This is a genomic window from Streptomyces fulvorobeus (genome assembly GCF_013167895.1).
Classification (GTDB): Bacteria; Actinomycetota; Actinomycetes; order Streptomycetales; family Streptomycetaceae; genus Streptomyces; species Streptomyces fulvorobeus.
Genome location: NZ_BLWC01000001.1, coordinates 800,351 through 858,021, shown reverse-complemented (window position 1 = coordinate 858,021; position 57,671 = coordinate 800,351). Strand labels below are relative to the sequence as shown.

The following is a 57,671-nucleotide window of genomic DNA, read 5'->3' as shown; positions in this document are numbered from 1 at the left end:
GCGGGGACCTCGAAGGCCGCCGCATCACGATCGTCGGCGACATCCTGCACAGCCGGGTGGCCCGCTCCAACGTCCACCTGCTCACCACGCTCGGGGCACACGTCACCCTGGTCGCCCCGCCGACCCTCGTACCGGTCGGCGTGGAGGCGTGGCCGTGCGAGGTCAGCTACAGCCTCGACGACGTGCTGCCGGAGTCTGACGCGGTGATGATGCTGCGGGTGCAGCGTGAACGGATGAACGCCGCCTACTTCCCGACCGAGCGCGAGTACTCCCGCCGCTACGGCCTGGACGGCTCGCGCATGGCGAGGATGCCCGGGCACGCCATCGTCATGCACCCCGGGCCGATGGTCCGCGGCATGGAGATCACCGCGGACGTGGCCGACTCCGACCGCTGCACGGTCGTCGAGCAGGTCGCCAACGGCGTCTCCATCCGCATGGCCGTGCTCTACCTGCTGCTCGGCGGCAACGAGTCGGCCGCCCCCGCCCACCCGGCACCCGCCGCCACCCTTGCTCGCAGCGCTTCGCGCCCCTTCGAACCCGAGGAGAACAAGTAACCATGAGCAAGATCCTTATTCGCGGCGCGAAGATCCTCGGCGGCGAGCCGCAGGACGTCCTGATCGACGGCGAGACCATCGAGCGGGTCGGTAGGGGCATCGAGGCCGGCGACGCCACCGTCGTCGAGGCGGCGGGCCAGGTCCTGCTGCCCGGCCTGGTCGACCTCCACACCCATCTGCGTGAGCCCGGCCGCGAGGACTCCGAGACCGTCCTCACCGGTACGAAGGCCGCCGCGGTGGGCGGCTTCACCGCCGTGCACGCCATGGCCAACACCTTCCCCGTCGCCGACACCGCAGGCGTCGTCGAGCAGGTCTGGCGGCTCGGCAAGGAGTCCGGCTACTGCGACGTGCAGCCCGTGGGCGCCGTCACCGTCGGCCTGGAGGGCAAGCAGCTCGCCGAGCTCGGCGCCATGCACGACTCCGCCGCCGGAGTGAAGGTCTTCTCCGACGACGGCAAGTGCGTCGACGACGCCGTGATCATGCGGCGCGCGCTGGAGTACGTGAAGGCGTTCGACGGGGTCGTCGCCCAGCACGCCCAGGAGCCGCGCCTGACCGAGGGCGCCCAGATGAACGAGGGCGTCGTCTCCGCCGAGCTGGGCCTCGGCGGCTGGCCAGCCGTCGCCGAGGAGTCCATCATCGCCCGCGATGTCCTCCTCGCCGCCCATGTCGGCTCCCGGGTGCACATCTGCCACCTCTCGACCGCCGGTTCCGTCGATATCGTCCGCTGGGCCAAGTCCAAGGGCTGGAACGTCACCGCCGAGGTGACCCCGCACCACCTGCTCCTCACGGACGAGCTCGTACGGTCCTTCAACCCGGTCTACAAGGTGAACCCGCCGCTGCGCACCGAGGCCGACGTCATGGCCCTGCGCGAGGCGCTGGCAGACGGCACCATCGACTGCGTCGCCACGGACCACGCCCCGCACCCGCACGAGGACAAGGACTGCGAGTGGGCCGCGGCCGCCATGGGCATGGTGGGCCTGGAGACCGCGCTCTCCGTCGTGCAGCAGACGATGGTCGACACCGGCCTCATCGACTGGGCCGGTGTCGCCGACCGCATGTCCTTCCGCCCCGCGGCCATCGGCAGGCTCCAAGGACACGGCCGCCCCGTCTCGGCAGGCGAGCCCGCCAACCTGACGCTCGTCGATCCGGCATACCGTGGACTCGTTGACCCCGCGGGCTTCGCGTCCCGCAGCCGCAACACCCCGTACGAGGGTCGCGAGCTGCTGGGCCGAGTGACCCACACCTTCCTGCGGGGCCGTGCCACGGTCGTCGACGGGAAGCTCGCGTGACAACACTGACCCCCCTGTACCTGCTGGCCGCCGAGGAGAAGTCGGCCGAGGTGACCGACTGGTCCGCCCGGATCAGCTGGGTCCTCGGACTGGCCGCCCTCATCGCCCTCGTCTACTGGCTGATGCGCCAGGGATGGAAGTGGCGCGGACAGCTCCAGTCCGACCTGCCCGAGCTGCCCGCCACCCCCGAGGGATTCGCGGACGGCGGGACCCTGCTCACCCTCTCCGGCCGCTACCACGCATCGACGACCGCCGGGCAGTGGCTCGACCGGATCGTCGCCCACGGGCTCGGCACCCGAAGCCGCGTCGAGCTCACGCTCGGCGAGCGGGGACTCGACGTCGTACGCCCCGGAGCGACGGACTTCTTCGTACCGGCCGGTGCCCTGCGCGAAGCCCGGCTCGACAAGGCGCTCGCCGGCAAGGTCCTCCCCGAGGGCGGCCTGCTCGTCATCACCTGGGCGCACGGCGACAAGCTGATCGACTCCGGCTTCCGCTCCGACCGCGCGGCCGAGCACCGGGCCTGGGTCGACGCCATCAACCACCTGAACCGCACTACGGAAGGCACCGCACGATGACGATCTCCAATCCGGGGCATGCCTCGAAGGGGAAGAAGGTGTCTCCCGCCGTACTCGTCCTGGAGGACGGCCGCGTGTTCCGCGGCCGTGCCTACGGGGCCGTGGGGGAGACCTTCGGTGAGGCCGTCTTCAACACCGGCATGAGCGGTTACCAGGAGACGCTGACCGACCCCTCGTACCACAAGCAGGTCGTCGTGATGACGGCCCCGCACGTCGGCAACACCGGGGTCAACGACGAGGACGACGAGTCAGGGCGGATCTGGGTCGCCGGCTACGTCGTCCGCGACCCCGCCCGCGTCCCCTCCAGCTGGCGCTCGCGGCGCACGCTCGCCGACGAGCTCGTCCGGCAGGACGTCGTCGGGATCAGCGGCATCGACACCCGGGCGCTGACCAGGCACCTGCGCGAGCGCGGCGCGATGCGCGTCGGCATCTTCTCCGGTGAGACGCTCGCCGACGACGCCACACTGCTTGCCCGCGTCAAGGAGGCCCCCGAGATGACGGGCGCGAGCCTGTCCGACGAGGTGACCACCACCGAGGCGTACGTCGTCCCCGCGATCGGCGAGAAGAAGTTCACCGTCGCCGCCCTGGACCTCGGTATCAAGGGCATGACGCCGCACCGGATGGCCGAGCGGGGCATCGAGGTGCACGTGCTGCCCTCGACGGCGACCGTCGAGGACGTCTACGCCGTGAACCCCGACGGGTTCTTCCTGTCCAACGGGCCCGGCGACCCCTCCACCGTCGACCTGACGGTCGTCCGGGCCGTCCTGGCGCGCAGGACCCCGCTGTTCGGCATCTGCTTCGGCAACCAGATCCTCGGGCGCGCCCTGGGCTTCGGCACGTACAAGCTGAAGTACGGCCACCGCGGCATCAACCAGCCCGTGCAGGACCGCACGACCGGCAAGGTCGAGGTCACCGCGCACAACCACGGCTTCGCCGTCGACGCCCCGCTCGACAAGGTGTCCGAGACGCCTTTCGGCCGCGCCGAGGTCTCCCACGTCTGCCTGAACGACCAGGTCGTCGAGGGCCTCCAGCTCCTCGACCAGCCCGCGTTCAGCGTCCAGTACCACCCCGAGGCGGCCGCCGGCCCGCACGACGCCGCGTACCTCTTCGACCGCTTCGTATCCCTGATGGAGGCCGAGCGTGCCTAAGCGCACCGATATCCAGTCCGTCCTGGTCATCGGCTCCGGCCCGATCGTCATCGGCCAGGCCGCCGAGTTCGACTACTCCGGCACCCAGGCGTGCCGCGTCCTGAAGGCCGAGGGCCTGCGCGTCATCCTGGTGAACTCCAACCCGGCGACGATCATGACCGACCCGGAGATCGCCGACGCCACGTACGTCGAGCCGATCACCCCCGAGTTCGTCGAGAAGATCATCGCCAAGGAGCGCCCGGACGCGCTCCTCCCGACGCTGGGCGGCCAGACGGCGCTCAACACCGCGATCTCCATGCACGAGAACGGTGTCCTGGAGAAGTACGGCGTCGAGCTGATCGGCGCCAACGTCGAGGCCATCAACAAGGGCGAGGACCGCGAGCTCTTCAAGGGCGTCGTCGCGGCCGTCAAGGCGAAGATCGGATACGGCGAGTCCGCCCGGTCGGTCATCTGCCACTCCATGGACGACATCCTCAAGGGCGTCGACACCCTCGGCGGCTACCCCGTCGTCGTCCGCCCCTCCTTCACCATGGGCGGCGCCGGCTCCGGCTTCGCGCACGACGAGGAGGAGCTGCGCCGGATCGCCGGACAGGGCCTCACGCTCTCCCCGACCACCGAGGTGCTCCTGGAGGAGTCCATCCTCGGCTGGAAGGAGTACGAGCTGGAGCTGATGCGCGACAAGAACGACAACGTCGTGGTCGTCTGCTCCATCGAGAACTTCGACCCGATGGGCGTCCACACCGGTGACTCCATCACCGTGGCGCCCTCGATGACCCTCACCGACCGCGAGTACCAGCGGCTCCGTGACATCGGCATCGCGATCATCCGCGAGGTCGGCGTCGACACCGGTGGCTGCAACATCCAGTTCGCCATCGACCCGGCCGACGGCCGCGTCATCGTGATCGAGATGAACCCCCGGGTCTCGCGCTCCTCGGCGCTCGCGTCGAAGGCCACCGGCTTCCCGATCGCCAAGATCGCCGCGAAGCTGGCCGTCGGCTACACGCTCGACGAGATCCCGAACGACATCACCGAGAAGACCCCGGCCTCCTTCGAGCCGACGCTGGACTACGTCGTCGTCAAGGCCCCGCGTTTCGCGTTCGAGAAGTTCCCCTCCGCCGACTCCACCCTCACCACCACCATGAAGTCGGTGGGCGAGGCCATGGCGATCGGCCGGAACTTCACCGAGGCGCTGCAGAAGGCACTGCGCTCGCTGGAGAAGAAGGGCTCGCAGTTCACCTTCGTCGGCGAGCCCGGCGACAAGGCCGCGCTGCTGGCCGAGGCCGTCCGCCCGACCGACGGCCGGATCAACACCGTCATGCAGGCGATCCGCGCCGGCGCCACCCAGGAAGAGGTCTTCGACGCCACGAAGATCGACCCCTGGTTCGTCGACCAGCTCTTTTTGATCAAGGAGATCGCGGACGAACTGGCCGCCGCCGACCGCCTCGACACCGACCTGCTCGCCGAGGCCAAGCGGCACGGCTTCTCCGACGCCCAGATCGGCGAGATCCGCGGTCTGCGCGAGGACGTCGTACGCGAGGTCAGGCACGCGCTCGGCATCCGCCCGGTCTACAAGACGGTCGACACCTGCGCCGCCGAGTTCGCCGCCAGGACGCCGTACTTCTACTCCTCCTACGACGAGGAGAGCGAGGTCGCGCCGCGTACCAGGCCGGCGGTGATCATCCTGGGCTCGGGTCCCAACCGCATCGGCCAGGGCATCGAGTTCGACTACTCCTGCGTCCACGCCTCCTTCGCCCTGAGCGACGCCGGCTACGAGACCGTGATGGTCAACTGCAACCCGGAGACCGTCTCCACCGACTACGACACGTCCGACCGCCTCTACTTCGAGCCGCTGACGCTCGAGGACGTGCTGGAGATCGTGCACGCGGAGTCCCTCGCGGGCCCGATCGCCGGTGTCCTCGTCCAGCTCGGCGGCCAGACCCCGCTGGGCCTGTCGCAGGCGCTCAAGGACAACGGCGTGCCGATCGTCGGCACATCCCCGGAGGCGATCCACGCCGCCGAGGACCGCGGCGCCTTCGGCCGCGTCCTGGCCGAGGCCGGCCTGCCGGCCCCCAAGCACGGCACCGCCACCACCTTCACCGAGGCCAAGGCCATCGCCGACGAGATCGGCTACCCCGTCCTCGTACGCCCGTCGTACGTGCTCGGCGGCCGCGGCATGGAGATCGTCTACGACGAGACCCGCCTCTCCTCGTACATCGCGGAGTCCACCGAGATCAGCCCCACCCGGCCGGTCCTGGTCGACCGCTTCCTCGACGACGCGATCGAGATCGACGTGGACGCGCTCTACGACGGCACCGAGCTCTACCTCGGCGGCGTCATGGAGCACATCGAGGAGGCCGGAATCCACTCCGGCGACTCCGCCTGCGCCCTGCCCCCGATCACCCTCGGCGGCTACGACATCAAGCGGCTGCGCGCCTCCACCGAGGGCATCGCCAGGGGTGTCGGCGTACGCGGCCTGATCAACATCCAGTTCGCGCTCTCCGGGGACATCCTGTACGTCCTGGAAGCCAACCCGCGTGCCTCGCGTACCGTGCCCTTCACCTCGAAGGCGACCGCGGTCCCGCTCGCCAAGGCAGCCGCCCGCATCTCGCTCGGCGCGACCATCGCCGAGCTCCGCGAGGAGGGGCTGCTGCCGAGGACCGGCGACGGCGGCACCCTGCCGCTGGACGCGCCGATCTCCGTCAAGGAGGCCGTCATGCCGTGGTCGCGCTTCCGCGACATCCACGGCCGCGGCGTCGACACGGTCCTCGGCCCGGAGATGCGCTCGACGGGTGAAGTCATGGGAATCGACTCGGTCTTCGGCACGGCGTACGCCAAGTCGCAGGCCGGCGCGTACGGTCCGCTGCCCACCGAGGGACGCGCGTTCATCTCCGTCGCCAACCGTGACAAGCGCTCGATGATCTTCCCGGCCCGCGAACTGGTCGCCCACGGCTTCGAGTTGCTGGCCACGTCAGGGACGGCCGAGGTGCTCAAGCGCAACGGCATCAACGCCACGGTCGTGCGCAAGCAGTCCGAGGGCGAGGGCCCCGACGGCGAGCGCACCATCGTCCAGCTCATCCACGACGGCGAGGTCGACCTCATCGTCAACACGCCGTACGGGACGGGCGGCAGGCTCGACGGCTACGAGATCCGCACCGCGGCGGTGGCCCGGTCCGTACCCTGCCTGACGACGGTGCAGGCACTGGCCGCCGCCGTCCAGGGCATCGACGCGCTCAACCACGGCGACGTCGGCGTGTGTTCCCTCCAGGAACACGCGGAACGTCTCATCGCGGCCCGCGACTAGCAGTTCCAGATGGGGGACACCGGAAACGGTGTCCCCCTCTTCATGAGGACACCCTGATGTACAGACTCTTCTTCCAGCTGGTCTTCACGCGCATGGACCCCGAGCGGGCGCACCACCTGGCCTTCCGCTGGATCCGCCTGGCCGCCCGCGTCCCCGTGCTGCGCACCTTCGTCGCCGCCCTGCTCGCCCCGCGCCACGAGGAGCTGCGCACGGAGGCGTTCGGCCTGCGGATGCACGGCCCCTTCGGGCTCGCGGCCGGCTTCGACAAGAACGCCGTCGCGATCGACGGCATGTCGATGCTCGGCTTCGACCACATCGAGATCGGTACGGTCACCGGCGAACCGCAGCCGGGCAATCCCAGGAAGCGGCTCTTCCGCCTGGTCGAGGACCGCGCGCTGATCAACCGCATGGGGTTCAACAACGAGGGCTCCGCGGCCGTGGCCGAGCGACTGGCCTCCCGCACCCCGGTCTTCCGTACGACCGTCGGCGTCAACATCGGCAAGACCAAGACCGTCCCCGAGGGCGAGGCGGCGGGCGACTACGTGAAGTCGGCCGAGCGCCTGGCCGCCCACGCCGACTACCTCGTCGTGAACGTCTCCTCGCCCAACACACCCGGCCTGCGCAGCCTCCAGGCGACCGAGGCGCTGCGCCCGTTGCTCTCCGCCGTACGCGAGGCCGCCGACCGGACCGTCCCGGACCGCCGGGTCCCGCTCCTGGTGAAGATCGCCCCCGACCTCGCCGACGAGGACGTGGACGCGGTCGCCGACCTCGCGGTGGAGCTCGGCCTGGACGGCATCATCGCCACCAACACCACCATCGCCCGCGACAGCCTCGGCCTGAAGTCCCGGTCCTCTCTGGTCGCGGAGACCGGCGGACTCTCCGGAGCGCCCCTCAAGGAGCGCTCTCTCGAGGTCCTGAGCCGCCTGTACGCCCGTGTGGGCGACCGGCTCACCCTTGTGGGCGTCGGGGGCGTCGAGAACGCCGAGGACGCCTGGCAGCGCATCCTCGCCGGTGCCACGCTCGTCCAGGGCTACAGCGCCTTCGTCTACGAGGGCCCGTTCTACGCCCGCGCCATCCACAAGGGCCTTGCCGCACGCCTGGCCGCCTCCCCGTACGCGACCCTCGCCGAAGCGGTCGGCGCCGAGACCCGGAAGGCCGCGAAGTGACCCCCGAACCCTTCGGCACACGCCTGCGCCGCGCCATGGACACCCGCGGGCCGCTCTGCGTCGGCATCGACCCGCACGCCTCGCTGCTCGCCTCCTGGGGCCTGGACGACGACATCGCCGGTCTTGAGCGCTTCACGCGCACGGTCGTCGAGGCCCTGGCCGACCGGGTCGCCGTGCTCAAACCGCAGTCCGCGTTCTTCGAGCGCTTCGGGTCCCGGGGCGTCGCCGTCCTGGAGAAGGCCGTCGCCGAGGCGCGGGCGGCCGGCGCCCTGGTCCTGATGGACGCCAAGCGGGGCGACATCGGCTCCACGATGGGCGCCTACGCGGCGACCTACCTGGACAAGGACTCGCCGCTGTTCTCCGACGCGGTCACCGTCTCGCCGTACCTGGGCTTCGGATCGCTGCGCCCGGCGCTGGACGCCGCGGCGGCCTGCGGCGCCGGGGTCTTCGTGCTCGCCCTCACCTCCAACCCCGAGGGCGCGGAGGTGCAGCGCGCGACCGCGGCGGACGGCCGGTCGCTGGCTCAGGTGATGCTCGACCACATGGCCGCGGAGAACGAGGGGGCCACGCCGCTCGGCTCGGTCGGCGCGGTCGTCGGGGCCACGCTCGGCGACGCCGGGGTGGACCTGGCGATCAACGGACCGCTGCTCGCCCCCGGCATCGGCGCCCAGGGCGCGACCCCGGCGGACCTTCCGGGTGTCTTCGGCGCCTCGGTGGGCAATGTCGTGCCCAGCGTGAGCCGGGGTGTCCTGCGTCACGGACCGGCCGTTTCCGGGCTGCGCGAAGCCGCCGGACGGTTCGCGGACGAGGTCCGTGCGGCCGTCTCGGAGAGTTGACCATGCCACGTGGCAGCGCGTTGACGTATTCCTGACCAAAATCAGGGGCAATATGCCCGAAAAGTCCCGGTAGGCTGAGGCTGACCAGGACTTTTACTGCGTTCTCGCTGACTCAGGCGCCCTTGGCCGCTAGTCTCCGTCGAGAGTCAACGAGCAGAGGTTGTCCGTTGCTCACGAGGTGTGGGGCGACTAGGTTCCTCACCGGTCCGTATCCGACAGATCGACATCCGAGGTGACGTAGGCGTGGCTCTTCCGCCCCTTACCCCTGAACAGCGCGCTGCCGCGCTCGAAAAGGCCGCCGCGGCTCGCCGGGAGCGGGCCGAGGTCAAGAATCGGCTCAAGCACTCCGGCGCCTCGCTCCACGAGGTCATCAAGTCGGGCCAGGAGAACGACGTCATCGGCAAGATGAAGGTCTCCGCACTCCTGGAGTCCCTGCCCGGCGTGGGCAAGGTCCGCGCCAAGCAGATCATGGAGCGTCTCGGCATCTCCGAGAGCCGCCGTGTACGGGGTCTCGGCTCCAACCAGATCGCATCTCTGGAGCGTGAGTTCGGCGGCAGCGCCGCCTGACGTTCTCAGGCACTCCTGAGAAGCTGGATAATCGCTCCATGGCTGCAACATCCCGGGGGACGTCCCCCGTACCCCCGGACGTACGTCCGCGGCTGACCGTGCTCTCCGGCCCTTCGGGTGTCGGCAAGAGCACGGTCGTCGCGCATATGCGCAAGGTCCACCCCGAGGTCTGGCTCTCCGTATCCGCCACGACCCGCAAGCCCCGACCCGGTGAACGCAACGGCGTCCACTACTTCTTCGTGGAGAACGAGGAGTTCGACAAGCTCGTCGCCAACGGCGAGCTGCTGGAGTGGGCGGAGTTCGCGGGCAACCGCTACGGCACCCCGCGCCGCGCCGTCCTCGACCGCCTGGAGGCGGGCGAGCCGGTGCTGCTGGAGATCGACCTCCAGGGCGCCCGGCTGGTCCGCGAGTCGATGCCCGACGCCCAGCTGGTCTTCCTGGCCCCTCCGAGCTGGGACGAACTGGTGCGCCGGCTCACCGGCCGGGGGACCGAGGCGCCCGACGTGATCGAGCGCAGGCTCGCGGCCGCCACCGTCGAGCTTGCCGCCGAGGCGGAGTTCGATACGACACTTGTCAACACCTCGGTCGAGGATGTAGCACGTGAGCTGCTAGCCTTGATGCTGCAGGCTTCCGGCGACCGTGAGAGCAGTGACTGACGCCACTGACACGGAGAGCCACCAGCACGGAACCCGCGCGATCAAAGATTCTCTTTGGTCTCCACCCCCTTCGGAAGGCAGAGAGTGTCCTCTTCCATCACCACGCCCGAGGGCATCATCAACCCCCCGATTGATGAGCTCCTCGAGGCCACCGACTCGAAGTACAGCCTCGTGATCTACGCCGCCAAGCGCGCGCGTCAGATCAACGCGTACTACTCGCAGCTCGGTGAAGGTCTCCTTGAGTACGTCGGCCCGCTCGTCGACACCCACGTACACGAGAAGCCGCTTTCGATCGCGCTCCGCGAGATCAACGCGGGTCTGCTGACCTCCGAGGCCATCGAGGGCCCCGCGCAGTAAGCAGGAACAGGCATATCTCACTCCAGGCCCGGCGGTCCCACCGCCGGGCCTGTGGTGTCTTATGGGGACGGCGCGTACGCAGCCGGGTGCGCCGACACCACGAGAGCGGGGAGAGGCAGTGGACAAGCCGAAGGTCGTCCTGGGGGTCAGCGGGGCATCGCCGCCTACAAGGCGTGCGAGGTACTGCGCAGGCTCACCGAGTCAGGTCATGACGTCCAGGTGGTGCCGACCGAGGCGTCGCTGCACTTCGTGGGCGCCGCCACCTGGTCCGCGCTCTCCGGCCACCCCGTGTCGACCCAGGTCTGGAACGACGTCCACCAGGTGCCGCACGTCCGGACGGGACAGGCCGCGGACCTCGTCGTCGTGGCGCCCGCCACCGCCGACCTGCTCGCCAGGGCCGCCCACGGCCTCGCCGACGACCTCCTCACCAACACCCTGCTCACGGCCCGCTGTCCGGTGGTCTTCGCGCCCGCCATGCACACCGAGATGTGGGAGCACCCGGCCACCCAGGAGAACGTCGCCACGCTGCGTCGGCGCGGGGCCGTGGTCATCGAACCCGCGGTCGGCCGGCTCACCGGAGCCGACACCGGCAAGGGCCGGCTGCCCGATCCGGGCGAGATCTTCGAGGTCTGCCGTCGAATTCTGGCCAGGGGAACCGCCGCCCCCGACCTCGCGGGCCGCCACGTGGTCATCAGCGCGGGTGGTACGCGGGAGCCGCTCGACCCCGTCCGCTACCTCGGCAACCGCTCCTCGGGAAAGCAGGGCTACGCCCTGGCGCGCACCGCGGTCGCCCGGGGGCGCGGGTAACCCTGATCGAGGCCAACACCGGGCTGCCGGACCCGGCGGGAGCCGAAGTCCTGCGGGCCGGGACCGCCGCGCAGCTGCGCGAGGCAGTGGTGGAGGCGGCGGCCGGAGCCGACGTGGTGGTCATGGCCGCGGCCGTCGCCGACTTCCGGCCCGCGGTGTACGCCACGGGCAAGATCAAGAAGAAGGACGGGCGCGAGCCCGAGCCCGTCGCCCTGGTCCGTAATCCGGACATTCTCGCGGAGATCTCCGCCGACCGGTCCCGGCCGGGCCGGATCGTCGTCGGATTCGCGGCCGAGACGGACGACGTGCTGGCGAACGGCCGCGAGAAACTTCGCCGCAAGGGTTGTGACCTGCTGGTCGTCAACGAGGTGGGGGAGCGGAAGACGTTCGGCTCCGAGGAGAACGAAGCCGTCGTGCTGGCCGCCGACGGGGCCGAGGTCCCGGTGCCGTTCGGGCCCAAGGAAGCCCTCGCCGACACCGTCTGGGACCTTGTGGCAGCGCGTTTCGGCTAGGTTCCGTCATCCCTCCGCCGGGTGGCTGAAAATATTGGAAAGCGGATGTTTACGCCGCTCAGCGGGAGGGATGGTCACACTGGTGTCATCAGTGCCGCATGTCACAGAACACCCAAGGGGCGAGACGCGTGGCCCAACCGCCGGAACCGACCGATAAACTGGCCGCCGGACCGTGCCGGGCGCAGCTCCCGGACGTTCCATCAATGCTCAGCCAGCAGCCGCTGCAACCCCAGGGAGCGATGTGTCCCGCCGTCTCTTCACCTCGGAGTCCGTCACCGAGGGTCACCCCGACAAGATCGCTGACCAGATCAGCGACACGATTCTCGACGCGCTCCTGCGGGAGGACCCCTCCTCGCGCGTCGCCGTCGAGACCTTGATCACCACTGGTCTGGTGCATGTCGCGGGTGAGGTCACGACCAAGACCTACGCCGACATCCCCAACCTTGTGCGCAACAAGATCCTGGAGATCGGCTACGACTCCTCCAAGAAGGGCTTCGACGGCGCGTCCTGCGGCGTCTCGGTATCCATCGGCGCGCAGTCCCCGGACATCGCCCAGGGTGTCGACACGGCGTACGAGCAGCGCGTCGAAGGTGCCTCCCAGCGGGAGGCCGACGACGAGCTCGACAAGCAGGGCGCGGGCGACCAGGGCCTCATGTTCGGTTACGCGTGCGACGAGACGCCCGAGCTGATGCCCCTCCCGATCCACATCGCGCACCGGCTCTCGCGCCGGCTGTCCGACGTCCGCAAGAACGGGACCATCCCGTACCTGCGCCCAGACGGCAAGACGCAGGTCACCATCGAGTACGACGGCGACAAGGCCGTCCGTCTCGACACGGTCGTCGTCTCCTCGCAGCACGCGTCGGACATCGACCTGGACTCACTGCTCGCGCCGGACATCCGTGAGTTCGTCGTCGAGCACGTCCTGGCGCAGCTCGTCGAGGACGGCATCAAGCTGGAGACCGAGGGCTACCGCCTCCTGGTGAACCCGACCGGCCGCTTCGAGATCGGCGGCCCCATGGGCGACGCCGGCCTCACCGGCCGCAAGATCATCATCGACACCTACGGCGGCATGGCCCGCCACGGCGGGGGCGCCTTCTCGGGCAAGGACCCCTCGAAGGTGGACCGCTCGGCGGCGTACGCGATGCGCTGGGTCGCCAAGAACGTCGTCGCGGCCGGGCTCGCCGCCCGCTGCGAGGTCCAGGTGGCCTACGCGATCGGCAAGGCCGAGCCCGTCGGGCTCTTCGTGGAGACGTTCGGCACGGCCACGATCGAGACGGAGAAGATCGAGCACGCGATCGGTGAGGTCTTCGACCTCCGCCCGGCCGCGATCATCCGCGACCTCGACCTGCTGCGTCCGATCTACGCCCAGACCGCGGCCTACGGCCACTTCGGCCGGGAGCTCCCCGACTTCACCTGGGAGCGCACCGACCGCGTGGAAGCACTGCGCAGGGCCGCGGGCCTGTAACGACGCCGGGGAGACGGGCTCGGACCCGGCCTTCCCCGGGCCCGTACGAACGCGGCCGTCCGGCTCATGCCCGGGGCCCGGACACCGATCGCGGTGGCCGGGCCCCGGCGTCGTGACGCCCGGCGCCGCTGTCAGTGCCCTCTGGTAGGAATGTGGCTGTGAGCAGCGACGACGAGCGGTCCGCCGGACCCGACGCGGGGGCACCGGAGCAGCTTGCGCTGATCCGGGAGACCGTGCGCAGGGCGCGGGTGCCACGGGCCAAGCCGCGCACCTGGCGCGGGGCCGCGCTGGCCAAGGAGCTGCCCGTCGCCCGGGTCCTGGTCAACAAGGGCGTGCTCCATCTCGACCAGTACTTCGACTACGCCGTCCCGAAGAGCTCGACGCGCAGGCCAGGCCCGGCGTCCGGGTGCGGGTGCGGTTCGGCGCCGGAGGGCGCAACGTCCGGGGCGGCCGACGCGAGGGCGGCGGACTGATCGACGGGTTCCTCATCGAGCGGCGCGCCGAATCCGATTACCAGGGCGCGCTCGCCGCCCTCGCCTACGTCGTCTCACCCGAACCGGTCCTCGGCCCGGAGCTGCTCGCGCTCTCGCGGGCCGTCGCCGACCGGTACGCGGGCAGCCTCGCCGACGTCCTCCAGCTCGCCGTGCCGCCCAGGAACGGCAGAGCGGAGTCCAGGCCGTCCCCTGATCCCCTGCCCCCGCCCGCCCCGCCGGAGGCAGGGAGCTGGGAGAGATACGGCCAGGGACCCGCGTTCCTGCGGGCGCTGGCCGAGGGCGGAGCCCCGCGCGCCGTGTGGACCGCGCTGCCGGGCCCGCACTGGCCGGACGAGATCGCCAGGGCGGTGGCCGCCACACTCGCCTCCGGTCGGGGCGCGCTCGTCGTCGTACCGGACGGCCGGGCCGCCGCCCGGGTCGACACCGCGCTCACCGGGCTGCTGGGGAAGGGGCGGCACACGCTCCTGACGGCGGACTCCGGACCCGAGAAGCGCTACGGGCAGTGGCTCGCGGTGCGCAGGGGCTCCGTGCGGGCGGTCGTCGGGACGAGGGCCGCGATGTTCGCACCCGTCGCCGATCTGGGCCTGGTCGTCGTCTGGGACGACGGCGACTCCAGCCACAGCGACGACAACGCCCCGTTCCCGCACGTCCGGGAGGTGCTGGAGCTCCGGGCCGCGCACGGCGGATGCGGGTTCCTGCTCGGTGGTACGAGCTGCACCGTGGAGGCGGCCCAGCTGGTCGAGACGGGCTGGGCGCTGCCCCTGAGTGCGGACCGGGAGCGGCTGAGGAGCGCGGCGCCCCTCGTGCGCACGGTCGGGGACGGCGAGCTGGCGCGGGACGGCGCGGCTCGCAGCGCCCGGCTGCCCAGCCTCGCCTGGCAGACCGTCCGGGACGGTCTGCGTACCGGTCCCGTACTGGTCCAGGTGCCCCGTCGGGGGTACGCGCCCCGGCTGGCCTGTGAGCGCTGCCGGACACCGGCGCGGTGCCGGCACTGCGCCGGGCCGCTGGGCGCCCCCGACCAGCAGGACCTCGACTGTGCCTGGTGCGGGCGGGCCGAGACGTCCTGGCACTGCGAGAGCTGCGGGTCCTTCCGGCTGCGGGCCCAGATCGTCGGGGCCCGGCGCACGGCGGAGGAGCTGGGCAGGGCGTTCCCCGCCGTCCCGGTGCGCACGTCCGGGCGCGACCACATCCTGGATGCGGTGCCGGGTGTGCCCGCGCTGGTCGTCAGTACCCCGGGCGCCGAACCCGTCGCCGATGGGGGGTACGCCGCCGCGCTGCTGCTGGACGGCTGGGCCATGCTCGGCAGGCCCGACCTGCGGGCGGGTGAGGAGGCGCTGCGCCGGTGGACTTCGGCCGCCTCGCTCGTCCGGGGGCAGAGCGAGGGCGGCACCGTGGTGATCGTCGCGGAGCCGACGCTCCGCGCCGTGCAGGCGCTGGTGCGCTGGGACCCCGCCGGGTACGCGCGGCGTGAGCTGGCGGAGCGGGCCGAGCTCGGCTTCCCGCCGGTGTCCCGGATGGCCTCGGTCACCGGTCCGGCCGAGGCGCTGGCCGCGTTCCTGGCCGCCGCGGAGCTGCCGCCGCAAGCGCAGATCCTGGGGCCCGTGCCGGTGCCCGCCGCCGAGCCCGGAAGGCCGCGCAGGGCGTGGGACGCCCCGCCGGGCGAGAGCTGGGAGCGGGCGCTCGTACGGGTGGAGCCGGGGCGGGGAGCTGCCCTCGCCGCGGCTCTGAAGACGGCGCAGGCGGCGCGCATGGCCAAGGGCGGCGGCGAGCCCGTCCGGATCAGGATCGATCCGCCGGACATCGGCTGAGGGGCCCGGGGGGCTGCCCCGCCGTGTGTGCGGCACGGAGGGGCAGAGGGGGCGGAGCGTCAGCCGTTGCGCGGGCCGGGGAAGGCGCCGGGGCGCAGCTCCTCCCGCGGCGCGGGGCCGGCGGCCGAGGGCTGGGGCGGCATCGAGCGGGCCGCGGGTACGCAGGGGAGCGGGGGGCCGGAGGCGGCGACGGGGGCGGGGATCACGGCCACCGGCCGCTGCGCCTCGCTCCCGTCGGCGACCGCCTCTTCGGCGGGCGCGGGGTTCGGCGCGTTGCGGCGGGCGCCGTAGCGGCGGTGCACCGCCTGCTTCGTGACCCCGAGGGCGGAGCCCACCGCGTCCCAGGAGAAACCGAGCGAGCGGTCGAAGTCGACCGCCGCGGTGACCAGGGTCTCGACGCTGTCCCGCAGTTCCTGGGCCAGGCGGACGGTGGGAGCCGGAGCCCTGCCGTAGACGACGAAGCCCGCTGACGGGCCGGAGCGGCGTGGACGGTAGACGTTGCCCAGCTGTGCGGTGAGGGTGCGCAGCGCGTCCACCTGCCGCCGGACCCGCTCGATGTCCCGCACCAGGAGATGCAGACTGGCCCGGGCCTGGGCGTCGTGGGTTGCGTGGTCGGCCATGAAGAAGCCTCTCGAACCGGCGATGAAAGGGATCGGGGCCGCACCGAGGCGGCCCACTTCGGTCAATCTCTCTTGACCAACGCGCCACCGGGGGATGTGGTCACGCTTACCGGGGCGTATGTGCGTGTGCGGGGGGCGCACGGCCTCGCGTACGCCCCCCGGTCGCCGGGGTGGCCACTGGCCCTAGACTGGTGTGCTGCGCATCACCGTACGTCGGCCCGAGAGGCAGTCAGCCCCCATGAAGCTCGTCTTCGCAGGCACCCCAGAGGTGGCCGTACCCGCCCTGGACGCCCTGCTCGCCTCCGGCCGCCACGAGGTGGCCGCCGTCGTCACCCGTCCCGACGCACCCGCCGGGCGGGGCCGCCGGCTGGTCGCCAGCCCCGTCGCGGAACGTGCGGAGGAGGCCGGGATCGAGGTGCTCAAGCCCGTCAGACCGCGCGACGAGGAGTTCCTCGCGCGGCTGAAGGAGATCGCACCGGACTGCTGCCCCGTCGTCGCCTACGGGGCGCTGCTGCCCAAGGCTGCGCTCGCCGTGCCCGCCCGGGGCTGGGTCAACCTCCACTTCTCGCTGCTGCCCGCCTGGCGCGGCGCGGCGCCCGTGCAGCACGCGGTCATGGCGGGCGACGAGGTGACCGGCGCCTCGACGTTCCTGATCGAGGAAGGGCTGGACTCGGGGCCGGTGTACGGCGTCCTGACCGAGGAGGTACGGCCCACCGACACCAGCGGCGACGTCCTGACCCGGCTCGCCTTCGCCGGCGCCGGTCTGCTCGCCGCGACCATGGACGGCATCGAGGACGGCACCCTGCACGCGGTCCCGCAGCCGGCCGATGGTGTCACCCTCGCCCCCAAGATCACCGTCGAGGACGCCCAGGTGCGCTGGTCGGCCCCCGCGCTGCGGGTCGACCGGGTGATCCGGGGCTGCACCCCCGCCCCCGGCGCCTGGACGCTCTTCCGCGGGGAGCGCCTGAAGCTGATCCAGGCCGTGCCCGTCCTGGAGCGCACCGGCCTCGCGCCGGGCGAGCTCTCCGCCGCCAAGAACAACGTGTACGTGGGCACCGGCTCGCACGCCGTGGAGCTGCTGTGGGTCCAGCCGCAGGGGAAGAAGCCGATGCGCGGCGCCGACTGGGCGCGCGGGGTGCGGATCGTGCCGGGCGAGCTGCTGGGGGCATAGCGGAGGGCGGCGCGTTCGCCCGGGGAGCACAGGACGGGCCCGCCCCGGCCGCGACGTACCCTGGGAGGGTCGTCCCCTCACCATCAGCGGAGCACCTTTCTCGTGACTGACCAGCAGCGTCGCCGTCCCGCCAAGCCGCATCGCCGTCCCCAGAAGGACCCGGTACGGTTCCTCGCCTTCGAGGCGCTGAGGGCGGTCGACGAACGCGACGCGTACGCCAACCTCGTCCTGCCCCCGCTGCTCAAGAAGGCACGGGCCAAGGGCGACTTCGACGGCAGGGACGCGGCGCTCGCGACCGAGCTGGTCTACGGGACGCTGCGCCGCCAGGGCACGTACGACGCGATCGTCGCGGCCTGCGTCGACCGGCCGCTGAGCGAGGTCGACCCGCCGGTGCTCGACGTCCTCAACATGGGTGTGCACCAGCTGCTCGGCACCCGTATCCCGACCCACGCCGCCGTCTCGGCCAGCGTGGAGCTGGCCCGGGTGGTGCTGGGCGAGGGGCGCGCCAAGTTCGTCAACGCCGTGCTGCGCAAGGTGACGGCCCACGACCTGGACACCTGGGTGGCGCAGGTGGCCCCCTCCTACGAGAAGGACGCCGAGGACCATCTCTCCATCGTCCACTCGCATCCGCGCTGGATCGTCTCCGCACTCTGGGACGCTCTCGGCGGAGGCCGCGCCGGGATCGAGGACCTCCTCGAAGCGGACAACGAACGGCCCGAGGTGACCCTGGTCGCCCGTCCCGGCCGCTCCACCACCGGTGAACTCCTGGCCGCTCTCGGCGAGGACAACGGACTGCCCGGCCGCTGGTCGCCCTACGCCGTGCGGATGGCCGAGGGCGGTGAGCCGGGCGCTCTGACCGCCGTCCAGGACGGCAGCGCCGGAGTGCAGGACGAGGGGAGCCAGCTCGTCGCCGTGGCCCTCGCCAACGCGCCGGTCGAGGGCAGGGACACCCGCTGGCTCGACGGCTGCGCGGGCCCCGGCGGCAAGGCCGCGCTGCTGGCGGGCCTCGCGGCCGGCCGGGGCGCCGCCCTCCTCGCCGCCGAGAAGCAGCCGCACCGCGCGCGGCTCGTCGAGCGGTCGCTGGCCGGCAACCCGGGCCCGTACCAGGTGATCACCGCGGACGGGACCCGCCCGCCGTGGCGGCCGGGCTCCTTCGACCGGGTCCTGATGGACGTCCCGTGCTCCGGTCTGGGGGCGCTGCGCCGTCGTCCCGAGGCGCGCTGGCGACGCAGGGCGAAGGACCTCGAAAGCTTCGCGCCGCTCCAACGCGGCCTCCTGCGCGAGGCGTTGAAGGCCGTACGGATCGGCGGGGTCGTCGGTTACGCGACTTGTTCGCCGCATCTCGCGGAGACCAGGGTCGTCGTCGACGACGTACTCAAGGGCCGGGGCGGACAGCAGTCCTTCGAGGCCAAGTGGGTGGACGCGCGTCCTCTGATGCCGGGCGTGCCCGCGCTGGGGGAGGGACCGGACGTACAGCTCTGGCCCCACCTGCACGGCACGGACGCGATGTACCTGGCGCTGCTGCGGCGCACGGCCTGAACCGGTCGGAACACCGGCGAAAAGCCGGTAATGCGTGAACTGTGAGGTTCACGCGATGCTTTGGTACGTACCGAGGCGGGGAAGTGGCGCGGAACGTGGCAGGCTGGGGGCATGGCGCAGATCAACCCCAGCATCCTGTCCGCCGACTTCGCGCGTCTCGCCGAGGAGGCGAAGGCCGTCGAGGGAGCCGACTGGCTCCACGTCGACGTGATGGACAACCACTTCGTGCCCAACCTGACGCTCGGTGTGCCGGTCGTCGAGGCACTGGGCAGAGCCACGGACACCCCGCTGGACTGCCATCTGATGATCGAGGACGCGGACCGCTGGGCGCCGCAGTACGTCGAGGCGGGCGCCGGTTCCGTCACCTTCCACGTGGAGGCGGCGGCGGCGCCGGTGCGGCTGGCCAGGGAGATCCGGGCCAAGGGGGCGCGCGCCTCGATGGCGCTCAAGCCCGCCACGCCCGTCGAGCCGTACGAGGACCTCCTCCCCGAACTCGACATGCTGCTGATCATGACGGTGGAGCCGGGCTTCGGAGGCCAGTCCTTCCTGGACATCATGCTGCCGAAGATCCGCCGCACCCGTGAGCTGATCAGGAAGCACGGTCTCGAACTGTGGCTCCAGGTGGACGGCGGGGTCTCCGCCACCACCATCGAGCGGTGTGCCGAAGCGGGCGCCGACGTGTTCGTGGCGGGTTCCGCGGTGTACGGCGCCGGGGACCCGGCCGAGGCGGTGCGGGGACTGAGGGCCCAGGCGGACGCGGCGACGGCCGCGGCGTCCTGGGCATGCGGCCACTGAGCCAAGGACAGATGAACGCGGCCCGACGTGGCTGATCAGGGATCGCCGTATCTGACAGGATGAACGGCGTATCGGGCGTGTGAACAGCAGTGAGGAGATCGCGGTGTCTGGCATCTCGGCGGGTCGGTCAGCCATGCGGATGGGACCCGCGGAGCTCGTGCAGGCGGCGGCCATGGCCCGCCGGTTCTACCTTGAGGGCAAGTCGAAGATCCAGATCGCCGAGGAGTTCGGCGTCAGCCGTTTCAAGGTGGCCCGGGTCCTGGAGACCGCCCTTGAGCGGGATCTCGTACGCATCGAGATCCGGGTTCCGGCCGAGCTGGACGCGGAGCGCTCCGACGCGCTCAGGGCCCGCTACGGACTGCGCCACGCGGTCGTCGTCGAGTCCCCGGCCGAGGAGCAGGAGGACGCCCCCGACCCGGAGAACCTGGGCGAGGTCGCGGCCGATCTCCTCGGCGAGCTGGTGAACGAGGGCGATGTGCTGGGACTGGCCTGGGGCCGGTCCACCATCCACATGGCGGCGGCACTCGACCGGCTGCCGCCCTGCACGGTCGTGCAGCTCACCGGGGTGTACGACGCGGGGACGGCCGAGCGCGGCTCGGTCGAGGCGGTCCGCCGCGCGGCGCAGGTGTCCGGCGGCGAGGCGCACCCGATCTACGCGCCGATGCTGCTGCCCGACCCGGCCACGGCGGCCGCGCTGCGGAACCAGACGGGCATCGCGCGCGCCTTCGAGTACTTCGACAAGGTGACGGTCGCCGCGGTCTCCATCGGCTCCTGGGAGCCGGGCATCTCCACCGTCCACGACATGCTCTCGGACGAGGAGCGCGCCCACTACGCCTCGCTCGGCGTCGCGGCCGAGATGTCCGCGCACCTCTTCGACGCGCAGGGGCGCAGGGTGGGACGCGACCTGGGCGAGCGGTGCATCACCGTGGAGGCGGACCGGCTGCGCAGGATTCCCGAGGTGGTGGCGATCGCGGGCGGCCAGCGCAAGGCGGCGGCGATCGGCGCGGTCCTGCGGTCCGGCCTGGTCACCAGCCTGGTGACGGACACGGCCGCCGCCGACTTCCTGCTGACCGAGTCGGCGGCCGGAACCCGTCCGGCGCTGGAGCGGGCCGACCCGGACACCGTCTGAGCAGCGGGGCGGAGCGGACAGACGGAGGGCCGGGCGGCGCACGGTGCGCCCGGCCCGCCGCGCTCAGCACGAGCGGGCGTCGCTCCCGCCGCGCAGGGCGGCGCGGCGGGCGGAGAAGCCGAGCACGGTCTCCTCCAGATACTCCTCCGGCTCCTCGTACTGACTGACGTCGGCCGGGTTGTAGCGGGGGTGAGCCGGGACCAGTCCAGATTCCCGCGCATCCAGCTGCGCATGCCGTCCAGATACGGGACGAGCATGTCGGCCAGCTGCGGATACAGGTCGAGCAGCTCCTCCTCGGCCGTGAGGAAGCGTTCGGTCTCGGCGGCTATCCGGGCGCAGACGTGGTCGATGGCCTGCTGTTCCCCGTAGCCCCGGTGGTGGCGGACCAGGTGCACGAGGTTGTGGATCTCGCCGAGGACCTGCTCCTTCTCGAAGGAGTAGACGTCATTGGCCCAGCACACCACGTTGCAGGACGCTTCCAGCGCGGTGATGAAGCGGGGGTCGTTGTGGATCGACTCCGGGGCCTCGATGCCCGCTACGATCTCTATCAGGTCCATGCAGACGTGGATCGCACCCGTGTGCCGCCGCTTGGCGATGTACGTCTCCTCGGAGGGCACCACGCCTTCGGCCCGGTTCCCGGCCTCCCAGCTGGTGGCCGTCGTCAGGTACGTGGTGAGGTGCCAGGCGAAGCGCCTTCGCCAGTGCGGCGCCGTGCCCGGGATGGTGCGCGCCCACAGGTCCTCCAGCGCGACGACGGCGGCGGGGAGCTGCACGTCGGCCGTCGGAGCGGTGCTCAGGCCGTCCACGACGGCGAGCATGCGGGCGACCACTTCCCGTACACGTTCCGGATCGCGGCCCAGCTGGCCGTCGTCGAGCTGGTCGTCGACGAGGAACAGCCAGACGAACCAGTCGGCCACCAGATCCAGGTGTTCGGGGCCGGCGGCCGGATAGACCATCCCGACGAAGGAGCCGAAATCGGCTTGTTCGAACCTGGCTCTCGCGGATGCCCTGTGTACGAGGCCGGTCCGTCGAGTCCAGGTGTCGAGGTGCTCACGGGTCTGCCCGACGTGCGGACTGGTCCGCTGGGGGAACGGGCAGTAGATGTCCGGCAGTTCGCTCTCCACGGGCGGATTCGAATCCTCTCCGGTCAAACGCGTGACAGGTGTTCCGGTCGTTGGTCCTCGGCGCTGCGGTACCTCTGAGACCTGCGGATTTGAAGCTACCTGACCCCTTGTCACCGGGTCCAGCGATGGTGATCGGGAATGGTTCGAATGTCGTTCGGGTAGGGTCTGCGGGTAAGGCAGGTTCCACTTGCCCGGCCCTCCCGACCTCCTCCTCGGAGGAACAGACGAGAACGGGGGGCTTTTGCTGTGTCTTCGTGGAGACGACCTGCACCGTTTCGTATGAAAAAATGAGTGTTATGCGTTTTCTTGAGCCGGGCACCGGTCGCTACACAGAGTCCCCCTCGGTCCCGTACGACCTCACCTACGACGATGTCTTCATGGTTCCCGGGCGCTCCGCCGTCGGGTCCCGCCAGGGCGTGGATCTCTCCTCGCCCGATGGCACGGGCACCACGATCCCGCTCGTCGTCGCCAACATGACCGCGATCGCGGGCCGCCGGATGGCCGAGACCATCGCACGCCGCGGCGGTCTCGTCGTCATCCCCCAGGACATCCCGATCGAGGTCGTGACCGAGGTCATCAGCTGGGTCAAGACCCGCCACCTGGTGCTGGACACCCCGATCGTGCTGGCCCCCGGGCAGACCGTCGCGGACGCCCTCTCCCTGCTCCACAAGCGCGCCCACGGCGCGGGCGTCGTCATCGACGACGACTACCGCCCCGTCGGCGTCGTCACCGAGCACGACCTGACCGGCGTCGACCGCTTCACGCAGCTCACCGAGGTCATGTCGAGGGACCTGGTCCTGCTCGACGCGGACATCGACCCGCGCGACGCCTTCAACAAGCTCGACGGCGCCAACCGCAAGCTCGCCCCCGCGGTGGACGCGGACGGCAGGCTCGCCGGCATCCTCACCCGTAAGGCCGCACTGCGCGCGACGCTCTACACCCCCGCGACCGACGCGGCGGGCAGGCTGCGCGTCGCCGCCGCGGTCGGGATCAACGGCGACGTGGCGAGCAAGGCCAAGCAGCTGCTCGACGCGGGCGCGGACACGCTCGTCGTGGACACCGCCCACGGCCACCAGGAGTCCATGATCGCCGCGGTCCGGGCCGTCCGGGCGCTCGACCCCCAGGTGCCGATCGTCGCGGGCAACATCGTGGCCGCCGAAGGCGTGCGCGATCTGATCGAGGCCGGCGCCGACATCATCAAGGTCGGTGTCGGTCCCGGCGCCATGTGCACCACCCGGATGATGACCGGAGTGGGCAGGCCCCAGTTCTCCGCCGTCCTGGAGTGCGCGGCCGAGGCGAAGAAGTACGGCAAGCACGTCTGGGCCGACGGCGGTGTCCGCCACCCGCGCGACGTCGCGATGGCACTCGCCGCTGGCGCGTCCAACGTCATGATCGGCTCCTGGTTCGCCGGTACGTACGAGTCGCCGGGCGACCTCCAGCAGTCCGCCGACGGGCGCTACTACAAGGAGTCCTTCGGCATGGCGTCGGCGCGCGCCGTGAAGAACCGCACCTCGGAGGAGTCCGCGTACGACCGGGCGCGCAAGGCGCTCTTCGAGGAGGGCATCTCCACCTCACGGATGTTCCTGGACCCGACCCGGCCCGGCGTCGAGGACCTGATCGACTCGATCATCGCCGGTGTCCGCTCCTCCTGCACCTACGCGGGCGCGGCCTCCCTGGAGGAGTTCGCACAGAAGGCGGTCGTCGGGGTGCAGAGCGCCGCCGGATACGCCGAGGGCAAGCCGCTGCACGCCAGCTGGAGCTGATCCCGGCCCTCCGCGGCAACCGCTGAGCCCCTTCCGGCGACCGACGCCGGGAGGGGCTTTCGCACGGGCCGCACCGGGTGCCGGGCGCCCTCCTCGGGGCGTCTCCGCGCCCTCCTCAACTCAGTTGACAATTAAGTAACATGAGCCGCAATCAGCTGCCCGCCCCTCTGCGGTAAGGGATCTCATGTCCTTCTTCACTGACCTGGCCCATCAGTACATCGACGGCGAGTGGAGGCCGGGGAAGGGGTCGTGGGACATCATCGACTTCAACCCGTACGGCGGGGAGAAGCTCGCCTCGATCCCGGTCGCCACCGCCGAAGAGGTGGACCAGGCATACCGTGCGGCCGAACGGGCCCAGCAGGCGTGGGCGGACACCAACCCGTACTCCCGGCGGGGTGTGCTGGAGAAGGCGCTGCGGATCGTCGAGGAGCGCGAGCCGGAGATCAGCGAGGCGATCGTCGCCGAGCTGGGCGGCACGCGGCTGAAGGCCGCCTTCGAGATCCACCTGGCCAAGGAGTTCCTCCGCGAGTCGATCCAGCTCGCGCTCCGGCCCGCCGGGCAGATACTCCCCTCACCGACCGAGGGCAAGGAGAACCGGGTCTACCGGGTTCCCGTCGGCGTCGTGGGTGTCATCAGCCCCTTCAACTTCCCCTTCCTGCTGTCGCTCAAGTCGGTGGCGCCCGCGCTGGCCCTCGGCAACGCCGTGGTGCTCAAGCCGCACCAGAACACCCCGATCTGCGGCGGCACCCTGCTGGCGAAGGTGTTCGAGGACGCGGGGCTGCCCGCCGGCCTCCTGAACGTCGTGATCACCGACATCGCCGAGATCGGTGACACGCTGCTGGAGCACCCGGTCCCGCAGGTCATCTCCTTCACCGGCTCGGACAAGGTGGGCCGGCACGTCGCGACCGTCTGCGCGGCGAACCTGAAGCGCGTCGTACTCGAACTGGGCGGCAACAGCGCGCTCATCGTGCTCGACGACGCCGATGTGGACTACGCCGTGGACGCGGCCGTCTTCAGCCGGTACATCCACCAGGGCCAGGTCTGCATGGCGGCCAACCGGATTCTGGTCGACCGGGCGGTGGAGAAGGAGTTCACCGAGAAGTTCGTCGCCAAGGTGGCCTCGCTGCGGGTCGGCGACCCGGCCGACCCGGCCACCCAGATCGGCCCGCTGATCAACTCCACGCAGGCCGAAGCGGTGTCCAAGCTGGTGGACCAGACCGTCGCGGCCGGCGCCACGGCGCTGCTGCACGGCCGGGCCGAGGGCAACGTGGTGAGCCCGTCCGTGCTCACCGGCCTCGCCGGCGACTCACCCGTCCTGCACCAGGAGATCTTCGGTCCCGTCGCGCTGCTGGTCCCGTTCGACGGCGAGGACGAGGCGGTACGCATCGCCAACGACACCCCGTACGGGCTGAGCGGCGCCGTGCACACCGGCAACATCGAGCGCGGGGTGCGGGTGGGTCAGCGCATGCACACCGGCATGGTCCACATCAACGACGGCACGGTCCACGACGAGCCCCTCGTCCCGTTCGGCGGCGAGAAGGCGTCGGGTCTCGGCAGGCTGAACGGCGAGTCGATGATCGAGGCGTTCACCACGCAGAAGTGGATCTCGGTGCAGCACGGGCGCTCGCAGTTCCCGTTCTGACCGGCCGGCGGCGGTGAGCGCGCCGCGGGTGGGCGCGCGTGGTCTACTTCGGGGGCGGCGGCGCCGCCGTCGCCTCCCGAACCGGACCGCAGAGAAGTGAACCGCCCGAAGTGCGCCTGAACGACCTCGACGAACGTATCGTCCACGCCCTCGCCGAAGACGCCCGGCGCTCCTACGCCGACATCGGCGCGCTGGTCGGGCTGTCCGCCCCCGCCGTGAAACGGCGTGTCGACCGGCTGCGCGCCGAGGGCGCGATCACAGGGTTCACTGTTCGGGTGGACCCGGCGGCGCTGGGCTGGGAGACCGAGGGGTTCATCGAGATCTACTGCAGCCGCAACACCTCTCCGGAGGCGATCAGACGAGGACTCGCGGCGTATCCGGAGGTGGCGTCCGCCTCGACGGTCACGGGCGAGGCGGACGCGGTCGTGCAGGTGTTCGCCGCGGACATGCGCCACTTCGAGCAGGTGCTGGAGCGGATCGCGGGGAGCCGTACGTGGAGCGGACGAAGTCCGTGCTCGTGCTGTCGCCGTTGCTGCGGCGGTATGCGGCGGGGTCGCCGCCGGCGTAGCGCGCGGGTCACTGCGGCGGGTGTCCCCTCCTCGGTCACCGGACCGGCCCGGACCTCGGCGTACCTCTGTCGGTGAGACCCACATCACCCTTCTGACCTGCGAAGACGTTCCGCGCAACGAATCGCCGTCCTGGAGCCGAAGGGCGCAATGGATCGTCGCGGGGGCGCAATGGTCGCGCCTTGTCCGGGGGGATCGGCGGGCCGTACCGTCGATACGTCTCCCCACCCCGCTCGCACCGCCCCCGAGGTCAGCCATGCCGTCGTTGCGCACCGCCCTGCTCCAGAGTTCCGGTCGTCCCGGTGCCGTGGAGGAGAACCTCAGGATCCTCGACGAGGCCGCCGGGCGTGTCGCCGGGGCCGGGGCGCAGCTGCTCGTCTGCCCGGAGATGTTCCTGACCGGCTACGCCATCGGCGACGCCGTCCCCCGGCTGGCCCAGGCCCCGGACGGGCCGGGCGCGCAGGCCGTCGCCGGGATCGCCGTACGGCACGGGCTCGCGGTGCTCTACGGCTACCCGGAGCGCGCGGGGGAGCGGATCTTCAACGCGGCGCAGCTCATCGGTCCCGACGGGGCCGCCCTTGCCAACTACCGCAAGACCCACCTCTTCGGCTGCTACGAGCAGGAGTGGTTCACCCCCGGCGAGCAGCCTGTGGTGCAGGCGGAGCTCGGTGGCGTACGCGTCGGCCTGCTGGTCTGCTACGACGTCGAGTTCCCGGAGAACGTCCGGGCGCACGCGCTCGCGGGCACGGATCTGCTGCTGGTGCCGACCGCGCAGATGCACCCCTTCCAGTTCGTCGCCGAATCCGTCGTGCCGGTGCGTGCCTTCGAGAGCCAGATGTACGTGGCGTACGTCAACAGGGCTGGACAGGAAGGCGAGTTCGAGTTCATCGGCCTGAGCTGTCTGGCCGGGCCGGACGGTGTGGTGCGGGTCCGGGCCGGCCGCGGCGAGGAGCTCGTCATCGGCGAGGTCGATCCCGAGGCGCTGACCGCCTCGCGCGCCGCCAACCCGTATCTGCGCGACCGCCGCCCCGGCCTCTACGGCTCCCTCGCCTGAGCCGGACCTCCCTCGTCACACCCCGTTCCACTGTTCCGCGCAAGGAGTCCCCACCCCATGACGTCCACGGTGCCCAACGCCGTCCAGCACACCGACGCGCAACCGCCGATCACCATGTTCGGGCCGGACTTCCCCTACGCGTACGACGACTTCCTCGCCCACCCGGCGGGCATCGGGCAGGTCCCGGCCACCGAGCACGGCGCCGAGGTCGCCGTCATCGGCGGCGGGCTCTCCGGCATCATCACCGCCTACGAACTGATGAAGATGGGGCTCAGGCCCGTCGTCTACGAGGCCGACCAGATCGGTGGCCGGCTGCGTACCGTCGGCTTCGAGGGCTGTGACCCCGAACTGACGGCCGAGATGGGCGCGATGCGCTTCCCGCCGTCCTCCACGGCCCTCCAGCACTACATCGACCTGGTGGGCCTGGAGACCAGGCCGTTCCCCAACCCGCTGTCCCCGGCCACCCCCTCGACCGTCGTCGATCTCAAGGGCGAGTCGCACTACGCGGAGACCATCGCCGACCTGCCGCAGGTCTACCGCGACGTCATGGACGCCTGGAACACCTGCCTGGAGGAGGGCGCGGACTTCTCCGACATGAACCGCGCGATGCGCGAGCGCGACGTCCCGCGTATCCGGGAGATCTGGGCGAAGCTCGTCGAGAAGTTCGACGACCAGACCTTCTACGGCTTCCTCTGCGAGTCCGAGGCGTTCAAGTCCTTCCGGCACCGCGAGATCTTCGGACAGGTCGGCTTCGGCACCGGCGGCTGGGACACCGACTTCCCCAACTCCATCCTGGAGATCCTGCGCGTCGTCTACAGCGAGGCGGACGACCACCACCGCGGGATCGTGGGCGGCAGCCAGCAGCTGCCGCTGCGCCTGTGGGACCGCGAACCGCAGAAGATCGTCCACTGGCCCCTGGGCACGTCACTCGCCTCCCTGCACGACGGCGAACCACGTCCGGCCGTGACCCGGCTGAACCGCACCGCGGGCAACAGGATCACCGTCACCGACGCGAGCGGTGACATCCGTACGTACCGTGCGGCCGTCTTCACCGCGCAGTCCTGGCTGCTGCTCTCCAAGATCGCCTGCGACGACGCGCTCTTCCCGATCGACCACTGGACGGCGATGGAGCGTACCCACTACATGGAGTCGTCCAAGCTGTTCGTGCCGGTGGACCGGCCGTTCTGGCTGGACAAGGACGAGGTCACCGGCCGCGACACCATGTCGATGACCCTGACCGACCGGATGACCCGGGGCACGTACCTCCTCGACGAGGGCCCGGACAAGCCGGCCGTCATCTGCCTCTCGTACACCTGGTGCGACGACAGCCTGAAGTGGCTGCCGCTCTCCCCGAGCGAGCGCATGGACGTGATGCTGAAGTCCCTGGGCGAGATCTATCCGAACGTGGACATCCGCAAGCACGTCATCGGCAACCCGGTCACCGTCTCCTGGGAGAACGAGCCCTACTTCATGGGGGCGTTCAAGGCGAACCTGCCGGGCCACTACCGCTACCAGCGGCGGCTGTTCACCCACTTCATGCAGGACAGGCTGCCCGCCGACAAGCGGGGCGTCTTCCTCGCGGGCGACGACATCTCCTGGACGGCCGGATGGGCCGAGGGCGCCGTGCAGACCGCGCTCAACGCCGTGTGGGGTGTGATGACCCAGTTCGGCGGTGCCACGGACGCGACGAACCCCGGCCCCGGCGACGTCTTCGACGAGATCAGTCCGGTGGAGCTTCCGGAGAACTGAGAGCGGCGGCCGAAGGGGGAGGCCGGGCGTGCCGCTGCTGATGGGGCGTCAGCGGCGTGCCCGGCTCATCTCCCCGGCCCGCCTCGGCGGCGGGTTCCTTGCCGGATCGGCGCGGACCGGGCAGCGTCAGCGGCACGGCGTGAGCAGACAGCGCCCCACCAGCCCCGTGCCCGCGTCCATCCGCTCCCTGAACTCCCCGGCCAGCCGGGGGCGCCGCGCAGCTCCCACAGCACCCCCGCCGCCGACCAGGCGGCCTCACGGGCCCGTTCCAGGCTCCACGACTCCAGCAGATGCGTGAGCGGGTCAGTGACCTCCGGCAGACCTGGCCCCGCCTCCAGCTCCTCCAGGACACGCTCCCGCACCATCGCCAGGAGATCCCCGGCCCGCTCGAACGCGTCCTCCAGATCGGGCGGGGCGCACCCGAGCGCGTGGCAGGCGTCCACCACGGCGAGCGCGAGGTCGTTACCGACGTGCGCGTTGATCCCCGCGAGCGCGAACTGCGCCGGCCGTACGCCGGGATGGCGCCGGTACCGGAACAGCGGACGCCAGCAGGCGGCCGGGCGCAGACCCGCGGCAGCCGTGTCCACCGCCGCCAGATAGCGCCCGGCGAGCAGGGCGTCCAGCGTCTCCGGGGTGCGCCGGCCGGCCTTCTCCGACACCGTCAGGTAGGCGTCGTGGAAGACCGCCACTCCGTCGTGCGGCGGCCAGCCGGAGCGGAAGGCCCGCAGCCGCCCGATCACCGCGGGGACGTCAAGGGTCGCGGTGCCGGGTCCCGCGAGGTCTGCGTACTGCTCGGACTGCGCCATGCGGGCAGCGTCCCAGTCCCCGGCCGGCCGCGGTGCCGGCAGGCCGTGCGTTCATCGGAACGGGCGAAGTTCCGCCCGTTCGCCTCAGCCCTCGGCGGCGGGCTTCTCCTGGTCGTACGTCGAGGTGCCCGAGTCCAGCAGGGGTTCCTGAGACCTCAGGTGGGCCGGTGCGAAGGCGCGCAGGGCGTGGTAACCGGTGATCACGACAACGGTGCCGAGCGCGATACCGCTCAGCTCGAAGTCGTCGGTGATCTTCAGGCTGACCCCGCCGACGCCGATGATGATGCCCGCGGCGGCCGGCACGAGGTTGAGCGGGTTGCGGAGGTCGACCCTGGCGTTCGTCCAGATCTGCGCGCCGAGCAGGCCGATCATCCCGTACAGGATGACGGTGATGCCGCCGAGCACTCCACCGGGGATCGCGGCGACGACCGCGCCGAACTTGGGGCAGAGTCCGAAGAGCAGGGCGAAACAGGCGGCGGCCCAGTAGGCGGCGGTGGAGTAGACCCGGGTCGCGGCCATCACACCGATGTTCTCGGAGTACGTGGTGTTCGGCGGGCCGCCCACCGCGGTGGAGAGCATGGAGGCGGCGCCGTCGGCGGCGATGGCGGTGCCCAGCTTGTCGTCGAGCGAGTCACCGGTCATCTCGCCGACCGCCTTCACATGCCCGGCGTTCTCCGCGACCAGCGCGATCACGACGGGCAGGGCCACCAGGATCGCCGACCACTCGAAGCTGGGCGCGTGGAAGGAGGGGAGCCCGACCCAGTCGGCGTGCGCGACGGCGGAGAGGTCGAGCCGCCAGTGGTCGACGGACTCGGCTCCGCCCGCCGGGGAGTGGATCTTCCCGAAGACCCGGTCGAGCACCCAGGACAGCACGTAGCCGAAGACCAGGCCGAGGAAGATCGCGATCCGGGAGAAGAAACCGCGCAGGCAGACCACGGCCAGTCCGGTGAACAGCATCACCAGCAGCGCCGTCCACTGGTCCTGGGGCCAGTACGTCGACGCCGTCACGGGCGCCAGGTTGAAACCGATCAGCATGACGACCGCGCCGGTCACCACGGGCGGCATCGCCGCGTGGATGATCCGCGCGCCGAACCGCTGCACCACGAGCCCCGCCAGGAACAGCACCGCGCCCACCACGAGGACCGCGCCCGTGACGGTCGCACTGTCGCCCCCACTCGCGCGGATCGTCGCGGCCACGCCGACGAAGGAGAGCGAACAGCCGAGATAGCTGGGCACCCGCCCCTTCGTCGCCAGCAGGAAGATCACCGTCGCGACACCGGACATCATGATCGCGAGGTTCGGGTCCAGGCCCATCAGCACCGGCGCGACGAAGGAGGCCCCGAACATGGCCACCACGTGCTGGGCGCCCAGCCCGAACGTACGCGGCCAGGACAGCCGCTCGTCGGGGCGCACCACGGCCCCGGGCGCCGGGGTCTTCCCGTCGCCGTGCAAGGTCCAGCGCACGCCGAGGCCGCCCATGGTCGCTCCCTGTGTGTCCGTGCGGAGTGTTCACCGCGCATGTCCGTGCGGAGTGTTCTCCCGCCGAAATGATCAGCGTCATGTTACGGCCGCGGGCCGCCTCACCCGCCCGGCGCCCCGGCCGGTCAGGTGCCGGGTCCGGCCTTCGCGGGAGAGGCGTCCGGGCCCGCGCCGCCCGGGGACACGCGGTCGGCCCCGCGCAGCACCCCCGCGCCCAGCACCAGGCCGAAGGCCAGTACCGTCACCAGGCCGAACGAGACGATCAGCGAGGTCGCCTCCGCCAGCGAACCGATCATGGAGGGCGCGATGAGCCCGGAGGTGTACGTGATGGTGGCGACCCCCGCGATCGCCTGACTGGGGTTGGGGCCGCTGCGCCCCGCGGCGGCGAACGCCAGGGGGACGACGACGGCGACCCCGAGGCCGAGCAGTCCGAAGCCGCACAGGGCCACCGCGGCGTTCGGGGCCAGGACCACGAGCAGTCCGCCGGCCGTCGCGAGCCCGCCGCCCACCCGGACCGTCCTGACCGCGCCGAAACGGTCCACGACCTTGTCGCCGGCGATCCTGGCCACGGCCATCGTCAGCGCGAACGCCGTCGTGGACGCGGCGGCCAGCCCGGCGGAGCTGCCCATGATGTCCCTGAGGTAGACCGCCGACCAGTCGAGGCTGGCTCCCTCGGCGAAGACCGCGCAGAAGCCCACGGCGCCGATGATCAGCGCCGACCTGGGCGGCAGGGTGAAGCGCGGAGGCGGCTCCTCGTCCGCCTCGCGGCGCAGGTCCAGCACCCTCTGGCAGGCGATCAGCCCGAGTGCCGTGAGCGTGAGGGCGGCGATGGTGTGGTGCAGCCGGGCGTCGGTGCCGAGGTGGGCGGCGACCGTGCCCGCGGCCGAACCGATCAGGGCGCCGACGCTCCACATCCCGTGCAGCCCGGACATGATCGACTTGTCGAGCCGGTTCTCCACCTCGACCCCGAGCGCGTTCATCGCCACGTCCGACATCCCGGCCGTCGCCCCGTAGACGAAGAGCGCCGCGCAGAGCGTCACGAGGTTCGGGGCCAGGGCCGGCAGGATCAGTGCCAGCGTCCAGAGCAACAGCAGTCCGCGCAGCGCGGTCCTGGCGCCGAGGCGGTGGCTTATGCGGCCCGCGAGGGGCATGGCGAGCGAGGCGCCGATGGCGGGGAAGGCGAGCGCGAGGCCGAGCTGTCCCGCGCTCACCGAGGCGTGGTCCTGAATCCACGGCACGCGGGTGGCGAAGCTGCCGGTCACCGCCCCGTGGACCATGAAGACCGCGGAGACCGCGATCCTGGCGTGCCTCACCTGCTCCTCGCCGAATACCGTACTGGTGGAATCCGTCGTCATACCGCCGTGCCCTCCCTGGGAATCGTGGCCCGCCGGAGGTCCCGGCAGTCGTCTCCACAACGCCGTGCGTAAAATATCAGGAACCCTGCCTGATAAATAGGCGGTGCCTCGCACGGCACGATCTGGAAGGATCGCGGTATGCCCGCCTCACCGAGCACCGCCCGGGCCATCAACGACCGGCTCGCCCTAAAACTGCTCCAGCGGGACGGTCCTCTGACGGCCACCCAGCTCAAAGCGCTCACCGGACTCTCGCGCCCCACGGTCGCCGACCTCGTCGAGCGTCTCCAGGGGGCCGGGCTCATCCGGGTGGTCGGCGAGAGCGGCGCCGAGCGGCGCGGGCCCAACGCCCGGCTGTACGGGATCGCCGCCGACCGCGCGCACCTCGCGGCCCTGGACGTGCGTACCGACAGCGTCACGGTCGTCGTCGCGGACCTCCTCGGGGTGACGCTCGCCGAGGACACCGTGCCCATCGACGTCGGGACCGGTACGGGACGGGCCATCGAGCAGGCCGTCGCACTGCTGGAGCGTACGGCGCACAAGGCAGGCCCCGTTCCGCTGCACAGTGTGGGCATCGGGGCTCCCGGGCTGATCGACCCGGCCACCGGGGAGCTCCGCGACACCACCGGCCTGCCCGCCTGGCACCGGGGGCTCGTCGCCGCGCTCCAGGAACGGCTGCCGGCCACCGTGCTCGTGGAGAACGAGACCAACCTCGCGGCCGTCGCGGAACAGCGCGTCGGCGCGGCCCGCGACCGTGACACCTTCGTCCTGCTCTGGCTCGGCCACGGCATCGGCGCCGCCGTCATGCTCGAAGGCAAGCTGCGCCGCGGAGCCTCCGGCGGGGCCGGTGAGATCGGCTTCCTGCCCGTGCCGTGGACGGCGGGGGTGCCCTCGTCCGTCAGCTGCGACGGCGGGTTCCACTCCCTGGCCGGCTCGGCCGCCGTCTGCGAGCTGGCCGCCCGGTACGGCGTACCGGCCGTGGCGCCGCGGGGCGAGCGGGGCGGCGAACAGGACCCGGCCGCGGTGCACGCGGTGCACGCCGCCCTGTCGGGGGCCGCGCACGGCGACGCCTTCCTGGACGCGCTGGCCGACCGCGTCGCGCTCGGCGCCGCCGCCGTGGTCTCGGTGCTCGACCCGGGCTGTGTGGTCCTGTCGGGCGAGGTGGGTCACGCGGGTGGCGCCGGACTGGCCGCACGGGTCGAGGAGCGGCTGGCCACGCTGTCGCCGCTGCCCACGGAAGTCAGGACGGGGGCGCTCGGCGGAGCGGCCGTGCTGCGCGGGGCACTGGTGGCGGCCCGCGAGGCCGCCCAGGACGCGCTGTTCGCACCGGGCGGTTAGCAGCGCCAGGCGGGCCCTGGCCCGCCTGCTTCCTCCGGGCGCGCCCAGGGCCGTGCGGTGACCGGGGGCGTTCCGGTCACCGCACGGCGGTCCGGGCGGGGCACGGCGGCCCCCGACGTACTGACACGGCGAGGAACCGGTGCCCGTGTGCGGAGATTAAGAGGACTAGACCAGTGAGTCAACAGGTCTGGACCAACCGCCCCGACTGTCACTGTGCGTTCCCACTGCCCCGCGATCCTGTGAGTCAGCCCACAGTCGCCCGCCCGTATGGCCGACGAGCGGCCGTGGCAGACTGGTCCTGTACCAGCAGCAGCGCACTCCGGGGTCGGTGTAATTCCGAACCGGCGGTTACAGTCCGCGACCCGTCCGCATCCAGCGGCCGGTTGACCAGGTGAGATTCCTGGACCGACGGTGAAAGTCCGGATGGGAGGCAGTGCGCGGCGGGCCGTCACAGGTACGCCGCCGTCGGCGGATGCGTTCCGGGATCTCCCGGAACAGGCGCGTCCGTGTCCTCGGTCACGGCGTCCCCTGTCGCGTTCCGCTTCATCTGTCGTCATCGACAGGCCCCGGAGTCCGTGCCCGAAGAGGCAGGAGGACCCGGTGGACACCGCAGCCGACATCACCGCCATGCGGCGCGCGATCACGCTCGCATCCCGCGGTCTCGGCTCCACCAGCCCCAACCCCGTCGTCGGGTGCGTCATCCTCGACGCCGCCGGAACACCGGTGGGCGAAGGCTTCCACCAGCGGGCCGGCGGCCCTCACGCCGAGATCCACGCCCTGCGCGCCGCCGGCGGGCGCGCCCGCGGCGGCACCGCGTACGTGACCCTCGAACCCTGCAACCACACCGGCCGGACCGGCCCCTGCGCCCAGGCGCTCGTCGAGGCCGGGGTGAGCCGGGTCGTCTACGCGGTCGGGGACCCGGACCCGCAGGCCACAGGCGGTGCGCAGACTCTGCGGGCAGCCGGGGTCGAGACCGTGGGAGGGCTCCTCGCCGAGGAGGCCGAGGCGGGCAACGCCGCCTGGCTCACCTCCGTGCGCCTCGGCCGTCCCTACGTCCTGTGGAAGTACGCGGCGACCCTGGACGGCCGGATCGCGGCGGCCGACGCCACCAGCCGCTGGATCACCTCACCCGAGGCCCGCGCCGACGTCCACCGGCTGCGCGCCGAGGCCGACGCCGTGATCGTCGGCTCCGGCACCGCGCGCACCGACGACCCGCAGCTCGGCGTACGCGGCGTCGAGGGCGCCCGCCAGCCGCTCAGGGTGGTCGTCGACACCACCGCGACCGCCGTACGGCCCGGCGCCCGCGTCCTGGACGGCACCGCGCCCACCCTGATCGCCGTCGCGCGGGACGCCGGCGCGGACCACCTGCCCGCGCGGAGCGTGCTCCGGCTTCCCCGGTCCGCCACCGGGCGCGGCCTCGACATCCAGGCGCTCCTCGGCGCCCTGCACGCCCGAGGCGTCCGCTCCGTGCTCCTCGAAGGCGGGCCGGTCCTGGCCGGTGCCTTCGTCGCCGCGGGAACGGTCGACAAAGTCGTCGGCTATCTCGCCCCGGTCCTCCTCGGCGCGGGCCCCGCGGCCCTCGCCGACGCCGGAATCTCCACCATCTCCCGGGCGTTGCGCCTCGATGTGACCGAGACCGTCCGTATCGGCCCCGATCTCCGCATCACCGCCGTCCCCGCCCCTGCTCGGAAGGGAAACTGAGTGTTCACCGGAATTGTCGAAGAACTGGGTGAGGTCACCGCCGTCGAGGAGCTGGAGGACGCCTCCCGCTTCCGCCTGCGTGGTCCCGTCGTCACCGAGGGCGCCAAGCACGGTGACTCGATCGCCGTCAACGGCGTCTGCCTCACCGTCGTGGACGTCGGCGAGCACGAGTTCACCGCCGACGTGATGGCGGAGACCCTGAACCGGTCGAGCCTCGGTGCGCTGGCCGCCGGCTCCCGGGTCAACCTGGAGCGGCCCATGGCACTCGGCGGCAGGCTCGGCGGGCACATCGTCCAGGGACACGTCGACGGCACGGGCCGCGTCGTCGCCCGCCAGGTCTCGGAGAACTGGGAGATCGTCACGGTCTCCCTCCCGGCGGAGCTGACCCGGTACGTGGTGGAGAAGGGGTCGGTCACCGTCGACGGCGTGAGCCTGACCGTCGTCGAGGCCGGACCCGACTACTTCACCATCAGCCTCATCCCCACCACCCTCGCCCTGACGACGCTCGGTCTCAAGCAGCCCGGCGACCCGGTCAACCTGGAGGTGGACGTCATCGCCAAGTACGTCGAGCGCCTGCTCGGCGACCGCGCCGTCCAGGAGCCGGCGAAGTGAACCCCCTCACCTGGCTGAACTCGGAGGCGTTCACCGCCTTCGGCCAGCACATCATCTGGTCCGACCTGATCGGCAACACGATCGGCCTGATCGCCCTGACCCTCGGCTGGCTCCGCTCCGTCTGGACCTGGCCCGCCCAGCTCCTCTCCGGCCTTGTCCTCATCGCCGCCAACGTCTCCGTGCAGCAGGCGGGCAGCGTCGGCAAGCAGCTGATCGTCGTCGCCGTCGCCGTCTGGGGATGGCAGCAGTGGACCCGCGGCAGGCAGCGGGCGCAGGACGGCTCGATCGCCGTCCGCTTCGCCACCTGGCGCGAGCGCGGCTACCTGATCGGCGGCGCCGTACTCGGCACACTCGCGGTCGGCGGCCTCTTCACCGCGTTCCCCTCGCTCTCCTGGAGCCCCTGGGCCGACGCCTACATCTTCGCGGGCACGCTCGTCGCGATGCTCGCGCAGGCCCGCGGGCTGGTCGAGTTCTGGTTCGCGTGGCTGCTCGTCGACCTGGTCGGCGTACCGCTGAACTTCCACAGCGGGCTCGCCTTCTCCGGTCTCATCTACGTCGTCTACGGCGCCCTCGTCCTGTGGGGCATGCGCGACTGGTGGCTGCGTACGCGGACACCTCCTCTGGAAGGAGCCACGGCATGACTGCCCAGCCCACCTGGCCGCACCCGGACCACGGCGCCCTCGCCCTGGACCTCTCGCTCGACCCCGTCGAGCAGGCCGTCCGCGACATCGCCGCCGGCCGCCCCGTCGTGGTCGTCGACGACGAGGACCGCGAGAACGAGGGCGACCTCGTCATCGCGGCGGAGAAGGCCACCCCGGAGATCATCGCCTTCATGATGAGCGAGTGCCGCGGCCTGATCTGCGCACCCATGGAGGGCGACGAGCTGGAACGGCTCGAACTGCCGCAGATGGTCGGCCACAACACCGAGTCCATGAAGACGGCCTTCACCGTCTCCGTCGACGCGTCCGCCGCGCACGGGGTCAGCACCGGCATCTCCGCCGCCGACCGCGCCACCACCCTGCGCATGCTGGCGGGAGGGCGGGCGGGCCCCGGCGACTTCGTACGCCCCGGCCACATCTTCCCGCTCCGCGCCCGCTCCGGCGGTGTCCTCGCCCGCAACGGCCACACCGAGGCCGCCGTCGACCTGGCCCGCCTCGCCGGGCTGAGGCCCGCGGGCGCCATCGTGGAGATCGCGGGCGAGGACGGCGTCATGCTGCGCCTGCCCGAACTGGTCCCCTTCGCCCGCAAGCACGGGCTCACGATCATCTCCATCGAGGATCTGATCGCCTACCGCCGCAGCTCCGAGCCGACGGTCCGCCGCGAGGCGGAGGTCCGGCTGCCGACCACCTTCGGCGAGTTCACCGCGTACGGCTACCGCTCGATCATCGACGGCGTCGAGCACGTGGCCCTCGTCCACGGCGACCTCGGGGACGGCGACGACATCCTGGTCAGAATCCACTCCGAGTGCCTGACCGGCGACATCTTCCAGTCCCAGCGGTGCGACTGCGGCCCCCAGCTGCACGCCTCCATGGAGCGCATCACCCAGGAGGGCCGAGGCGTCGTCGTCTACCTCCGCGGCCACGAGGGCCGGGGCATCGGCCTGCTCTCCAAGCTCCGCGCGTACGAGCTCCAGGAGCGGGGCGTCGACACCCTCGACGCCAACCTGGAACTCGGCCTGCCCGCCGACGCCCGGGACTACGCCGCCGGTGCCCGGATGCTCCTCGACCTCGGCGTCCACAGCGTCCGGCTGATGACCAACAACCCCGAGAAGACCGCGGCGGTCCTGCGCCACGGTCTGGCGGTGACAGGCCGCGAGCCCATGCCCGTCCAGGCGGGCGAACACAACCTGCGGTACCTGCGCACCAAGCGCGACCGGATGGGGCACGACCTGCCCTGGCTCGACGCGATCCCCGCGTCGACCTGCGGCAACCAGTAACGACCACGGAACGAGCAGGAGAGAGACATGAGCGGCAAGGGCGCACCCGAACTGTCCGTACGCAACTGCGGTGACCTGCGGGTCGCGGTGATCGCGGCCCAGTGGCACGAGAAGGTCATGGACGGTCTCGTCGACGGCGCGCTGCGGGCCCTGCACGACCTCGGCATCGACGAGCCGACGCTGCTCCGCGTCCCCGGCAGCTTCGAGCTCCCGGTCGTGGCCAAGGTCCTGGCGGGACGCGGTTACGACGCGATCGTCGCCCTCGGCGTGATCATCCGAGGGGGTACCCCTCACTTCGAGTACGTGTCCCAGGGCGTCACCCTTGGCCTCACCCAGGTCACCGTCGACACGGGAGTCCCCGTCGGCTTCGGCGTCCTCACCTGTGACACCGAGGAGCAGGCACTCGACCGCGCCGGCCTCGCCGGGTCCAACGAGGACAAGGGGCACGAAGCGGTCACCGCCGCCGTGGCGACCGCCGCGACGCTGCGCACCGTCAGCGAACCCTGGCGCTGAGTACGGGCCCAGGACCCCGTATTCTAAGGACATCATGGCGAACAAAACCTTCGAAGAGCTCTTCGCCGAGCTCCAGCTCAAGGCCGCCAACGGCGACCCCACCACCTCCCGTACCGCCGAACTGGTGGACAAGGGAGTGCATGCCATCGGCAAGAAGGTCGTCGAGGAGGCCGCCGAAGTCTGGATGGCCGCCGAGTACGAGGGCAAAGAGGCCGCGGCGGAGGAGATCTCGCAGCTGTTGTACCACGTCCAGGTGATGATGGTGGCCCGCGGAATCTCCCTCGACGACGTCTACGCCCACCTCTGAGCCGACGCGCCCTCCGGCCCGTACACCCGCAGAACACCCCTTCGCACAAAGGAAACCTGACCTCATGCTGCGCATCGCCATCCCCAACAAGGGTGCACTCTCCGGGCCTGCGATGGCGATGCTCCATGAGGCCGGCTACCAGCAGCGCAAGGAGTCGAAGGAACTCGTCCTGGTCGACCCGGAGAACGAGGTCGAGTTCTTCTACCTGCGCCCCCGCGACATCGCGATCTACGTCAGCTCCGGCCGCCTCGACATCGGCATCACCGGCCGGGACCTGCTGCTGGACTCCGGCGCCGACGCCGAGGAGATCCTCCAGCTCGGCTTCGCCCGCTCCACGTTCCGTTACGCCACGAAGCCCGGCACGGCCGAGGGCCCGCAGGACTTCGACGGCATGACGATCGCCACGTCCTACGAGGGCATCGTCGAGAAGCACCTCGCCGAGATCGGCGTCAACGCCTCCGTCGTCCACCTCGACGGCGCGGTCGAGACCGCCGTCGAGCTGGGCGTCGCCCAGGTCATCGCCGACGTCGTCGAGACGGGCACCAGCCTGCGCAACGCCGGACTGGAGGTCATCGGCGAGCCGATCATGAAGTCGGAAGCCGTCGTCATCCGCCGTACCGGCGCCCCCGGCGACGACCCCAAGGTCCAGCAGTTCCTCCGCCGCCTCCAGGGCGTCCTGGTCGCCCGCAGCTACGTGATGATGGACTACGACTGCCGCGTCGAGCACCTGGAGCGCGCCGTGGCCCTCACCCCGGGCCTGGAGTCGCCGACCATCTCCCCGCTGCACCACGAGGGCTGGGTCGCCGTCCGCTCCATGGTCGCCGCCAAGGAGGCCCAGCGGATCATGGACGACCTGTACGAACTGGGCGCCCGGGCCATCCTCACCACGGCCATCCACGCCTGCCGCCTCTGACGGCCGGAGAACCACCGCACACCGGAAGACGAGACCTGATGACCGCCCCCGCGCCCCGGCCCGAACCGCCCGCCCTCCCGGTCACCTTCCGGCCCACCCGCACCCGGGTGGTCCTGCTGAGCGTCGGCGTGGCGATGTTCGTCGTCATCACCGTCGTCGCCCTGGCACTGGAGAAGCTGAGCCCGGCGGAGCGGACCAGCTTCGTCTTCGTGGCGCTGCTCTTCTTCGGCGTCCTGGCCCTGCTCAGCCGGCCCAGGATCGTCGCCGACCAGTCCGGCGTCACGGTCGTCAACCTGACCCGCACCCGCAGGCTGGCCTGGGAGGAGATCCTCCGCGTCAACCTGCGGGTCGGAGACCCCTGGGTCTTCCTCGACCTCAGCGACGGCACCAGCCTGCCCGCCCTCGGCATCCAGCCCGGAATCGCCAAGGCCCAGGCCGTCCGCGACGCCCGCGCGCTCCGCGCACTCGCCGAGTCCCGCGGCACGGGAGCGGACGCCGATACGCGCAACGGCTGAGCCCTCTGCCCCCACGGCCCCTTGTTGACTACTCTTGGGGGCGGAGGCGCCCTGTGCGCCCCGCCCCGCACGAGAGGTCCACGAGGCCGGCGGGGCTTTCCTGCGACCCAAGGAGTGACTCCCTCCAGCAATGGACGGATCGTCCGGTAGTACCTGCGCCGCCCCACCAGAGCCAGAGTCCACGCTCTTCCCGGAGGCGGCGGTATGACCACCCCCCTGCTGCTGCTCGCGGCGGCATTCCTTCTCATCCTCGCCAACGGATTCTTCGTGGCGGCCGAGTTCGGGCTCGTCACGGTGGAACGGGCGGACGCCGAACGCGCCGCCGCCGAAGGCGACCGCCGGGCCCGCACCGTCGTCGCCGCCCTGCGGGAACTCTCCTTCCAGCTCTCCGGCACCCAGCTGGGCATCACGATCACCTCGCTGGTCGTCGGCATGCTCGCCGAACCGGCACTCGCCCGACTGCTGGCCGGACCGCTCACCGCCACCGGACTGCCCGCCGGGGCCGTCCCCGGGGCGGGCGTCGTCATCGGCATGCTGCTGGCCGCCGCGGTGCAGATGGTGATCGGCGAACTCGTACCGAAGAACTGGGCGGTCTCGCGGCCGCTCCAGGTCGCCCGGTTCGTCGCCGGCCCCCAGCACCGCTTCGCCACGGTCTTCCGGCCGGTGATCACCGCCCTGAACACCACCGCCAACCGGCTGGTACGCCTGATGGGCGTCGAGCCCACCGACGAGCTGGCCTCCGCCAGGACACCGGGCGAGCTGGTCTCGCTGGCCCAGCACTCCGCCGAGGCGGGCGCGCTGGAACAGGACACCGCCGACCTCTTCGTACGCACCCTCTCGCTCGCCGGGCTCACGACGCAGCACGTCATGACCCCGCGGGTGAAGGTCAGCGCCCTCCAGTCCTCGGCGACCGCCGCGGACGTCCTCAACCTCACCCGCGCCACCGGCCTCTCCCGCTTCCCGGTCTACCGCGAACGCATCGACGAGGTCGTCGGCATGGTCCACCTCAAGGACGCCCTCGCGGTCCCCGCGGGGGACCGGCTGCGTACGCCCGCCGGCCGGATCGCCGTACCGCCGCTCCTGGTCCCGGAGACACTGCCCGTGGAGCAGCTGCTGCACCGCCTGCGCCACGAGCAGCCGATCGCCGTGGTGGTGGACGAGTACGGCGGCACCGCCGGTGTCGTCACTCTCGAGGACATCATCGAGGAACTCGTCGGCGAGGTCAGGGACGAGCACGACGCGGTCGGCGCCGACCGGCCGGAGTTCGTGCCGGCCGTCTCCGAGGACGGGCGCCCCGCCTGGGACGTCGAGGGCAGCTGCCGGGTCCTCACCCTGCGCCGGATCGGCCTCGACGTGCCCGAGGGCCCGTACGAGACCGTCGCGGGGCTGATCGCCGGCCTGCTGGGACGCATCCCGGCCCCCGGCGACCGGACCGAACTCCCCGGCTGGCGGATCGCCGTCCGCCAGGTCGGCCACTACCGGGCCGAACGCGTCCGCTTCGTGCGTCTGACCGAGGCGCCCGAACCGGACCGGTACGCATCGGCCCACAGCCGGCTGGAGGCCGTGCGATGAGTCTCGTCCAGTTGGTGTTCGCGGGGCTGCTCGTGCTCGCGAACGGTTTCTTCGTCGGTGCCGAGTTCGCGCTCGTCTCCGTACGCCGCAGCCAGGTCGAACCGCTCGCGGCGAGCGGGTCCAGCCGGGCCGGGAAGGTCCTGTACGGGCTGGAGAACCTGCCGCGGATGATGGCGGCCGCCCAGTTCGGCATCACCCTGTGCTCCCTCACCCTGGGAGCCGTCGCCGAACCGACCGTCGCCCACCTGCTGGAGCCGGTCTTCCACGCGGCGCACGTGCCCGAGGGCCTCATCCACCCCCTCGGCTACGCGCTGGCCCTGGCCCTCGTGGTCTTCCTCCATCTCGTCATCGGCGAGATGGTCCCGAAGAACCTGGCGATGGCCGCCCCCGAGAAGACCGCGCTGTGGCTCAGCCCCGGGCTCGTCGGCTTCGCCCGGCTCTGCCGCCCGGTCACCGCGGCCCTGGGCGTCTGCGCGCGCCTGGTCCTGCGGCTCTTCAAGGTCGAGCCCAGGGACGAGGTCGAGGCGGTCTTCACCAGCGAGCAGCTCAACCGGCTCGTCGAGGACTCCGGTCAGGCCGGGCTGCTGGAACCGGCGGCGCAGGAGCGCCTGGAGGACGCGCTGGAGATGGGCAGCAGGCCCGTCACCGACGTACTCCTCGACCGGGCGTCCCTGGTGACGGTCGACCCCTCGGTGACCCCGCGCCGGCTGGAGGAGCTGACCGTCCGCACCGGCTATTCGCGCTTCCCGGTCCGCGCGGAGGGCGGCGGCCCGTTCATGGGCTACCTGCACGTCAAGGACGTGCTGGACCTGGAGGACGACGAACGTGCCGTCCCGCAGCAGGTCTGGCGCCCGATGGCGACCGTACGGGCGGAGCTCCCGCTGGACGACGCCCTGACCGTCATGCGCCGGGCGGCGACCCACCTGGCACAGGTCGCCGACGCCTCGGGGCGGGTCCTGGGACTCGTCGCCATGGAGGACGTCCTGGAGATGCTGGTCGGCGAGGTCCGCGACCCGGCCCACCGGCTCTCGGTACCCCGCCGCACGGTGCCCGTCCCGCAGGACCACAGGGAGACCAAGGCCATGGCCGTCCACCCCTGACCCGGGCGGCGCCGGGTCCCCTTCGCCGGGCGGGCGGAACCAGGCCCGTCCGGCGAGCGGGGACGGCCCTTCAGCCGGTTCCGGCGCCCGGGGACGAACCGCCCAGCCGGACGCTCCGGAGCCGGGCCCTCACCCCGGGCCCGGCTCCGCCACCGGACCCGGCCCCCGGTTCACCGGCCCCCTGCCGGACAGCACCTCGCCGTACGCCTGCATGAGATCCGGCAGCCGCAGGGTGGCGAGATCGTCCCGGGTCGGCACCGCCGCGTACCCGGAGAGCCGCAGGTCACGGTAGGCGCAGCTCTTCTCGTACAGGGTCCGCAGGAACCGTCCGTTGCCCAGCTCGTCGATCCAGCACTGGTCCACGACGTGCCCGCTGATGCTGCGCAGCTCCTCCAGGGACTCCTCGTCCCACGCGTCCCCGTTCTCCGCCGCCAGCACCCCGCCGATCGCGGTCAGTTCCGGCGGACGGTAGCTGGGGAAGTCGACGCGGCTCGTGAACCGTGAGGAGAGCCCCGGGTTCGTGGCGAGCAGCCGGTCCATGCCCTCCGGGTAGCCCGCGAGGATCACCACGAGATGGTCCCGGTTGTCCTCGGCCCGCTTCAGGAGGACCTGGAGAGCCTCGTCCCCGTAGGCGTCGCCCTTGCTGTAGCCGGAGTTGGAGAGGCTGTACGCCTCGTCGACGAACAGCACACCGCCGAGCGCCGAATCGATCAGCTCGTTCGCCTTGACCGCCGTCTGGCCGAGGAACTCGCCGACCAGGTCGGCCCGCTGCGCCTCGACCAGGTGGTCGCCACCGAGCAGGCCCAGCGCGTAGAACACCCGGCCCAGAATGCGGGCGACCGTCGTCTTGCCCGTGCCGGAAGGGCCGGAGAAGACGAAGTGCCGCTTCGGCGGCTGGACGGGCAGTCCCTGCTCGGCGCGCAGACGCGCCATGTTCAGCTGGGCGGAGAGGGCCTTGACCTGGCGTTTCACCGGTTCGAGGCCGACCATCCGCTCCAGTTCGGCCAGCGCGTCGGCGAGCAGCGCGGGGTCGCTGTGCCCCGCCGGGAGGACCACAGGCCCCGGCCGGCCGGCCACCGGCGCCTTCTCCCGCACCCCGCCGGCCGGCGAGGGCAGGACGATCCCCGCCGGGCCGCCCTGCGGATCGCCGCCGGCCCATGGCTCCCGGCCGTCCACCAGATCGGTGCCCAGCAGCGCTTCGCCGTCGGTCTGCGTCTCCGTGCCCCCACCGTCCGCACCGAAGCCGGCCAGCGCGACGGAGGCGAGGTCGGCCGAATCGTCGTAGCCGTCGCCCTCGGAGATCGCCGCGAGCCGGGCCGAGGTGTCCATGAACGCGGGGTCGACCCGGTGCACCGCCCGGTAGAGGGGCAGGGCCGCGGCGCTGCGGCCCGTGCCCTCGTGTGCCCTCGCCAGCCAGTAGCGCAGCTCCTTGCGCTGCGGCTGCTCGCTGCGGCAGCGCATCAGCGCGGCGGAGAGCAGCGGCTCGGCCTGCCCGTACATCTCCAGCCGCACCCGGGCCATGCCCCCGAACAGCCCGGCCTCGATGCCGAGCAGCGGGTCCTCGACGAGCTGCTCGGTGTTGCGTACGAGCTGCTCCCAGTCCTTGACCAGATACGAGCGGCAGGCGTGCAGGAACCGCACCTGCGGGTCCGCGTCGACCGGCGGCAGCCCGGCGAGGGCCCGGTCGAGCTCGGGCACGTGCCGGCCGTCCAGCCAGTGGGAGGCGTGGGCGAGCAGCAGGTCGCGCGGGCTCTCCAGGACGGGCTGCACCCACCAGCCCAGCCAGTACCAGGAGTTGAGGGTACGGCGGTGGCGGGCGCGCTGTTCGCCGAAGCGTTCACGATGGCGGTACATGCGCAGCAGCGCGGTGGTCGTGTCGACCCGCAGGGCATGGAGGCCGAGCCAGCCGTCCGCCATGCCGGGATCGAAGCGCACCGCTGTGCGGAACTCCTCCTCGGCCTGCGGATACGCGCCCATGGTGTAGGCGTCGACGCCACGCAGCCAGGCGAGGTCGGCGGGGGCCTGCGCGCCCTGCGTGCCGATGTCCATCAGGTCCCCCACAAACCGTGCCCCCAGGATGTCCCGCCCGCACAGCATGCCCACCTGGACGCGTTGAATCACCGTGCCGGAGACGGGAATTGACCACACCGCAGTGCATCGTACCCGCGAAGACGGCAGGCGACTAAGGACGTGGCCGACGCCCGGCCGTGACCGTGGGTGAGCGTAGAGCTCCGTACAGGGCCGCCCCAGGAGAGGGTGAGGGCAGAACGAAGCCCCCGGTCACGGGGAACAACCGGGGGCTTCGTGTCTACGGGGCTCCGAAAAGCCGCACATTGAGAACGTAAGACCTGTACGGCCCCTCGGTCAAGCGGAGTTGAGGCACTTCCCGGCCGATTCCGGACGGCTCAGCAGGGCGGTGCCATACCTTCACCATGAGTGACGAAATGGTTCACCCCTGTGGTGGCACGGGGACCCTTCGACCACTCGTACCCCACCGGCAACTGCCGTATCAGGGCATCGGCGAAGGGGCGGGAGGGGTCGTCGGCGAAATGCCGTTGCTCGGCGGCCGTCCAGCCGTCCCAGAACTCCCCGAGCCCGGGGCCGTCCCGGTGCCGGCCGCGTTCCCAGGAGGGGCCGCTCGCCAGCTCCATCCACAGCAGTCCCGCGAGCAGCGGCCGCACCTCCCGCCGCCCCGATCCCACGCCCTCCATCAGGACCACGGGCGCGGGTGCCAGGGTCCGCGCCGGGCCGAAGCGCCGCCGCGTCCAGTCGTACGGCGCGTAGCGCCCGCACTCGCCGCGCGAGAGCGGCAGGAGCACCTGCTCGCGCAGTCGGCCCGTCCAGGCGAAGAGCTCGTCGTGGGTCGCGAGATCGTCCAGGTGGAGCACGGGCGCGTCCCCGAGCGCCGCCGAGAGCCGGGCGGCCAACGTGCTCTTGCCCGAACCGGCGTGCCCGTCGACCGCGATCAGCCGTACGGGGCCGCAGGAGGGCGGCAGGGCCCGCAGGGCGCGGGCGTGCTCAGCGGGGTCGCTCATCCGCCCAGCCTACGAGCCCGGCCGGAGCAGCCGCAGGCCACGCCAGTGGAGCAGACCAATATTGGTCCGGCGGCACAAGCCGAATCGCTGGCCGAACGGTGCCGCGACCCGCGATAGTTGCCCCACTGACCGGCACCCGCAGCCCCATTCCGCTCATGACCGGGGGTCTCGCCCATGACCAGATCGACTTCGCGCAGAACCGTGCTGACCGCCGCGCTCGCGGCAGCCGCGACCGGCGGCACGATGGCATCGGCCGCGTCCGCCGCCGCCACGGCGCCCGGCACCGCCGCCGCCTCGCAGGTGGACAACCGCTTCTGGAGTACCTACACCGACTGGCGCTGCGGCTCCGGAGCGGGCACCCGTGTGCTCGCGGGCCGCCGGCCGGGCCTGCGGATCTCCGCTCCCACCGGGCGCCGTGGCTACACCGACCCGCACACCGGAACGACCGGTGAATGGGAGTACGCGACGTGGACCTCACCGGTCCACCGGTCCACGGTCCCGGCCACCGAGGTGATCGCCTCCTGGAACGCCGACACCCCCGCGGGCACCTGGATCCAGATCGAACTGCTCGGCAGCTACACCGACGGCACCGACACCCCCTGGTACGTGATGGGCCGCTGGGCGGCGGGCGACGGTGACATCCGGCGCACCTCCGTCGACGGCCAGAGCGACGGCAAGAGCTCGATCTGGACCGACACCTTCGCCGTGGACGACCCGGCGAGCGGGCTCCGGCTGGTCTCCTACCGGCTGCGGCTCACCCTCCACCGCACGCCCGGGACCAGCCTCACGCCCACGGTCCGCCGGATCGGCGCGATGGCCTCCGACATCCCGGACCGCTTCACCGTCCCCGCCACCGCGCCCGCAGTGGCACGCGAGCTCGTGGTCCCGCGCTACTCGCAGAACATCCACGCGGGGGAGTACCCGGAGTACGACAACGGGGGCGAGGCGTGGTGCAGCCCCACCTCCTCGCAGATGATCATCGAGTACTGGGGGCGGAGGCCCACCGCCGACGACCTCGCCTGGGTCAGGCCGGAGATCGCTGATCCGCAGGTCTGCCACGCGGCCCGGTACACGTTCGACCACCAGTACGAGGGGTGCGGCAACTGGCCCTTCAACGCCGCCTACGCCGCCACGTACAAGGACATGGGTGCCGTGGTCACCCGGCTCGGTTCGCTGGTGGATCTGGAGAAGCTGATCGGCGCCGGCATCCCGGTCATCACGTCGCAGTCCTTCATCAAGGAGGAGCTGACCGGAGCGGGCTACGGGACCGCGGGCCACCTGATGACGGTGATCGGCTTCACCGCCGCAGGGGACGTCATCGCGAACGACCCCGCCTCGCCGTCCAACGAGGCCGTACGCCGCGTCTACCGGCGCCGCGAATGGGAGAACATCTGGCTGAGGACCAAGCGGTACGACGCCACCGGCCGGGTCAGGGGAGGCTCGGGCGGAGTCTGCTACGTCTACTTCCCCGCCTCGGCGACAGCGGCGCAGACCCGTGTCCTGAAGGAGCTGGGAATCCTCTGACGCCCCCGGGGCGGGGAGCCCGCCCGGCTCCCCGCCCCACCGCCGCAGCCCGGTGCGAGGGTCCGGGCCCTCCGGCCGCCGCCGCACCCTTCGTGCACCCCGTGACGGCAGAGCTCCGATCGGGCATACTCAAGCCGCCACAGCCGCTGGCCAGCGCCTCTCGTGATCCGGGAGGGCAGGATCGGTTGGGGAGTCACGCATTTCCGGGCGATGCCCGGGATCACCCGGCGGCGCCGCTCCTACCCCGCGCGTGCGACCGCCGCTACGCCCGACAGGGAGGAGAGCGCTGTCATGACCGACCGTGCCCCGCAGCTGGTGGAACGCAGCCTGCCCACCGAGGAGTCCCGGCAGCTGGTCGCGCTCGTACGCGACATCGCGTCCAGGGAGATCGCGCCCCGCGCGGCCGAGGAGGAGGAAGCGGGCCTGTTCCCGCGCGAGGTCTTCACCCTGCTCTCCGGGTCCGGACTGCTCGGACTGCCCTACGACGCGGACCACGGCGGCGGTGACCAGCCCTACGAGGTCTACCTCCAGGTCCTTGAAGAGCTCGCGGCGGCCCGCCTCACCGTGGGCCTCGGCGTCAGCGTCCACTCGCTGGCCTGCCACGCCCTCGCCGGATACGGCACCAAGGAGCAGCAGGCCGCGCACCTCCCCGCGATGCTCTCCGGCGGTCTCCTGGGCGCCTACTGCCTCTCGGAGCCGGCGTCCGGCTCGGATGCCGCGTCGCTGCGCACGAAGGCCGTGCGCGACGGCGGGGACTGGGTCCTCACCGGTACGAAGGCGTGGATCACCCACGGCGGGATCGCCGACTTCTACACGGTCCTCGCGCGCACCGGTGTGGAGGGTCCCCGAGGCATCACGGCCTTCCTCGTCCCGGGCGGTGCCGAAGGGCTCAACGCGGCCCTCCCGGAGAAGAAGATGGGCATGAAGGGCTCGCCCACCGCCCAGCTGAACTTCGACGGCGTCAGGATTCCGGACGCCCGCCGCATCGGCGATGAGGGGCAGGGATTCGCCATCGCCCTGTCCGCGCTCGACTCAGGGCGGCTGGGGATCGCGGCCTGCGCGGTCGGCGTGGCCCAGGCGGCGCTCACGGAAGCGGTCGGGTACGCGGTGGAGCGGCGCCAGTTCGGCCGTCCCGTCGCCGACTTCCAGGGGCTGCGGTTCATGCTCGCCGACATGGCCACCCAGATCGAGGCCGGCCGCTCGCTCTACCTGGCGGCGGCCAGGCTGCGCGACGCCGGCCGGCCGTTCTCCCGGGAGGCGGCGATGGCGAAGCTCTTCTGCACGGACGCGGCCATGCGGGTGACCACCGATGCCGTGCAGGTGCTCGGCGGCTACGGCTACACGCTCGACTTCCCCGTCGAACGCCTGATGCGCGAGGCCAAGGTGCTCCAGATCGTCGAAGGCACCAACCAGATCCAGCGCATGGTCATCGCCCGTCACCTCGCGGGTCCCGAGACGCGCTGAAGGGCCCGGAGCGGCCCGGTGGGCGGGCCGGCCGGGCGCGGGAAGCCCGGCCGGCCGGTCGTCAGGTGGGCGGGGCCGCTTCGGGCGGCCGGACTCGTCACCGTGCCGGTCCGCGGCGGGACCGGCCGGTTGAGTGTCAGAGGTACGTCAGGCGGCGTGCCGCCGCACCGGGGGCACCCGCATCGGGCGCGAACCGGCACCGATGGCATGCGAGAACGGCTGCATGCGCCAGTCGAGCCCCTGAGGGAGCGTCAACAGCAGTGCGGTCTCCTGCTCCTGGGCGTCGAGCGACTCGTCGGCGGGGCGTGCCGTGGCCGCCGGCCGGCCCGTACCCGCGCAGACCGTGAGGACGAACGGGTTCCAGGGACTGGGGCACAGCGCGTGCTCCGGCAGGACGTCCTCGTCGGCCAGCAGTGCTATCGGCTGCGCGCAGTCAGGGCAGACGACCCGGTACATCTCGTACGTGTCGTACGCGTCGAGTGCGGCGTCGTCGTCCGGATCAACAGGTTCCGGTTCAGTACGTCCAGTGAGCTTCAGGCTCTGCATGGGAATTCCCCCCTCGGGTGGGCCGGCGAGGCGCCGTGGCCCCGGCCAAAGCAAGCACTTCCCGCCGCGAATGCGCCGTAACCGCGGGGCCGTTTGCTACTGCTCCGTAAACCTGTGGCATTTGTCACATGCCCCACGCAGGTGCCCTCGGGGGAGCCTTAACGACTGTGCCGGAAGGGGCCTGGGGCATAGGTTGATCCGCATGGAGGAGCTGGACCGTCAGATCGTGGAATTGCTCGTCAGGGACGGGCGGATGAGCTACACCGACCTGGGCAAGGCCACGGGCCTGTCCACCTCGGCGGTGCACCAGCGGGTCCGCAGGCTGGAGCAGCGCGGGGTGATCCGGGGCTATGCGGCGGTCGTGGACCCCGAGGCGGTCGGGCTGCCCCTCACCGCGTTCATCTCGGTGAAGCCGTTCGACCCCAGCGCACCCGACGACATCGCGGACCGGCTCGCCGGTGTACCGGAGCTGGAGGCGTGCCACAGCGTCGCGGGCGACGAGAACTACATCCTGAAGGTACGCGTGGCGACCCCGCACGCGCTGGAGCACCTGCTCACCCGCATCCGCACCCTCGCGGGCGTGTCGACGCGCACCACGGTCGTCCTCTCCACCCCCTACGAGGCGCGCCCCCCGCGCGTCTGAGGGGGCCGGGGACAGCGGCGTGCCGGACAGGCGCGAGACTGGTCCCATGACCCAGAGCACCGCCCCCCGGAGCGACCATCCCACCGTGCTGCTGCGCGGCGGAGACGTCCACAGTCCAGCCGACCCGTTCGCCACCGCGATGGTCGTCGAACGCGGGCACGTCGCCTGGGTGGGTTCCGAAGGGGCGGCCGACGCCTTCGCGAGCGGTGTCGACGAGGTGATCGACCTCGACGGAGCCCTGGTCACCCCGGCGTTCACCGACGCCCACGTCCACACGACCTCCACCGGACTCGCCCTCACCGGACTCGACCTCTCCGGCGCCCGCAGCCTTCCCGGCGCCCTGGAGCTCCTGCGCGAGCATGTGAGCGGCCGTCCCGGGGACCGGGTCGTGCTCGGCCACGGCTGGGACGCCACGCGCTGGCCCGAGCAGCGTCCCCCTCGCGCGCCGAACTGGACGCCGCGGCCCCCGGCCGCCCCGTCTACCTGCCCCGGGTCGATGTGCACTCCGCGGTCGTCACCACCGCCCTCCTGGACCTGGTCCCCGGCGTCACCGGGCTGGCCGGATACCACCCGGACGCCCCCCTCACCGGCCCCGCCCACCACGCGGTGCGCTCGGCGGCGCACGGCGCGCTGTCCCGGCTCCAGCGCACGGAGGCCCAGCGCGCCGCCCTGCGGCACGCCGCCTCGCTCGGCGTCGGATCGGTCCACGAGTGCGGCGGCCCCGACATCTCCGACGAGGACGACTTCACCGGCCTCCTCGCCCTGGCGGCCGAGCGGCCGGGGCCCAGGGTGCACGGCTACTGGGCCGAGCGCATCACCGACGGGGAGGGCGCCCGCCGCATCCGTGAGCTCGGAGCGGCCGGAGCGGCCGGCGACCTCTTCGTCGACGGCTCGCTCGGCTCCCACACCGCCTGCCTCCACCAGCCGTACCAGGACGCCGCGCACACCGGCAGCGCCCACCTGGACGCCGCGGAGATCGCCGCGCACGTCACCGCCTGCACCGAGGCCGGGCTCCAGGCCGGATTCCACGCCATCGGGGACGCGGCGGTGTCCGCCGTGGTAGAGGGTTTCAGGGCCGCTTCGCAGAGCCTCGGCCTCGCACGCGTCCGGGCCGCCCGGCACCGCGTCGAGCACGCGGAGATGCTCACGCCCGAGACGATCGCCGCCTTCGCCGAGCTCGGCCTCACCGCGTCGGTCCAGCCGGCCTTCGACGCCGCCTGGGGAGGCGACGACGGTATGTACGCGCAACGCCTGGGCGTCGAGCGGGCCAGGACCCTGAACCCGTACGCGGAGCTCCTGCGTACCGGGGTGCCCCTGGCGTTCGGCTCGGACAGCCCGGTCACCCCCCTCGACCCGTGGGGTACCGTCCGGGCCGCCGCCTTCCACCGGACGCCCGGGCACCGGATCTCCGTACGGGCCGGATTCACCGCCCACACCCGGGGCGGCTGGCGGGCCGTCGGCCGGGACGACGCCGGGGTCCTCGTGCCCGGCGCCCCGGCCGACTACGCGGTCTGGCGCGCGGCGGAACTGGTCGTCCAGGCTCCTGACGACCGGGTCGCCCGGTGGTCGACCGACCCCCGGTCGGGCACCCCCGGCCTGCCCGATCTCACTCCCGGCGCGAAGCTGCCCGTCTGTCTGCGGACCGTGGTCTCCGGACAAACCGTCTACGTACGGCCCAACGAGTGACGTGCGGACATTTCGTACCGCCGACCGAAGTCCGTTCCATTCTGCCGCCACCTGCGGATCTTCGTCACTGACCTGGCGTTTTCGTTAAAACGCGCAGGTCAGGCGAGTATTGACAGAACGCGCCCACCGGCCGGTAGGTTCGGCCGGGTCCACCACAGGACGTCCGACCGGTTAAACGTCCACGCAGTCGTCGAACGCCGCTGGGTCATGAGGTGGTGTGCCGCACCGGCGCACCACCGCCGACAGCCAGGTTCAGCGCCCGCGCCTCGGGGGCGAGGGAAGGTTTCAGCCGGACGGAGGGTGCGACCCGGGTGGGGCCCGGACGTTCAGTAGACAACGGCTTTCGGTCGACCCGCAGCCAGCGGGCCCCAGGTCGGCCCGAAGGACACCGGGCCCCGATCCGCAGTTCTGTCCGCAGTTCCACGCTTCTGTCCGGTCCCGCGTTCCCGCGCCCCGCGACCGCGTCGGCGTCCCGGTGCCCGGGCGCTGGATATGGTGGTCACCTGCGTACGGACTTTAAGGGGCAGTAGTGAACGACGGCGGTCAGCGGCAGTACGGCCCGCTCGGCAGAGTCCTGGTCATCATCCCGACCTACAACGAGGCCGAGAACATCGGGCTCATCGTGGGCCGGGTGCGCGCCGCCGTTCCGGACGCCGACATCCTGGTCGCCGACGACAACAGCCCCGACGGCACCGGCAAGGTCGCCGACGAGCTCGCGGCGGGTGACGGCAACGTCCACGTCCTGCACCGCAAAGGCAAGGAAGGGCTCGGCGCCGCCTATCTGGCGGGCTTCCGCTGGGGCAGCGAGCACGGCTACGGCGTCCTGGTCGAGATGGACGCCGACGGCTCGCACCAGCCCGAGGAACTGCCCCGGCTGCTCACCGCGCTCAAGGGCGCCGACCTGGTGCTCGGCTCCCGCTGGGTGCCCGGCGGCCGGGTCGTCAACTGGCCCAAGCACCGCGAGGTCATCTCCCGCGGCGGCAGCCTCTACTCCCGGATGCTGCTGGGGCTGTCGGTGCGGGACGTCACCGGCGGCTATCGCGCCTTTCGTACGGAGACGCTGACCGGCCTCGGGCTCGACGAGGTCGCCTCGCAGGGCTACTGCTTCCAGGTGGACCTCGCCCGGCGTTCCGTCGAGGCCGGCTACCACGTCGTCGAGGTCCCGATCACCTTCATGGAGCGGGAGATCGGCGACTCGAAGATGAGCCGCGACATCCTCGTCGAGGCGCTGTGGCGGGTCACGGGCTGGGGCCTCACCAGCCGAGCCAACAAGGTCCTGGGCCGCAGAACTCCCTGACCGGCGCCGTCACGGCGTCATGATCACCCCCTTACGCCGCACGCACGCCCGTACGGGCACACTGGGGGCATGACGACCGGCATCCCGCCCCGCAAACGCCCACGGCGCTCGCGCGCCCGTACGCTCCTGCCCCTGGCGTTCGCCGCCTGGACGGTGCTGGAGATCTGGCTGCTGACCGTGGTCGCCGAAGCGGCGAGCGGGTTCGTCCTGCTGCTGCTCCTGGCGGCCGGAGCCGTGCTCGGTGCCGTGGTGATGAAGAGCGCGGGCCGCCGGGCGTTCCGCAACCTCACCGAGACGCTCCAGCAGACACCCGGCGGGCCGGGAGGCTCCGTGCCGCCAGGCCCCGCCCCCGGCCGCAAGGGCAACGGCTTCCTGATGCTGGGCGGGCTGCTGCTGATGATCCCGGGCGTGGTCTCGGACGTGGCCGGCCTGCTCCTGCTGCTGCCGCCGGTCCGCACCGCGCTCGGGCGCTACACGGAGCGGTCCCTGGAACGCCGGATGCGGGCCGCCTCCCCAGGCAGCCTCTCGGACGCCTTCCAGCAGGCCAGGATGGGGCGGCCGGACGGCAAGGTGGTGCGGGGTGAGGTCATCCGGGAGGACGGCACCCGGAGCCACCCCGGTCCCGACGAGGGGCCGAGGCCGCCGCTTACTCCCTGATCCGGTACGCGGCCGGGGAAGGGGCAGCGCGCAATAGCCGCGGGCCCGGACACATGTTCTGTGTCCGGGCCCGCGGCTGTTGCGCTGTGCGGCTTGTTCGCGGTCAGGCAGACTTCCTGCTGTCCCGCGGGTGCACGGCGATGTTCATGGCTCCGGAGCGCAGAACCGCCAGCCTCTCGGCCAGCACCTCCTCAAGCTCCTCGCGGGTGCGCCGCTCCATGAGCATGTCCCAGTGCGTGCGCGCAGGCTTGCCCTTCTTCTCTTCGGGGCCATCCCCGTCCACCAGGAGTGCCATGGTGCCGCACGCCTTGCACTCCCACTCCGGCGGAATGTCCGCCTCTACCGAGAACGGCATCTCAAATCGATGTCCGTTCGGGCATGCGTACTCCACCGCCTGGCGCGGGGCCAGATCGATGCCGCGGTCCGTCTCGTAGCTGGTAACCACGAGTCGCGTGCCGCGGAGAGCTCGCTCACTCATGAATCGTGCCTCCCGGGCTTGTCGCCCACAGGACAGATGTCGCTGTCGTCGTCATCCGGTCAACGTCCGGTCGGCGGTAAAGATTCCCGTTGCCGGTCTGCGTCGCCCGTCGTGCCGCTGCTTGTACTGGGTTTCCAGGGTTCTCGTACCCACCAATGCCCGGTTTGTCACATCTGGCAGAAGTTGTCACCCAACGGTTTGGCTTCTTCCGCTCGCAGTAACGGTCCTCCGGGCAGGCCAAAGGCGTACACTACCGGCCTTTCACTTCAACGTCTAAATCCGCGCCGGAACAGCGTTGCCCGCCGCCGCCACAGCGGCCCGTACCGGCACGCGCGCCGGCAGTACCGTACCGAGCGCGAAGAAGACCACCAGCGAGAGCAGCGCCTCCCGGTAACTGCCGGTCAGCTGGTACGTGAGGCCGAACACCAGCGGGCCCAGCCAGCTCAGTCCGCGGTCGCTCATCTCGTACGCGGAGAAGTACTCGGCCTCCTTGCCGCGCGGCACCAGGTGCGAGAAGAGCGAGCGTGAGAGTGCCTGACTGCCGCCCAGCACCAGGCCGATGGCGGCGGCCAGGGAGTAGAAGAAGGCCGGTTCACCCGCCGGAAGTACGTACGCGGCGAGAAGGATCAGCGTCCAGACGACGAGGGAGGCGAGGATCGTGCGCTTCGCGCCGTACACCCGGGCGAGGCGGCCCATTCCCAGCGCGCCCGCCACCGCCAGCACCTGTACCAGCAGCACCGCGGTGATCAGCGTCGTCTGATCGAGGCCCAGCTCCTCGGAGCCGTACAGCGACGCCTGGGAGATCACCGTCTGGACCCCGTCGTTGTAGACGAGGTAGGCGAGCAGGAACGACAGCGTCAGGGGGTGCCCGCGCATGTCGCGCAGGGTCGCGAGCAGCTGCTTCCAGCCGGAGCCGGCCGCACCCCGCCCGTCGGCGGGCACCTGCCGGTCCCGCAGCCGCCGCAGCGGTACGACCGTGAAGGCGCCCCACCAGACGCCGGCGGAGGCGAGACAGATCCGCACCGCCTCCGACTCGGAGAGTCCGAAGGAGCCGTGGCCCGTGTAGAGGACCAGGTTGAGCACCAGGACGAGGGCGCCCGAGGTGTACCCGAAGGCCCAGCCCCAAGAGGAGACCGCGTCCCGTTCGTCGGGTTCCGCGATCTGCGGGAGGTAGGAGTTGTACAGCACCATCGAGACGGATATCGAGGCGTTGGCCACGATCAGGAGGAAGGCGCCCAGCAGATAGCGGTGGCCCTCCAGGAAGAACATGCCGGTCGTGGCCGCCGCGCCCGTGTACGCGGCAACTGCCAGCAGGGGCTTCCTGCGCCCCGTCCGGTCCGCCGCCGCACCGGCCACCGGCATCAGGAGCACGGCCACGACCACGGAGACCGAGACGGTGTACGCGAACAGCGACCCGGCCCGCACGGGTACGCCCAGCGGGTGCACGAACCCCTCGGCGTCGGCGGCGGCCTTGGCGACAGAGGTCAGATAGGGGCCGAGGAAGACGCTGAGGACGCTGGTCGAGTAGACGGAGCAGGCGAAGTCGTAGAAGTACCAGCCGCGCTGCTCACGGCGGCGGTCCCCGGCCTCCGCGTGCCGCTCCGGCGGGCCGGCCGTTCCTGCGGTACCGGTGCTCACACCGTGCCCCCTCGTTCGTCCCGTGCCGACGCGGCCGGCCCCGGGGTCAGGCCCAGGCCCCCCGCTCGCTCAGCACCGTACGCAGCGTCTCGATGTGATCGGTCATGATGCCATCCACGCCGAGGTTAAGGAGCGCGGCCATCCGTCCCGGGTCGTTCACCGTCCACACGTGCACCTGGAGCCCCCGGGCATGCGCCGTCCGGACGAGACCGCGGTCCGCCACCCGGATGCCGAACCGGCTCTCGGGGACCTGCGCGCACACGGCTCCCGCCCGCAGCGCCGCCGGAATCCCGTAGGCGCGCAGCCGCAGGCCGAGGACACCGCGCATGCCGTACGAGGTCGCCAGACGCGGGCCCGCCAGCCGGTGCGCCCTCGCCACCCGGGACTCCGAGAACGAGCCGACGCACACCCGGTCCCAGGCGCCGGTCCTGCGGATCAGCCCGACGAGCGGGACGAGGGCGGGTTCCGCCTTGATGTCGACGTTCCACCGGGCGTCCGGGAACTCCTCCAGCAGCTCCTCGAAGAGGGGCAGGGGCTCGCGGCCCGCCACCCGCGCGCGGCGCACCTCGCTCCACGGCAGTGCGGAGATCCGCCCCGCGGCATCCGTCACCCGGTCGAGCGTGGAGTCGTGGAAGGCCACGAGCCGGCCGTCCGACGTGGTGTGGACATCGGTCTCGAAGTAGCGGTAACCCGCGTCCGCGGCCCGGCGGAAGGCCGCCGCGGTGTTCTCCACCCCGTCCGCCGCTCCGCCGCGGTGGGCGAACGGAATCGTCGAGGGATGGTCCAGGTAGGGGTGGCGTCCAGGAGTCACCGCGGCAGTATCGCCTGCCCGGGCGAAGGCTCCGCGAGCCCGGTGGCGGGGCCGGCCGGCTCCGGGACGGTGAACACCCGGAGGAACGCCTGGGCGAGCGGGCCGATCGCCATGGCGTACAGGACCGTTCCCACCCCCAGCGACCCGCCGAGCAGGAACCCGGTCACCACGACGGCCACCTCGATCGCCGTACGGACCAGCCGGATGGAGCGCCCCGTCGCCCGGTGCAGACCCGTCATCAGCCCGTCGCGCGGGCCGGGGCCGAACCTGGCCGCGATGTACAGACCCGTCGCCACCCCGTTGAGCAGGATGCCGGCGGCCATCGCCGGGATCTGCGCGCCGAGCCCGTGGACCGCGGGGACCGCGGCGAGTGTGCCGTCCATCGCCAGGCCGACGACGAAGACGTTGGAGACGGTGCCGAGCCCGGGACGCTGCCTGAGCGGAATCCACAGCAGCAGCACGATCGCGCCGACGATGATCGAGACGACACCGATGGAGATGCCGGTCAGCTCGGTGAGGCCCTGGTGCAGCACGCCCCAGGGTTCGAGGCCCAGCTCGGCCCGGACCAGGAGCGCGGAACTCGCCCCGTACAGCGCCAGGCCCGCGTACAGCTGGATCAGCCGCCGCGTGACATGGGTCCCGCTCCGGCCGGTGGGATCGGACAAGGGGTGCCCCCTGGTGTGGTGGTAGTGGACTGCTGCGTGACACTCTGTGGCGGGGGATCGGCCGCCAACTATGGCCAATCCCAGGAAGGTGGACTGATTTCCATGGCGCAGTGGACCTCAACGGTCGGGGCGGCGCAACTCGCGCGGCAGCTCCGGACCCAGCAGGACAGGCCCACCGGACCGGGCAGCCGCAAGCAGCCCGCCTACCGGGCGCTCGCCGACGGCGTACGGCTGCTCGTCCTCGAAGGCCGGGTCCCCGTCGCCGCCCGCCTGCCCGCCGAGCGGGAACTGGCGCTCGCCCTCTCCGTCAGCCGTACGACCGTCGCCGCGGCCTACGAGGCCCTGCGGGCCGAAGGCTTCCTGGAGTCGCGTCGCGGCGCCGGCAGCTGGACCGCG

General features: G+C 71.7%; 44 protein-coding genes, 8 pseudogenes and 1 riboswitch (2 of these 53 running past the window's edge). Of the genes and pseudogenes, 40 read left to right on the top strand and 12 right to left on the bottom strand.

Going from position 1 to position 57,671, the window contains the following annotated elements:
• From Sfulv_RS03680 to Sfulv_RS03620, 13 genes and pseudogenes are all read left to right on the top strand, one after another.
• A pseudogene (locus tag Sfulv_RS03680) lies at positions 1 to 554 on the top strand (aspartate carbamoyltransferase catalytic subunit); it begins 471 nt to the left of the window's first position.
• Positions 555 to 556: 2 nt separating this feature from the next.
• A complete protein-coding gene (locus Sfulv_RS03675; RefSeq protein WP_173311275.1) occupies positions 557 to 1,843 on the top strand; it encodes a dihydroorotase in 1,287 nt (428 codons plus the stop codon).
• On the top strand, positions 1,840 to 2,418 hold the full coding sequence (locus Sfulv_RS03670) for a PH-like domain-containing protein (RefSeq protein WP_173311271.1): 579 nt from the start codon (positions 1,840 to 1,842) through the stop codon (positions 2,416 to 2,418). The genes Sfulv_RS03675 and Sfulv_RS03670 overlap by 4 nt, the downstream gene beginning before the upstream one ends.
• On the top strand, positions 2,415 to 3,566 hold the full coding sequence (carA, locus tag Sfulv_RS03665; RefSeq protein ID WP_173311268.1) for a glutamine-hydrolyzing carbamoyl-phosphate synthase small subunit: 1,152 nt from the start codon (positions 2,415 to 2,417) through the stop codon (positions 3,564 to 3,566). Before Sfulv_RS03670 ends, carA begins: the two co-directional genes overlap by 4 nt.
• Entirely contained in the window at positions 3,559 to 6,867 is a 3,309-nt protein-coding gene (gene carB / locus Sfulv_RS03660) for a carbamoyl-phosphate synthase large subunit (protein WP_173311265.1), read from the top strand. The genes carA and carB overlap by 8 nt, the downstream gene beginning before the upstream one ends.
• Positions 6,868 to 6,923: 56 nt before the next feature.
• A complete protein-coding gene (locus tag Sfulv_RS03655) occupies positions 6,924 to 8,033 on the top strand; it encodes a quinone-dependent dihydroorotate dehydrogenase (protein ID WP_173311262.1) in 1,110 nt (369 codons plus the stop codon).
• On the top strand, positions 8,030 to 8,869 hold the full coding sequence (gene pyrF / locus Sfulv_RS03650) for an orotidine-5'-phosphate decarboxylase (RefSeq protein ID WP_173311259.1): 840 nt from the start codon (positions 8,030 to 8,032) through the stop codon (positions 8,867 to 8,869). Before Sfulv_RS03655 ends, pyrF begins: the two co-directional genes overlap by 4 nt.
• A gap of 243 nt (positions 8,870 to 9,112) precedes the next feature.
• Positions 9,113 to 9,436: an integration host factor gene (locus Sfulv_RS03645; RefSeq protein ID WP_018524251.1), complete on the top strand. Its 324-nt coding sequence runs from the start codon at positions 9,113 to 9,115 to the stop codon at positions 9,434 to 9,436.
• A 38-nt stretch (positions 9,437 to 9,474) separates the two neighbouring features.
• Entirely contained in the window at positions 9,475 to 10,092 is a 618-nt protein-coding gene (gene gmk, locus Sfulv_RS03640) for a guanylate kinase (RefSeq protein ID WP_173311256.1), read from the top strand.
• Positions 10,093 to 10,176: 84 nt separating this feature from the next.
• The gene (rpoZ, locus tag Sfulv_RS03635; RefSeq protein ID WP_003970369.1) at positions 10,177 to 10,449 is read left to right on the top strand and encodes a DNA-directed RNA polymerase subunit omega; all 273 of its coding nucleotides are present in this window, start codon (positions 10,177 to 10,179) and stop codon (positions 10,447 to 10,449) included.
• Between the two features lie 118 nt (positions 10,450 to 10,567).
• Positions 10,568 to 11,768, top strand: a pseudogene (gene coaBC, locus Sfulv_RS03630) (bifunctional phosphopantothenoylcysteine decarboxylase/phosphopantothenate--cysteine ligase CoaBC).
• A gap of 241 nt (positions 11,769 to 12,009) precedes the next feature.
• Positions 12,010 to 13,233, top strand: coding sequence for a methionine adenosyltransferase (gene metK, locus Sfulv_RS03625; protein WP_173311253.1), 1,224 nt, complete (start codon positions 12,010 to 12,012; stop codon positions 13,231 to 13,233).
• 158 nt (positions 13,234 to 13,391) lie between these two features.
• Positions 13,392 to 15,535 (top strand): annotated as a pseudogene (locus Sfulv_RS03620) (primosomal protein N').
• Between the two features lie 59 nt (positions 15,536 to 15,594).
• On the opposite strand, the gene Sfulv_RS03615 reads toward Sfulv_RS03620, so the two are convergent.
• Positions 15,595 to 16,155 (bottom strand): hypothetical protein, encoded by a 561-nt coding sequence (locus Sfulv_RS03615; RefSeq protein ID WP_173311250.1) that lies wholly within the window; start codon positions 16,153 to 16,155, stop codon positions 15,595 to 15,597.
• A gap of 238 nt (positions 16,156 to 16,393) precedes the next feature.
• Here Sfulv_RS03615 and fmt point away from each other — a divergent pair, with 238 nt between their 5' ends.
• The 4 genes from fmt to Sfulv_RS03595 all read left to right on the top strand — a co-directional run bounded on the left by fmt (position 16,394) and on the right by Sfulv_RS03595 (position 20,789).
• Positions 16,394 to 17,326: a methionyl-tRNA formyltransferase gene (gene fmt / locus Sfulv_RS03610; RefSeq protein WP_173311247.1), complete on the top strand. Its 933-nt coding sequence runs from the start codon at positions 16,394 to 16,396 to the stop codon at positions 17,324 to 17,326.
• A 102-nt stretch (positions 17,327 to 17,428) separates the two neighbouring features.
• The gene (locus tag Sfulv_RS03605; protein ID WP_173311244.1) at positions 17,429 to 18,865 is read left to right on the top strand and encodes an RsmB/NOP family class I SAM-dependent RNA methyltransferase; all 1,437 of its coding nucleotides are present in this window, start codon (positions 17,429 to 17,431) and stop codon (positions 18,863 to 18,865) included.
• Between the two features lie 111 nt (positions 18,866 to 18,976).
• Positions 18,977 to 19,660: a ribulose-phosphate 3-epimerase gene (gene rpe, locus Sfulv_RS03600; protein WP_173311241.1), complete on the top strand. Its 684-nt coding sequence runs from the start codon at positions 18,977 to 18,979 to the stop codon at positions 19,658 to 19,660.
• Between the two features lie 133 nt (positions 19,661 to 19,793).
• Positions 19,794 to 20,789, top strand: a complete 996-nt coding sequence (locus Sfulv_RS03595) for a sugar-binding transcriptional regulator (protein ID WP_218900284.1) — start codon at positions 19,794 to 19,796, stop codon at positions 20,787 to 20,789.
• A gap of 63 nt (positions 20,790 to 20,852) precedes the next feature.
• Here Sfulv_RS03595 and Sfulv_RS03590 read toward each other — a convergent pair.
• Positions 20,853 to 21,913 (bottom strand): annotated as a pseudogene (locus Sfulv_RS03590) (terpene synthase family protein).
• 296 nt (positions 21,914 to 22,209) lie between these two features.
• Here Sfulv_RS03590 and Sfulv_RS03585 point away from each other — a divergent pair.
• The 5 genes and pseudogenes from Sfulv_RS03585 to Sfulv_RS03565 all read left to right on the top strand — a co-directional run bounded on the left by Sfulv_RS03585 (position 22,210) and on the right by Sfulv_RS03565 (position 28,687).
• Positions 22,210 to 23,676, top strand: coding sequence for a GuaB1 family IMP dehydrogenase-related protein (locus Sfulv_RS03585; protein WP_173311235.1), 1,467 nt, complete (start codon positions 22,210 to 22,212; stop codon positions 23,674 to 23,676).
• Positions 23,677 to 23,860: 184 nt separating this feature from the next.
• Entirely contained in the window at positions 23,861 to 25,318 is a 1,458-nt protein-coding gene (locus Sfulv_RS03580; protein WP_173311232.1) for an aldehyde dehydrogenase family protein, read from the top strand.
• A 110-nt stretch (positions 25,319 to 25,428) separates the two neighbouring features.
• Positions 25,429 to 25,886 (top strand): annotated as a pseudogene (locus Sfulv_RS03575) (Lrp/AsnC family transcriptional regulator).
• A gap of 254 nt (positions 25,887 to 26,140) precedes the next feature.
• A complete protein-coding gene (locus Sfulv_RS03570; RefSeq protein WP_173311229.1) occupies positions 26,141 to 26,938 on the top strand; it encodes a carbon-nitrogen hydrolase family protein in 798 nt (265 codons plus the stop codon).
• Between the two features lie 57 nt (positions 26,939 to 26,995).
• Entirely contained in the window at positions 26,996 to 28,687 is a 1,692-nt protein-coding gene (locus tag Sfulv_RS03565) for a flavin monoamine oxidase family protein (protein WP_173311226.1), read from the top strand.
• Positions 28,688 to 28,813: 126 nt separating this feature from the next.
• On the opposite strand, the pseudogene Sfulv_RS03560 reads toward Sfulv_RS03565, so the two are convergent.
• From Sfulv_RS03560 to Sfulv_RS03550, 3 genes and pseudogenes are all read right to left on the bottom strand, one after another.
• A pseudogene (locus tag Sfulv_RS03560) lies at positions 28,814 to 29,493 on the bottom strand (DUF5995 family protein).
• An 84-nt stretch (positions 29,494 to 29,577) separates the two neighbouring features.
• Positions 29,578 to 30,972 carry a uracil-xanthine permease family protein gene (locus Sfulv_RS03555; protein WP_173311223.1) on the bottom strand — a complete coding sequence of 465 codons (1,395 nt, stop codon included), beginning with the start codon at positions 30,970 to 30,972 and terminating at the stop codon, positions 29,578 to 29,580.
• 125 nt (positions 30,973 to 31,097) lie between these two features.
• Positions 31,098 to 32,327, bottom strand: a complete 1,230-nt coding sequence (locus tag Sfulv_RS03550; RefSeq protein ID WP_173311220.1) for an MFS transporter — start codon at positions 32,325 to 32,327, stop codon at positions 31,098 to 31,100.
• A gap of 138 nt (positions 32,328 to 32,465) precedes the next feature.
• Between Sfulv_RS03550 and Sfulv_RS03545 the strand changes: the two genes are divergently transcribed.
• The 11 genes from Sfulv_RS03545 to Sfulv_RS03495 all read left to right on the top strand — a co-directional run bounded on the left by Sfulv_RS03545 (position 32,466) and on the right by Sfulv_RS03495 (position 42,831).
• On the top strand, positions 32,466 to 33,662 hold the full coding sequence (locus tag Sfulv_RS03545) for an ROK family transcriptional regulator (RefSeq protein ID WP_173311218.1): 1,197 nt from the start codon (positions 32,466 to 32,468) through the stop codon (positions 33,660 to 33,662).
• A gap of 310 nt (positions 33,663 to 33,972) precedes the next feature.
• Positions 33,973 to 34,103, top strand: a riboswitch (FMN riboswitch).
• Between the two features lie 159 nt (positions 34,104 to 34,262).
• Positions 34,263 to 35,363, top strand: coding sequence for a bifunctional diaminohydroxyphosphoribosylaminopyrimidine deaminase/5-amino-6-(5-phosphoribosylamino)uracil reductase RibD (gene ribD / locus Sfulv_RS03540; RefSeq protein WP_173311215.1), 1,101 nt, complete (start codon positions 34,263 to 34,265; stop codon positions 35,361 to 35,363).
• Positions 35,364 to 35,975: a riboflavin synthase gene (locus Sfulv_RS03535; protein ID WP_173311212.1), complete on the top strand. Its 612-nt coding sequence runs from the start codon at positions 35,364 to 35,366 to the stop codon at positions 35,973 to 35,975.
• Positions 35,972 to 36,616, top strand: a complete 645-nt coding sequence (locus Sfulv_RS03530) for a nicotinamide mononucleotide transporter family protein (RefSeq protein ID WP_173311209.1) — start codon at positions 35,972 to 35,974, stop codon at positions 36,614 to 36,616. Before Sfulv_RS03535 ends, Sfulv_RS03530 begins: the two co-directional genes overlap by 4 nt.
• Positions 36,613 to 37,911 carry a bifunctional 3,4-dihydroxy-2-butanone-4-phosphate synthase/GTP cyclohydrolase II gene (locus Sfulv_RS03525; protein WP_173311207.1) on the top strand — a complete coding sequence of 433 codons (1,299 nt, stop codon included), beginning with the start codon at positions 36,613 to 36,615 and terminating at the stop codon, positions 37,909 to 37,911. The genes Sfulv_RS03530 and Sfulv_RS03525 overlap by 4 nt, the downstream gene beginning before the upstream one ends.
• A gap of 27 nt (positions 37,912 to 37,938) precedes the next feature.
• Positions 37,939 to 38,424 carry a 6,7-dimethyl-8-ribityllumazine synthase gene (gene ribH / locus Sfulv_RS03520; protein ID WP_173311204.1) on the top strand — a complete coding sequence of 162 codons (486 nt, stop codon included), beginning with the start codon at positions 37,939 to 37,941 and terminating at the stop codon, positions 38,422 to 38,424.
• 34 nt (positions 38,425 to 38,458) lie between these two features.
• Positions 38,459 to 38,731, top strand: a complete 273-nt coding sequence (locus Sfulv_RS03515; protein ID WP_173311201.1) for a phosphoribosyl-ATP diphosphatase — start codon at positions 38,459 to 38,461, stop codon at positions 38,729 to 38,731.
• Between the two features lie 64 nt (positions 38,732 to 38,795).
• Positions 38,796 to 39,644, top strand: coding sequence for an ATP phosphoribosyltransferase (gene hisG / locus Sfulv_RS03510; RefSeq protein ID WP_173311198.1), 849 nt, complete (start codon positions 38,796 to 38,798; stop codon positions 39,642 to 39,644).
• 38 nt (positions 39,645 to 39,682) lie between these two features.
• Entirely contained in the window at positions 39,683 to 40,159 is a 477-nt protein-coding gene (locus Sfulv_RS03505; RefSeq protein WP_173311195.1) for a PH domain-containing protein, read from the top strand.
• A 204-nt stretch (positions 40,160 to 40,363) separates the two neighbouring features.
• Complete coding sequence (locus Sfulv_RS03500; protein ID WP_173311192.1) at positions 40,364 to 41,731, top strand: hemolysin family protein; 1,368 nt, start codon at positions 40,364 to 40,366, stop codon at positions 41,729 to 41,731.
• Positions 41,728 to 42,831: a hemolysin family protein gene (locus tag Sfulv_RS03495; protein WP_173311189.1), complete on the top strand. Its 1,104-nt coding sequence runs from the start codon at positions 41,728 to 41,730 to the stop codon at positions 42,829 to 42,831. The genes Sfulv_RS03500 and Sfulv_RS03495 overlap by 4 nt, the downstream gene beginning before the upstream one ends.
• A gap of 129 nt (positions 42,832 to 42,960) precedes the next feature.
• On the opposite strand, the gene Sfulv_RS03490 is transcribed toward Sfulv_RS03495, so the two are convergent.
• Positions 42,961 to 44,928, bottom strand: a complete 1,968-nt coding sequence (locus tag Sfulv_RS03490; RefSeq protein WP_173317564.1) for an AAA family ATPase — start codon at positions 44,926 to 44,928, stop codon at positions 42,961 to 42,963.
• Positions 44,929 to 45,236: 308 nt separating this feature from the next.
• Positions 45,237 to 45,866 (bottom strand): uridine kinase family protein, encoded by a 630-nt coding sequence (locus tag Sfulv_RS03485; protein ID WP_173311187.1) that lies wholly within the window; start codon positions 45,864 to 45,866, stop codon positions 45,237 to 45,239.
• A gap of 174 nt (positions 45,867 to 46,040) precedes the next feature.
• On the opposite strand from Sfulv_RS03485, the gene Sfulv_RS03480 reads away from it, so the two are divergent.
• A complete protein-coding gene (locus tag Sfulv_RS03480; protein ID WP_173311184.1) occupies positions 46,041 to 47,390 on the top strand; it encodes a C39 family peptidase in 1,350 nt (449 codons plus the stop codon).
• 291 nt (positions 47,391 to 47,681) lie between these two features.
• Positions 47,682 to 48,854 carry an acyl-CoA dehydrogenase family protein gene (locus Sfulv_RS03475; RefSeq protein WP_173311181.1) on the top strand — a complete coding sequence of 391 codons (1,173 nt, stop codon included), beginning with the start codon at positions 47,682 to 47,684 and terminating at the stop codon, positions 48,852 to 48,854.
• 147 nt (positions 48,855 to 49,001) lie between these two features.
• Here the strand turns inward: Sfulv_RS03475 and Sfulv_RS03470 are convergent, their stop codons facing one another.
• Positions 49,002 to 49,400, bottom strand: coding sequence for a hypothetical protein (locus tag Sfulv_RS03470; RefSeq protein ID WP_173311177.1), 399 nt, complete (start codon positions 49,398 to 49,400; stop codon positions 49,002 to 49,004).
• A gap of 202 nt (positions 49,401 to 49,602) precedes the next feature.
• On the opposite strand from Sfulv_RS03470, the gene Sfulv_RS03465 reads away from it, so the two are divergent.
• From Sfulv_RS03465 to fxsA, 4 genes and pseudogenes are all read left to right on the top strand, one after another.
• Positions 49,603 to 50,043 carry an Lrp/AsnC family transcriptional regulator gene (locus Sfulv_RS03465; RefSeq protein WP_173311174.1) on the top strand — a complete coding sequence of 147 codons (441 nt, stop codon included), beginning with the start codon at positions 49,603 to 49,605 and terminating at the stop codon, positions 50,041 to 50,043.
• Between the two features lie 46 nt (positions 50,044 to 50,089).
• A pseudogene (locus tag Sfulv_RS03460) lies at positions 50,090 to 51,729 on the top strand (amidohydrolase).
• Between the two features lie 529 nt (positions 51,730 to 52,258).
• Positions 52,259 to 53,026 (top strand): polyprenol monophosphomannose synthase, encoded by a 768-nt coding sequence (locus Sfulv_RS03455; protein ID WP_173311171.1) that lies wholly within the window; start codon positions 52,259 to 52,261, stop codon positions 53,024 to 53,026.
• Between the two features lie 69 nt (positions 53,027 to 53,095).
• Complete coding sequence (gene fxsA / locus Sfulv_RS03450; protein WP_173311168.1) at positions 53,096 to 53,683, top strand: FxsA family membrane protein; 588 nt, start codon at positions 53,096 to 53,098, stop codon at positions 53,681 to 53,683.
• Positions 53,684 to 53,786: 103 nt separating this feature from the next.
• Here the strand turns inward: fxsA and Sfulv_RS03445 are convergent, their stop codons facing one another.
• The 4 genes from Sfulv_RS03445 to yczE form a co-directional block, all read right to left on the bottom strand.
• On the bottom strand, positions 53,787 to 54,161 hold the full coding sequence (locus Sfulv_RS03445; protein WP_173311165.1) for an RNA polymerase-binding protein RbpA: 375 nt from the start codon (positions 54,159 to 54,161) through the stop codon (positions 53,787 to 53,789).
• Positions 54,162 to 54,434: 273 nt separating this feature from the next.
• Positions 54,435 to 55,799 (bottom strand): MFS transporter, encoded by a 1,365-nt coding sequence (locus tag Sfulv_RS03440; protein WP_173311162.1) that lies wholly within the window; start codon positions 55,797 to 55,799, stop codon positions 54,435 to 54,437.
• A gap of 46 nt (positions 55,800 to 55,845) precedes the next feature.
• Positions 55,846 to 56,610, bottom strand: a complete 765-nt coding sequence (locus tag Sfulv_RS03435) for a glycerophosphodiester phosphodiesterase family protein (RefSeq protein WP_173311159.1) — start codon at positions 56,608 to 56,610, stop codon at positions 55,846 to 55,848.
• Positions 56,607 to 57,275 (bottom strand): membrane protein YczE, encoded by a 669-nt coding sequence (gene yczE, locus Sfulv_RS03430; RefSeq protein WP_173311155.1) that lies wholly within the window; start codon positions 57,273 to 57,275, stop codon positions 56,607 to 56,609. The genes Sfulv_RS03435 and yczE overlap by 4 nt, the downstream gene beginning before the upstream one ends.
• Positions 57,276 to 57,377: 102 nt before the next feature.
• Between yczE and Sfulv_RS03425 the strand changes: the two are divergent.
• Positions 57,378 to 57,671: pseudogene (locus Sfulv_RS03425) on the top strand (SCO1417 family PLP biosynthesis transcription factor); it runs 1,205 nt beyond the window's last position.

Bases quoted from the DNA above. Each gene is read 5' to 3' on its own strand.
- Sfulv_RS03555 (WP_173311223.1), bottom strand. From the start codon at position 30,972: ATGGGCGGCCTCGGCGTGCGCTGGACCTTGCACGGCGACGGGAAGACC.
- rpe (WP_173311241.1), top strand. From the start codon at position 18,977: ATGGCGCAGATCAACCCCAGCATCCTGTCCGCCGACTTCGCGCGTCTC.
- gmk (WP_173311256.1), top strand. From the start codon at position 9,475: ATGGCTGCAACATCCCGGGGGACGTCCCCCGTACCCCCGGACGTACGT.
- Sfulv_RS03490 (WP_173317564.1), bottom strand. From the start codon at position 44,928: ATGCTGTGCGGGCGGGACATCCTGGGGGCACGGTTTGTGGGGGACCTG.
- Sfulv_RS03675 (WP_173311275.1), top strand. From the start codon at position 557: ATGAGCAAGATCCTTATTCGCGGCGCGAAGATCCTCGGCGGCGAGCCG.
- Sfulv_RS03655 (WP_173311262.1), top strand. From the start codon at position 6,924: ATGTACAGACTCTTCTTCCAGCTGGTCTTCACGCGCATGGACCCCGAG.
- Sfulv_RS03445 (WP_173311165.1), bottom strand. From the start codon at position 54,161: ATGAGTGAGCGAGCTCTCCGCGGCACGCGACTCGTGGTTACCAGCTAC.
- Sfulv_RS03545 (WP_173311218.1), top strand. From the start codon at position 32,466: ATGCCCGCCTCACCGAGCACCGCCCGGGCCATCAACGACCGGCTCGCC.
- Sfulv_RS03480 (WP_173311184.1), top strand. From the start codon at position 46,041: ATGACCAGATCGACTTCGCGCAGAACCGTGCTGACCGCCGCGCTCGCG.
- Sfulv_RS03470 (WP_173311177.1), bottom strand. From the start codon at position 49,400: ATGCAGAGCCTGAAGCTCACTGGACGTACTGAACCGGAACCTGTTGAT.
- Sfulv_RS03550 (WP_173311220.1), bottom strand. From the start codon at position 32,327: ATGACGACGGATTCCACCAGTACGGTATTCGGCGAGGAGCAGGTGAGG.
- Sfulv_RS03595 (WP_218900284.1), top strand. From the start codon at position 19,794: ATGCGGATGGGACCCGCGGAGCTCGTGCAGGCGGCGGCCATGGCCCGC.
- hisG (WP_173311198.1), top strand. From the start codon at position 38,796: ATGCTGCGCATCGCCATCCCCAACAAGGGTGCACTCTCCGGGCCTGCG.
- Sfulv_RS03570 (WP_173311229.1), top strand. From the start codon at position 26,141: ATGCCGTCGTTGCGCACCGCCCTGCTCCAGAGTTCCGGTCGTCCCGGT.
- Sfulv_RS03505 (WP_173311195.1), top strand. From the start codon at position 39,683: ATGACCGCCCCCGCGCCCCGGCCCGAACCGCCCGCCCTCCCGGTCACC.
- Sfulv_RS03580 (WP_173311232.1), top strand. From the start codon at position 23,861: ATGTCCTTCTTCACTGACCTGGCCCATCAGTACATCGACGGCGAGTGG.
- Sfulv_RS03525 (WP_173311207.1), top strand. From the start codon at position 36,613: ATGACTGCCCAGCCCACCTGGCCGCACCCGGACCACGGCGCCCTCGCC.
- Sfulv_RS03495 (WP_173311189.1), top strand. From the start codon at position 41,728: ATGAGTCTCGTCCAGTTGGTGTTCGCGGGGCTGCTCGTGCTCGCGAAC.
- Sfulv_RS03515 (WP_173311201.1), top strand. From the start codon at position 38,459: ATGGCGAACAAAACCTTCGAAGAGCTCTTCGCCGAGCTCCAGCTCAAG.
- Sfulv_RS03500 (WP_173311192.1), top strand. From the start codon at position 40,364: ATGACCACCCCCCTGCTGCTGCTCGCGGCGGCATTCCTTCTCATCCTC.
- Sfulv_RS03565 (WP_173311226.1), top strand. From the start codon at position 26,996: ATGACGTCCACGGTGCCCAACGCCGTCCAGCACACCGACGCGCAACCG.
- Sfulv_RS03615 (WP_173311250.1), bottom strand. From the start codon at position 16,155: ATGGCCGACCACGCAACCCACGACGCCCAGGCCCGGGCCAGTCTGCAT.
- ribH (WP_173311204.1), top strand. From the start codon at position 37,939: ATGAGCGGCAAGGGCGCACCCGAACTGTCCGTACGCAACTGCGGTGAC.
- Sfulv_RS03585 (WP_173311235.1), top strand. From the start codon at position 22,210: ATGCGTTTTCTTGAGCCGGGCACCGGTCGCTACACAGAGTCCCCCTCG.
- fxsA (WP_173311168.1), top strand. From the start codon at position 53,096: ATGACGACCGGCATCCCGCCCCGCAAACGCCCACGGCGCTCGCGCGCC.
- Sfulv_RS03465 (WP_173311174.1), top strand. From the start codon at position 49,603: ATGGAGGAGCTGGACCGTCAGATCGTGGAATTGCTCGTCAGGGACGGG.
- Sfulv_RS03485 (WP_173311187.1), bottom strand. From the start codon at position 45,866: ATGAGCGACCCCGCTGAGCACGCCCGCGCCCTGCGGGCCCTGCCGCCC.
- carA (WP_173311268.1), top strand. From the start codon at position 2,415: ATGACGATCTCCAATCCGGGGCATGCCTCGAAGGGGAAGAAGGTGTCT.
- Sfulv_RS03475 (WP_173311181.1), top strand. From the start codon at position 47,682: ATGACCGACCGTGCCCCGCAGCTGGTGGAACGCAGCCTGCCCACCGAG.
- fmt (WP_173311247.1), top strand. From the start codon at position 16,394: ATGAAGCTCGTCTTCGCAGGCACCCCAGAGGTGGCCGTACCCGCCCTG.